43 protein-coding genes, 1 tRNA gene and 1 pseudogene (2 of these 45 cut by a window edge) are annotated in these 57,671 nt (G+C 49.8%); 12 read left to right on the forward strand and 33 right to left on the reverse strand.

Annotation, left to right across the window (positions count from 1 at the left end; genetic code table 11):
* The 6 genes and pseudogenes from EDM56_RS09995 to EDM56_RS10020 form a co-directional block, all read right to left on the reverse strand.
* A protein-coding gene (locus EDM56_RS09995) for a X2-like carbohydrate binding domain-containing protein (RefSeq protein WP_122917773.1) crosses the window boundary here: on the reverse strand, positions 1–2,873 show its beginning. Its footprint begins 3,214 nt before the window's first position; only the first 2,873 of its 6,087 coding nucleotides appear in the window; the start codon lies at positions 2,871–2,873; the stop codon falls past the left edge of the window.
* Between the two features lie 889 nt (positions 2,874–3,762).
* Positions 3,763–4,869: a response regulator gene (locus tag EDM56_RS10000; protein ID WP_122917774.1), complete on the reverse strand. Its 1,107-nt coding sequence runs from the start codon at positions 4,867–4,869 to the stop codon at positions 3,763–3,765.
* Between the two features lie 3 nt (positions 4,870–4,872).
* Positions 4,873–7,983, reverse strand: coding sequence for a hybrid sensor histidine kinase/response regulator (locus EDM56_RS10005; protein WP_122917775.1), 3,111 nt, complete (start codon positions 7,981–7,983; stop codon positions 4,873–4,875).
* A gap of 264 nt (positions 7,984–8,247) precedes the next feature.
* A pseudogene (locus tag EDM56_RS32070) lies at positions 8,248–8,376 on the reverse strand (DUF2277 family protein); the annotation flags it as partial.
* Between the two features lie 250 nt (positions 8,377–8,626).
* Positions 8,627–10,378, reverse strand: coding sequence for an amidohydrolase (locus EDM56_RS10015; protein ID WP_122917777.1), 1,752 nt, complete (start codon positions 10,376–10,378; stop codon positions 8,627–8,629).
* Between the two features lie 203 nt (positions 10,379–10,581).
* Positions 10,582–10,657: transfer RNA gene (locus tag EDM56_RS10020), tRNA-Ala, on the reverse strand.
* 648 nt (positions 10,658–11,305) lie between these two features.
* Between EDM56_RS10020 and EDM56_RS10030 the strand changes: the two genes are divergently transcribed.
* Positions 11,306–11,926: a DUF5050 domain-containing protein gene (locus EDM56_RS10030; RefSeq protein ID WP_122917779.1), complete on the forward strand. Its 621-nt coding sequence runs from the start codon at positions 11,306–11,308 to the stop codon at positions 11,924–11,926.
* Between the two features lie 56 nt (positions 11,927–11,982).
* Here the strand turns inward: EDM56_RS10030 and EDM56_RS10035 are convergent, their stop codons facing one another.
* On the reverse strand, positions 11,983–12,687 hold the full coding sequence (locus EDM56_RS10035; RefSeq protein ID WP_281274948.1) for a response regulator: 705 nt from the start codon (positions 12,685–12,687) through the stop codon (positions 11,983–11,985).
* A complete protein-coding gene (locus EDM56_RS10040; protein ID WP_425456302.1) occupies positions 12,684–14,273 on the reverse strand; it encodes an ATP-binding protein in 1,590 nt (529 codons plus the stop codon). Before EDM56_RS10040 ends, EDM56_RS10035 begins: the two co-directional genes overlap by 4 nt.
* A 110-nt stretch (positions 14,274–14,383) precedes the next feature.
* On the opposite strand from EDM56_RS10040, the gene EDM56_RS10045 reads away from it, so the two are divergent.
* Positions 14,384–15,448: a DctP family TRAP transporter solute-binding subunit gene (locus EDM56_RS10045; protein WP_122917780.1), complete on the forward strand. Its 1,065-nt coding sequence runs from the start codon at positions 14,384–14,386 to the stop codon at positions 15,446–15,448.
* 109 nt (positions 15,449–15,557) lie between these two features.
* On the forward strand, positions 15,558–16,826 hold the full coding sequence (locus tag EDM56_RS10050; protein ID WP_122917781.1) for a dicarboxylate/amino acid:cation symporter: 1,269 nt from the start codon (positions 15,558–15,560) through the stop codon (positions 16,824–16,826).
* A gap of 65 nt (positions 16,827–16,891) precedes the next feature.
* Here EDM56_RS10050 and EDM56_RS10055 read toward each other — a convergent pair whose 3' ends face one another.
* Positions 16,892–18,226 carry a purine/pyrimidine permease gene (locus EDM56_RS10055; RefSeq protein ID WP_122918256.1) on the reverse strand — a complete coding sequence of 445 codons (1,335 nt, stop codon included), beginning with the start codon at positions 18,224–18,226 and terminating at the stop codon, positions 16,892–16,894.
* Positions 18,227–18,340: 114 nt separating this feature from the next.
* Here EDM56_RS10055 and EDM56_RS10060 point away from each other — a divergent pair, with 114 nt between their 5' ends.
* Positions 18,341–19,225 carry a LysR family transcriptional regulator gene (locus EDM56_RS10060; protein ID WP_122917782.1) on the forward strand — a complete coding sequence of 295 codons (885 nt, stop codon included), beginning with the start codon at positions 18,341–18,343 and terminating at the stop codon, positions 19,223–19,225.
* 24 nt (positions 19,226–19,249) lie between these two features.
* Entirely contained in the window at positions 19,250–19,843 is a 594-nt protein-coding gene (locus tag EDM56_RS10065; protein ID WP_122917783.1) for a YdcF family protein, read from the forward strand.
* A gap of 66 nt (positions 19,844–19,909) precedes the next feature.
* Here the strand turns inward: EDM56_RS10065 and dnaI are convergent, their stop codons facing one another.
* The 4 genes from dnaI to nrdR all read right to left on the reverse strand — a co-directional run bounded on the left by dnaI (position 19,910) and on the right by nrdR (position 24,692).
* Complete coding sequence (gene dnaI, locus EDM56_RS10070) at positions 19,910–20,860, reverse strand: primosomal protein DnaI (protein WP_122917784.1); 951 nt, start codon at positions 20,858–20,860, stop codon at positions 19,910–19,912.
* A gap of 9 nt (positions 20,861–20,869) precedes the next feature.
* Positions 20,870–22,321: a DnaD domain protein gene (locus EDM56_RS10075; protein WP_122917785.1), complete on the reverse strand. Its 1,452-nt coding sequence runs from the start codon at positions 22,319–22,321 to the stop codon at positions 20,870–20,872.
* Between the two features lie 95 nt (positions 22,322–22,416).
* Positions 22,417–24,192: an ABC transporter substrate-binding protein gene (locus EDM56_RS10080; protein ID WP_122917786.1), complete on the reverse strand. Its 1,776-nt coding sequence runs from the start codon at positions 24,190–24,192 to the stop codon at positions 22,417–22,419.
* A 23-nt stretch (positions 24,193–24,215) separates the two neighbouring features.
* A complete protein-coding gene (nrdR, locus tag EDM56_RS10085) occupies positions 24,216–24,692 on the reverse strand; it encodes a transcriptional regulator NrdR (RefSeq protein WP_122917787.1) in 477 nt (158 codons plus the stop codon).
* A 149-nt stretch (positions 24,693–24,841) separates the two neighbouring features.
* Between nrdR and EDM56_RS10090 the strand changes: the two genes are divergently transcribed.
* Positions 24,842–25,963 carry an HD-GYP domain-containing protein gene (locus tag EDM56_RS10090; protein WP_122917788.1) on the forward strand — a complete coding sequence of 374 codons (1,122 nt, stop codon included), beginning with the start codon at positions 24,842–24,844 and terminating at the stop codon, positions 25,961–25,963.
* 127 nt (positions 25,964–26,090) lie between these two features.
* Here the strand turns inward: EDM56_RS10090 and EDM56_RS10095 are convergent, their stop codons facing one another.
* The 5 genes from EDM56_RS10095 to polA form a co-directional block, all read right to left on the reverse strand.
* Positions 26,091–27,134 (reverse strand): glyceraldehyde-3-phosphate dehydrogenase, encoded by a 1,044-nt coding sequence (locus EDM56_RS10095; protein WP_122917789.1) that lies wholly within the window; start codon positions 27,132–27,134, stop codon positions 26,091–26,093.
* Positions 27,135–27,331: 197 nt separating this feature from the next.
* Positions 27,332–27,895: a lytic transglycosylase domain-containing protein gene (locus EDM56_RS10100; RefSeq protein ID WP_122917790.1), complete on the reverse strand. Its 564-nt coding sequence runs from the start codon at positions 27,893–27,895 to the stop codon at positions 27,332–27,334.
* Positions 27,895–28,494 (reverse strand): dephospho-CoA kinase, encoded by a 600-nt coding sequence (gene coaE, locus EDM56_RS10105; RefSeq protein ID WP_122917791.1) that lies wholly within the window; start codon positions 28,492–28,494, stop codon positions 27,895–27,897. The genes EDM56_RS10100 and coaE overlap by 1 nt, the downstream gene beginning before the upstream one ends.
* A 16-nt stretch (positions 28,495–28,510) precedes the next feature.
* On the reverse strand, positions 28,511–29,338 hold the full coding sequence (gene mutM / locus EDM56_RS10110) for a DNA-formamidopyrimidine glycosylase (RefSeq protein WP_122917792.1): 828 nt from the start codon (positions 29,336–29,338) through the stop codon (positions 28,511–28,513).
* A 34-nt stretch (positions 29,339–29,372) separates the two neighbouring features.
* Positions 29,373–32,030, reverse strand: coding sequence for a DNA polymerase I (gene polA / locus EDM56_RS10115; RefSeq protein WP_122917793.1), 2,658 nt, complete (start codon positions 32,028–32,030; stop codon positions 29,373–29,375).
* A gap of 215 nt (positions 32,031–32,245) precedes the next feature.
* On the opposite strand from polA, the gene EDM56_RS10120 reads away from it, so the two are divergent.
* Positions 32,246–33,184, forward strand: a complete 939-nt coding sequence (locus EDM56_RS10120) for a DMT family transporter (protein ID WP_122917794.1) — start codon at positions 32,246–32,248, stop codon at positions 33,182–33,184.
* Positions 33,150–33,284, forward strand: a complete 135-nt coding sequence (locus EDM56_RS32075; RefSeq protein WP_281274949.1) for a hypothetical protein — start codon at positions 33,150–33,152, stop codon at positions 33,282–33,284. The genes EDM56_RS10120 and EDM56_RS32075 overlap by 35 nt, the downstream gene beginning before the upstream one ends.
* A gap of 30 nt (positions 33,285–33,314) precedes the next feature.
* Here the strand turns inward: EDM56_RS32075 and EDM56_RS10125 are convergent, their stop codons facing one another.
* The 7 genes from EDM56_RS10125 to EDM56_RS10155 all read right to left on the reverse strand — a co-directional run bounded on the left by EDM56_RS10125 (position 33,315) and on the right by EDM56_RS10155 (position 42,068).
* Entirely contained in the window at positions 33,315–34,259 is a 945-nt protein-coding gene (locus tag EDM56_RS10125) for a VanW family protein (protein ID WP_122917795.1), read from the reverse strand.
* Positions 34,260–34,294: 35 nt separating this feature from the next.
* Positions 34,295–36,493: an RNA degradosome polyphosphate kinase gene (locus EDM56_RS10130; protein WP_122917796.1), complete on the reverse strand. Its 2,199-nt coding sequence runs from the start codon at positions 36,491–36,493 to the stop codon at positions 34,295–34,297.
* 33 nt (positions 36,494–36,526) lie between these two features.
* Positions 36,527–37,186, reverse strand: coding sequence for a phosphate signaling complex protein PhoU (phoU, locus tag EDM56_RS10135; RefSeq protein ID WP_122917797.1), 660 nt, complete (start codon positions 37,184–37,186; stop codon positions 36,527–36,529).
* 99 nt (positions 37,187–37,285) lie between these two features.
* Complete coding sequence (gene pnpS / locus EDM56_RS10140) at positions 37,286–39,049, reverse strand: two-component system histidine kinase PnpS (RefSeq protein WP_122917798.1); 1,764 nt, start codon at positions 39,047–39,049, stop codon at positions 37,286–37,288.
* 18 nt (positions 39,050–39,067) lie between these two features.
* A complete protein-coding gene (locus EDM56_RS10145) occupies positions 39,068–39,763 on the reverse strand; it encodes a response regulator transcription factor (RefSeq protein WP_122917799.1) in 696 nt (231 codons plus the stop codon).
* A 236-nt stretch (positions 39,764–39,999) separates the two neighbouring features.
* A complete protein-coding gene (locus EDM56_RS10150; protein ID WP_122917800.1) occupies positions 40,000–40,806 on the reverse strand; it encodes a carbon-nitrogen hydrolase family protein in 807 nt (268 codons plus the stop codon).
* A complete protein-coding gene (locus tag EDM56_RS10155) occupies positions 40,803–42,068 on the reverse strand; it encodes a sigma-54 interaction domain-containing protein (protein WP_246009336.1) in 1,266 nt (421 codons plus the stop codon). The genes EDM56_RS10150 and EDM56_RS10155 overlap by 4 nt, the downstream gene beginning before the upstream one ends.
* A 236-nt stretch (positions 42,069–42,304) precedes the next feature.
* On the opposite strand from EDM56_RS10155, the gene EDM56_RS10160 reads away from it, so the two are divergent.
* Together EDM56_RS10160 and EDM56_RS10165 are read left to right on the forward strand one after the other, a co-directional pair.
* A complete protein-coding gene (locus EDM56_RS10160) occupies positions 42,305–43,657 on the forward strand; it encodes an APC family permease (RefSeq protein WP_122917802.1) in 1,353 nt (450 codons plus the stop codon).
* 52 nt (positions 43,658–43,709) lie between these two features.
* Positions 43,710–44,576: a carbon-nitrogen hydrolase gene (locus tag EDM56_RS10165; protein WP_122917803.1), complete on the forward strand. Its 867-nt coding sequence runs from the start codon at positions 43,710–43,712 to the stop codon at positions 44,574–44,576.
* A gap of 71 nt (positions 44,577–44,647) precedes the next feature.
* On the opposite strand, the gene EDM56_RS10170 is transcribed toward EDM56_RS10165, so the two are convergent.
* Positions 44,648–48,346: a M4 family metallopeptidase gene (locus EDM56_RS10170; protein WP_122917804.1), complete on the reverse strand. Its 3,699-nt coding sequence runs from the start codon at positions 48,344–48,346 to the stop codon at positions 44,648–44,650.
* Positions 48,347–48,683: 337 nt separating this feature from the next.
* Here EDM56_RS10170 and EDM56_RS10175 point away from each other — a divergent pair, with 337 nt between their 5' ends.
* Positions 48,684–49,373: a class I SAM-dependent methyltransferase gene (locus EDM56_RS10175; protein WP_122917805.1), complete on the forward strand. Its 690-nt coding sequence runs from the start codon at positions 48,684–48,686 to the stop codon at positions 49,371–49,373.
* A 47-nt stretch (positions 49,374–49,420) separates the two neighbouring features.
* On the opposite strand, the gene mdh is transcribed toward EDM56_RS10175, so the two are convergent.
* The 3 genes from mdh to citZ all read right to left on the reverse strand — a co-directional run bounded on the left by mdh (position 49,421) and on the right by citZ (position 52,922).
* Complete coding sequence (mdh, locus tag EDM56_RS10180; RefSeq protein WP_122917806.1) at positions 49,421–50,359, reverse strand: malate dehydrogenase; 939 nt, start codon at positions 50,357–50,359, stop codon at positions 49,421–49,423.
* Between the two features lie 45 nt (positions 50,360–50,404).
* Entirely contained in the window at positions 50,405–51,688 is a 1,284-nt protein-coding gene (gene icd, locus EDM56_RS10185; protein WP_122917807.1) for an NADP-dependent isocitrate dehydrogenase, read from the reverse strand.
* Between the two features lie 121 nt (positions 51,689–51,809).
* Positions 51,810–52,922: a citrate synthase gene (gene citZ / locus EDM56_RS10190; protein WP_122917808.1), complete on the reverse strand. Its 1,113-nt coding sequence runs from the start codon at positions 52,920–52,922 to the stop codon at positions 51,810–51,812.
* A 305-nt stretch (positions 52,923–53,227) separates the two neighbouring features.
* On the opposite strand from citZ, the gene ytvI reads away from it, so the two are divergent.
* On the forward strand, positions 53,228–54,352 hold the full coding sequence (ytvI, locus tag EDM56_RS10195) for a sporulation integral membrane protein YtvI (RefSeq protein ID WP_122917809.1): 1,125 nt from the start codon (positions 53,228–53,230) through the stop codon (positions 54,350–54,352).
* 72 nt (positions 54,353–54,424) lie between these two features.
* On the opposite strand, the gene EDM56_RS10200 is transcribed toward ytvI, so the two are convergent.
* From EDM56_RS10200 to pyk, 4 genes are all read right to left on the reverse strand, one after another.
* Positions 54,425–55,006: a DJ-1/PfpI family protein gene (locus EDM56_RS10200; protein ID WP_122917810.1), complete on the reverse strand. Its 582-nt coding sequence runs from the start codon at positions 55,004–55,006 to the stop codon at positions 54,425–54,427.
* Positions 55,007–55,095: 89 nt separating this feature from the next.
* Positions 55,096–55,491, reverse strand: a complete 396-nt coding sequence (locus tag EDM56_RS10205; RefSeq protein WP_122917811.1) for an FxsA family protein — start codon at positions 55,489–55,491, stop codon at positions 55,096–55,098.
* 77 nt (positions 55,492–55,568) lie between these two features.
* On the reverse strand, positions 55,569–55,982 hold the full coding sequence (locus EDM56_RS10210; protein ID WP_281274952.1) for an acyl-CoA thioesterase: 414 nt from the start codon (positions 55,980–55,982) through the stop codon (positions 55,569–55,571).
* A 13-nt stretch (positions 55,983–55,995) separates the two neighbouring features.
* Positions 55,996–57,671: the 3' portion of a pyruvate kinase gene (gene pyk, locus EDM56_RS10215; RefSeq protein WP_122917812.1), read on the reverse strand. Its footprint extends 79 nt past the window's final position; only the last 1,676 of its 1,755 coding nucleotides appear in the window; its start codon lies beyond the right edge, outside the window — the gene reads right to left on this strand; the stop codon is at positions 55,996–55,998.

Raw genomic sequence — 57,671 nt, forward strand, 5'->3', positions numbered from 1 at the left:
CCAGCAGTAAGTCCGTTTACCGTCGCGCTGGTTATATTCGCAGTCCAGTCTTGCACCACCGTGCCATTTGCTTCGGCATTCGCTACGGTATCCAGATTGTTGCTGGGCGAATACACCACTTTGTATTTCAGGTTCCCCGTACTTGTCACCGTATCTGTGGCAGCTGTCCAACCGAGATCCACACTGTTTTGTGTAGCATTGCTCGCTGTGATGGTGCCGCTGTTTCCTACTGTCGGTGCCGTGGTGTCTGGGGCAGCCGGCGTCGTATCACTGATTGTCACCGTCATTGTCGGATCGGTCCCCGCATTCATATCAACCGTGAACTCCTGAGCTCCCATACCCAGCGTTGCCAAGTACGCCTTCTTGAGTGTCAGCACATGACTCGTGCTATCATAGCTGTAATTCCCCGCACCGATGCTCGTCCCACTCAATGTCACGTCACTAAGTGTATTCCCGTTCGGTGTGATCGTAGTCGTTACATCTGCATGACCCACTGCTTGATCGTATTTGTCGAACGTTGCACTCGTTGGATTCAATGCGCTGTTCTGCGGCGTCGTATCACTGATCGTTACCGTCATTGTCGGATCGGCCCCCGCATTCATGTCAACCGTGAACACCTTTGCTCCTGTACCCAGCGTTGCCAAGTACGCCTTCTTGAGTGTCAGCACATGACTCGTGCTATCATAGCTGTAATTCCCCGCACCGATGCTCGTCCCACTCAATGTCACGTCACTAAGTGTATTCCCGTTCGGTGTGATCGTAGTCGTTACATCTGCATGACCCACTGCTTGATCGTATTTGTCGAACGTTGCACTCGTTGGATTCAATGCGCTGTTCTGCGGCGTCGTATCACTGATCGTTACCGTCATTGTCGGATCGGTCCCCGCATTCATGTCAACCGTGAACACCTTTGCTCCTGTACCCAGCGTTGCCAAGTACGCCTTCTTGAGTGTCAGCACATGACTCGTGCTATCATAGCTGTAATTCCCCGCACCGATGCTCGTCCCACTCAACGTCACGTCACTCAGTGTATTCCCGTTCGGCGTGATCGTAGTCGTTACATCTGCATGACCCACTGCTTGATCGTATTTGTCGAACGTTGCACTCGTCGGGTTCAACGTACTTTGCACAGCACTCGTTGTAAACGTCTGGTCGGTTCCGTAGCTCGTTCCCTGTCCGTTCGTCGCATACGCTCGGTAATGATAGCTCGTATTTGCGCTTAATCCGGTCAGATTGACGCTAAATGTTCCCGTTGTTCCCAATGTAGTCACTTTCGTATTACTTGTCGTTGGGTTAGCGCTCGTCGCGTACACGATACCTCGTTCGGTTATCGGGTCATTTCCATCCCCTGTAACCTCTCCCCCGACTGTAGCTCCACTGCTTGTTAGATTGGTGACTGTGTTGTCCGTTGTAACCGTTGGGGCACTTTGCACTGGAGCCACTTGGGTTTCCAAAATGAGCTGTGGTTTGCCTGTTGCTGCAGTATCCGCACTAATCGCGATCTCCACAACATTTCCAGGAATGCTAACCGTGTCATTGCCCAGAAGAGCGAACGAAGCAATGCCGTCCTTTTGTCCTTGCACAAACGATGTGACGTCAATATTGATCTCGCCCGGATCGAGGGAGCTGCCCGTTACCGTTTGCAATTTCTGATCCGATTCTTTCAACGGGAACACCACTCCCCAGGTGTCTACCGTGGAGCCGTATACGTCGATGAACGGCACGATTCCGGATTCACTCACCACAGATTCGACATTGAGGCGTAATGTTGCTTTCGTAATCGTTTTCCCTGACAGATTTGGCAATTTAAATTGAATCGCCGTTTTGTAATATTGTTGATCAGCCCCAGATGGTTTGCCTACAAGGTTGATATCCTCGTCGTAGATGTTGATGGCATCCCATGTCATGTCTTTTGTAGCCGCCACGGGGATTACTTCAGGCTCTGCCGTGGCCGTAATCGTATAGCTCTTACTCATCACTACACTGTCTATCATTCCTGTCTTCACCGCAATTGCTTTAATCGTCATGTTGCTGCTTACGGTGATCGGACTGCTATACACACTGCTACTGCTTGTCGGTGTACTTCCATCTATTGTGTAATAAATCGTTGCTCCTGACGTGCTTGTGCTCAGTACTACCCTAGTCCCCGATGAGACTGTCCCTCCTGCTGGATTGGCTGTCGGCGTTTCCGCATTGGCCAACGCGTTCACTTGTATCTTCGCAAAGTTGGTTGTTGCCGTCGCAGTTTGTTGGCCAGTTGCGCTGCTGTCCGTATTCGTCACGACGCAATAGTAGTACACGGTTCCAGCTGTTGCGGTCGGAGCCGTATACGTTGCGCTGTTTGCACCACTGATTGCCGTCGCTCCGACCGTGCTGTTCGTGGAGTTGCTGTACCACTGATAGCTCAGCGAAGCCCCGCCGCTCGCCGCGACGGTCAGTGTTGCGCCTGCTCCCACGTTTATCGTTTGATCCTGCGGCTGGGTATCAATGCTTGGCGTTGCCGCATTGGTCAACGCGTTCACTTGTACCTTGGCAAAATTGGTTGTTGCCGTCGCGATTTGTTGGCCAGTTGCGCTGCTGTCCGTATTCGTCACGACGCAATAATAGTACACGGTTCCAGCTGTTGCGGTCGGAGCCGTATACGTTGCGCTGTTTGCACCGCTGATCGCGGTCGCTCCGACCGTGCTGTTCGTTGAGTTGCTGTACCACTGATAGCTCAGCGAAGCCCCGCCGCTCGCCGCTACGCTCAGAGAGGCGGTTGACCCCACGTTCACCGTTTGATCCTGCGGCTGCGTATCGATGCTCGGCGTTGCTGCATTGGTCGGTGTGGACGCGATTACCGGATCACTAACCGTAAGATCGTCAAAATCCAATTTAATCGTTGTATTTGCGTAAATTCGAAACTCATCAATATTTTGCCATTCAGGACCTGAAAAAGTTAGTGGATAATTAACATTTTGAGGCGGTGAAAATGCTTTTGTTGCACCTGAAACAGGATTACCATTCAGATAACCGACAATTGTATATGTGTTCGTGGGACTATTTCGTTCTATAACGTTAAAAGAATCAAGTTTAAATGGACCCGTATTCGAGTGAACAAGTCCATAATCTGTACTCCCCCTGTTCGCATATCCCAAAAAAAGTAGTTCAGGTGTGGTACTAGGCGCAAGATTTCTAACTTGAACTCTGTTATAACCAACTGAATTAAACGGAGCGTATGTATTATCCATACTAAATGTCCAGTCTCCGATAATTTTTGGACCTGAAGTAGAAGCTTGGGGTATGGACAAACTATCAAAATTTTCATTCCGTGGTGTCGTCGCCGCATAAGCCTTTATCGGTAAAAATATCGATTGTGCTGTCGATGCAAGAAAAATCGCCATGCAAAGTAAAGCGAGCCAGATTTTCCTTTTTAAAGATGATTCTCGACTTTTCATAATAACCTCTCTTCCAACCGTTATATTCATACAAAATATGATTTTTGAAATCATGAGATTTGTTACATAAAACATCCCCTTTTTATCGAAAGAACAAATATGATTGCCCGGAATATCTGAGTCAATGAGATCCTCCTTATGCATTGGACAGGCAGATTTGGATGATTCCCCAGAATTCTAACAGGTGCTAATCACAAAAAACTCACAAAACGATGATTTTTGACAAAATAAATCTCGTTTATTATACAAAATGGCAATAAACAGAGAATAAACAAAAAAAGCCCTGGAATCCCTGTCGATTCCCGAAGGCTCATCATTTCACTTGCTATGAATGCGTTAATCTTTGAATAAACTCTCTCATTTGAGGATCGGGCGTCGTTCCAAGCTCCCGCAGGAGCAACTCTTCCAACATGCGATATTGCCGAAGTGCATCATTTTTCCTGCCCAGCTCTGCATACAAACGAATCACCTCATGGTTGATATCCTCTCTTACCGCATCCATTTTCAGAATTTCACAAAAGTAGTACAACCCTTTTTGAAGCAGATTTTGTTGTACGTGGAATCTTGCGGCAGTCTCCAACAGTTCGATGTAATCCTGTTCAATTTGGCGCGACTGATCGCTTGCCCATTCGTACGCCTTTCCTTTCAGTAATTCCCCTGTGTAGAGTGCTTCCGCTCGTTCGAACAGTTGAGAGCTTTTTTCAGTAGTTTGTCTGATTTGCTTCACCAATTGTTCAAATTCATACAAATCGCAATACACGGAGTTTTCTTCAATCCGGATATCGTGCTTCCCAACGATCAGGCAATTCCTCAGTTGACTCGCGCTGAGCGCTTTTCGGATATAATAGAGTGTTGAATTCAAATTTTTCCATGCGTTCTCCGGTTTCAAGTCACCCCACAAGGTATCAATAATCTCTTCTCGACTGACTGTCCCTTTGCAAACAAGAAAGGCAAAAAGTTCTTCGGTTTTCGGACTTCTTAACTTTACTGCCTCAGTATCCGAATCTCGCAGGTAAATCTTTAATCCATTAAACAAGCGAACCTCAATCGACGGTTTGGCGACTGTCTTCTGATGTTTTTTTCTGAGCTTGTCCAATGTTTTTGCTATTCTATGAACAGTTACAGGCTTCAATAGATAATCCAGCGCATTTAATTCAAAGGCTTGAACCGCATACTCATCATAGCCGGTAACAAAAACCACATCGATAGAATCATCGGAGTCAAGCAACAGGCTGGAAAACCGGATTCCGTTAATTTCCGGCATGGAAATATCCAGAAATGCGACATCGATCGGGTTTGCCTTGACATATTCATATGCCTCCAAAGGATTTAGAAACGTCTGGCATATTTCAATCTCACCGCTTTCGGTCAGGATCTTCCCCAAACGCTTCACCGACAATTCTTCATCATCCACAATAATGGCTCGCAGCATGGATCAACCTCCAATCTCGTTGTTCGGTTGTGCAGGGATGTCGAAGGAAACCTTCGTGCCGATTCCCACAGCACTTTCGATTCGAATGCTCTTTCCGTAAAGGAGTCGGATGCGTTGGCTAATATTCCATAGCCCTACTCCCTTTTTTTCCACATTCGACTTCAGTATTTCCTCCAATTTTTCCTCATTGATCCCGCATCCATTGTCCTCTACTTTACAGCTGACTGTCTCGTTCACTTCTTGTTTGATGGATACCTTTACTTTTCCGCCCTGCAAATTGGACATCAGCCCATGTCTTATGGCATTTTCCACCAACGGCTGCAAGATCAACGGGGGGATTCGTGTATCAAGATGTGCATCCACATCGTATTCCACTTGCAATCTGGCTCCAAAACGCGCCTTTTCGATGGTGATATATGCCGCTACCAATTCAAGTTCATGTTCGAGGGTTGTGAATGAATCCAGTTGCTTGAAATCAAAGCTCCTTCTCAAATACTGCGAGAGCTGCAACGTCAGTTCCTCCGCCTTTTGAGGTTCGTCCATACAAAGTGCGGCTATTGAATTCAAGGCATTATACAGGAAATGAGGCTTGATTTGAGAACGTAAAAAGGCAATCTCTGCATCCTTGGCTGTTTTCACCGAGGCTTTCAATCGGGTCAGGCTTCTAACACGCGCCATGATTTCTTCTGCTTCAAATGGTTTCCCGACAAAATCGTTCGCTCCATATTCCATCGACAGGATCATATCCTCAATCCTGTTTTTGGCCGTCATCATCAGTACAGGCAGTTCAAAGGGAGAGTATCTCTCTCGAATGGCTTGAAGCACCTCGTAGCCGGACATGTCAGGCATCATGAGGTCCAGTATAACCAGAAAGAAATCCTGCTTTTTGAAGAGTTCATCCAGCGCAATTTGCCCGCGATTTGCCACCACGATGGAGTACCCTTCCAGTTTGAGCAAGTTGATCATGGATTGAAGGTTGGCGAAATCATCATCAACCACCAGAATGGTCGCCTCATTTTTCCCTTTGACAAAATGGGGATATTCTGGGTAAGCAAAGCGCAGGTCCTTTTGCGCCTCTTCCTTCTTCTCCTTCCGTCCTTGGAGTTTTCCGGAGGCTGTGGTCGATAACGGTATGGTGAAAATAAATACCGATCCTTGTCCGGGTCTTGAATCGACACGAATCTGCCCGCCGTGAAGCTCTACAAGCTTCTTGGTTATGCTTAATCCGAGACCTGTACCGTCAGCATTCCTTGCTTCAAACGAGTCTGCTTGTTCAAAGGCTTCAAATATACGCTTTTGCATATGAAGCTCGATTCCGATTCCCGAATCTCCTACGCGCACCTCAACCCTATCACGGATAACCTCAGCACTGATATTTACCGCGCCCTGGTCGGTGAATTTGATCGCATTGCTAATCAGATTGTGCAAAATTTGGATCAGACGGTTGCCATCCACATATACTTCAGGAATATCCTCAGAGACATCGTTGACAAGTGTAATTTGCTTGCCTCCAAGTAGAAACGAATGAATCCTGATCACTGAATCGACGGTAGCCTTCAAATCGACGTTGCTTTTATAGAGCGAAATATCACCATGCTTCATTTTCGAGTAATCAAGCAATTCGTTTACCAGTTGGGTTAATCTTCTCCCGCTTCCCAAAACAATGGCAAGGTTTTGCGCTTGCTTTTCACTGATCGGCCCCTCTGCTCCCTTGAGCAGAGTATCGGTAATGTTCACGATGGCATTCAAGGGTGTTTTCAGCTCATGAGAGGTATTGGACAGAAAATCGTCCTTGATCTTGTCTAATTGAAGCAACTGATTTTTCATTTCGTTGATTGTGTGATAAGCCTCAAAGAAGCGGAGCGAAATCAGAAAGATCAGGACCATATTAAAAGCAACAATATAAAATTGCCCCAGCCGGATATTTTCTTTAAAAGAATAGGCAAACAGGATGACATCAATGGAGTACAAATTAATACAGAGAATTGCCATAAACAACAATAGTAACCGGAGACGATCACTTTTAACACTCTTGATATAAAGGAAAGCAATTCTAAGCATCAGCCATATGATCATGACCTCATACAAAGCAATTATGTACGGGTGAATGACTACATAGTCATGAATGGGCAAAAAAGCAACCAGAACCAGATAAGTGCCCAGCACAACGGTTACAGCCTGTGTAACTTTTAAGGAAATAATGCTTTTTTGCAATTGATAGAAATAAATCGCCAATATGATAATGGCTGCTAGCGAAGTCATGTCCTTCACTTTATATAATAGTGTGTATGAAACATCGGGCAAATACAACATAAGCGGCCGCTCGCCAATCAAGCCATTATAAATCCCATAAAGCATGCAAATTACCGAGAAAAGTAGCAAAGAGTTATCTTTTTTGCCATATAATGCTGCCGTTGCAAAACAGATGAGGTAAATAAGCGCAAGTGTACCAAGAATCGCAATCGTACTGAAATCATAGGCCACGCTTCTCTGCTGATCCTCCAACATCGCAGCCTGCTCGCCAAAATAGAGGGAAATAGGGATTCCTGCATTCACATAATCATAATTGGCAACATGAACAATGATTTCGACGTCTCCCTTTTCAGCCGAAAAAAAACCGATCTGCGGAACATTCCCTATCCGGTAACTCTCTGCTTCCTCGGACGGTTTGCCATCGACAAAGAGTTTATGTCCATTTACATAAATCGCGCTTGCAAAACGGATATTGGTCTTCTTCAAGCCGAATACACCGCTAAAGGGTACGTTTTTCAGCACCATTCGATATGTGGCAGAGCCATAAGCGGGCAAAGTCTGTCCATTGATAATTTTTCCATTCCATTGCGAGGGTACCTTCATATAAGAGGGGAAAGAATGCTTGTCTGCATCAGCGTTCTTGAAATATTCAGGGGGCAACAATTGATTCCAGTAAAACTCCCATTCACCATCCAGTTTGATTCTTTTTTTCTGTTCATAATTCCACGCAGAGAGGTCCATCCCCCCTTTACGTACCAGTAGATCATTCATTCGTTTATCGTGATCCATGATAATGGATAGTGGAATTAACAAAAAAGAAATCAGGCCAATAAGAATAATGACAAAAGTCCGTTTGAGCACAGTATCGGCCCCTTTACACAGAATAGAGGCATATCCAAAACGTATTCGACAAATTACTCAATCTCCCTCCAAAATCCTCCTTTATACGACAAGGAAATTCCTGAATAAGCCAACCAGAGACCGAAAATCGTAGCATTCCACAAATGTGTAAGGGATACAACAATAAAATGACATCTACGTCGTTTTGAATTGTTACGATTCATGTTGGTACATTTTATGCCAAAATCAAACGTAATCATTTTTCTTTCCGAACCTTTTCGCAGCTCAAATGCGAGCGTGCTCGATTTCAACTTCACGATTACGCGGTTCGCTATTGGTTACCATTGAGTCCAACAGATTCCGCGCAACCATAGCTACCTCGTCGATGGCATGATTAAATGCCCCCTTGGTAGCCGACCACCTGCTATTCGTTTTTTTGTGAACTGATAGGTCATGCCTTTCAGCCCATTTTTGCCAATGCAGATCACCCTAGCGTTAACGAGATATGCCCGGTACTTTGGTTCCTGTGCAAATAAATAATAGTAAGATATGTTTTCTAGCTAAAAGCACAAAAAAAAACTCAGCTCTCCCAGCTGAGCTAATCCCCCCAATCAAAGAAAAAACCTTAGCCCAGGTAAATCCCGGGCTAAGGGATGGCATCTATTTACTTCTTAAATGAACGATCACGATATACTTCATTTCCTTCAAACAGCGTCAACAATACTTTCGTATCACTGATCTGATTGGCCGGAATCTCAAACAAATTTTTGTCTAGAACAATGATGTCTGCCTTTTTACCAGGCTCGATCGATCCGACTTCCTGCTCCATGAAGTTGGCATACGCTCCGTTGTAAGTGTATCCCTTAATCATATCAACAACGCTGACGCGCTCTTGCGGCCACAAGGTGCGAGTGACATCCGTTTCCCCAATCTCCATGCGAGTAACGCCAATCTGGATCGCCTGCATCGGGTTCCAATTCACTGTTACCGGATAATCGCTTGAAACCGTGAAAACTGCGCCAGCATCGAGGAAGCTTTTCAACGGATATTGATGATTAGCACGTTCTTCGCCCAAGAACTCTACACTTTGATCGAAGTAGCCTTTTTCCTTCATGTCCCAGAATACTTGAGCATCTGCGACGACTCCGAGTTTGCCAAAACGTTTGACATCCTCAGGTGAAACCAATTGAAGATGCGTGATGGCGTGGCGTGTATCGTCTGTAGCATTTTGTTTCTGCGCAAGCTCGAATGCATCCAGAACTGTCGTGGTCGCTTCGTCTCCGATCGAATGGACATGGACCTGGAATCCTTCTTTGTCTAGTGCAGCAATTGCTTTGTTCAAGACCGCTGGCTCCACTTCAGGAATTCCATTGAAATGATCCTTATGATGATAGGATTCTTTCAACCAGGCTGTTCCACCTTCTACGACACCGTCCATAAACAGTTTGACAGAATTGGTTTGGAACAGAGAGCCTGTATTTTTCGATCTTTCCTGAACAAAAATCGGAAGTTGTTTATCAATATTCGCAGCATCTCCTCTAAACGATGCGCGGTATCGCATATGTAAATCATTCGCAGCCTCAAGCTCCTTGAATGCCTTATACACATTGCTGTTAGGGGAAATGATAGGAATGTGTACTTCTGTAATTCCCATCGAACTTGCCTTTTTCTCAAAGCCATGGATCGCTTCCTTGTATTGCTCTACGGTGTAGTCGCTTGGAAGAATTTTTGTCACCAAATTTTTGGCTCCTTCACGCAAGGTGCCGTTCGGTTCTCCCGTATTTGCATCCCGTTCAATCAGACCATCTTTCGGGTCAACGGTATTTTTCGTAATCCCCGCCAACTCAAGCGCTTTCGAGTTCACCCAAATCGAATGACCGTCCTCGGAGGTCAGAACCACTGGAATGTTTGGAGCGATTTTGTCCAGAAGATCTTTTGTTGGACCTGTTGCTGCAAATAACGGGTTTTGCCAGCCCATTCCCTGTACGAACTTGGTGTCTGGGTGCAATGTCAAAAAATCTTTCAATTCCTTCAGATACTCTTCAGGAGATTCCTTACCAAACAAGGATAATGCAAAGATTTCTTGAACGAAGTGGTCGGCATGGTTGTGGTTGTCCATCATTCCAGGCATAACCATTTTGCCATCCAGATCAATTACTTTGGTTTGGTTCCCTTTAAATTTCTTAACCCCATTGTTTGAACCAACATAAACGATTTCTCCGTTTTTGATAGCAATCGCTTCTGCCCATGGCTTGCCGTTGTTTACCGTGTAAACCTTGGCGTCCTCGATTACCAAGTCAGCGCCTTTGATACTTGAAGCAGTTGTTGGGCTGCTGGTAGCACTTACACCACTCACAAACAATGAGCTAAGCAAAAGGCTTGCAATCGATGTTGAAAGGGCCTTCACTACTTTCATTCTTTCACCTTCCTATATTATTTTCTAATAATTAACACTATTTACTATTTTATGATTTCGAATTCAAATTAGTCAATCTTTATATGTATACCAGCGAGCGAGGGTTAAAATAGCAAATCCCTTGCAAAGATAGTGAAGGAGCGGCTTGGGAATAGTACAACAAGAAAACCCCTGATTTCTCAAGGGTTTTACGTTCATTATTATGGTGGACCCTATCGGGATCGAACCGACGACCTCTACACTGCCAGTGTAGCGCTCTCCCAGCTGAGCTAAGGGCCCATTATGTACGCAAACTTTTCATTGATTTAACTTACATTGAAAATATAACATACCCCACCTTTAAAAAGCAATACCAAAATTACATGATGACCCCCTCTCCCCCCTTTTCTTTACATTCACTCTTCTCTTACCCTCTACTATTTGGTAATATCTAATGAAAAATCCTAATCATCACCAAATTCACGCATCATCTCTCAAACCTATTACACCACGACCACTCTCGATCATCACATTCAACCCAAACTCCCTACCTACGATTCACCCAAAAAACAATCCATTTCAAAAAAAGAAAGCGAGTGAAACCTGTGCCATTCCGCAAACACCGATCCCAGCATTTCATTTTCTTATGCCTGCTGCTCCTCTTCACCACATTCTACACACAACCAGCCTCAGCAAAATCATCCGATGCAGATTGGGTACTATTGGATTCGGAATAAGCAGAACAATTCCCTCATTATGTACAAAGACAATCCCGACTCCACTAGTCAGAAGCCAGTGAAAATCACCTCTCCCACTTACAAAGTTGGCTCACTCGCAGAGACAAAAAACTACGTATATTACATCCAAGAGTACAATGATCGCATGATGGGTAGTTTGCCAAAAGGATATATCTACCGGATCGACAAAAAAACCAGGAAGGCTTAACGCATGTCTAGCAGATATGTATATGCGATCGCGGCTGCAGATGAGAAACTCTATTTCTCCGATCAAGGAACGCTTTACTATATGAACACAGATGGAAGCAGCAAGGAGAAACTAATAGACGCGTACGTTGCCGATATAAAAATTTCCAATGGCTGGCTTTATTACAGTGATTACAATAATAGCAGCATTAACAGAGTCAGTCTGGATGGCACAGATAACCAGCGGCTAACCTCTGTAGATGAAAAGGTATACGCGAATCGAGGGACGTTTACTGTTTTTGGCGACTGGATTGAATATCGTTCAGATTCGGATGACCCAAAGAACTTTGGACATTTCATCATAAACGCCAACGCCCCCGAACACACCCGTATCAAGCTAGAAAACTCCACTCAGATCTTAGACGTCACCGACGACGGCATCTACATCCAAAGAAACAACATCCTCTACAAAAAAGACATCAAAACCGGCGACGAAACGCCTCTCTCGGAGCTCGGCATTGACATCGACCTCACCAAAATCGATGGTTATGTCCGCTCCTACCATTTCGCCGACGGCTATCTCCTGTACATCTCCAAAGACAACAACCTCAAAAAACTCACCTTCGCGAAACCGACGAAGCCGTGAATAATGTCCCAGACGAGAGCAGGTCTAGAAGACTTGCTCTCTTTCTTATCCCCATCTCAAACAATCACATACCGATTCGTCGGCCGACCCACTCCACCATACTCCACATCGCGCTTCACCCGTCCGCTCTTCTCCAAAAACTCCAAATAGCGCCGAGCTGTCACCCGTGCGATCCCGATGCGTTCGGCGACTTCCTCCGCGGACAACGCGGCTTTCTCCGTCGATAATTGCTGGACGATCTGCTCCATGGTTTTATCCAGCAGTCCTTTCGGCAATTCCTTGCTGTCGAGCGCAACCTCCCGCTGTGGCACTCCTGCTTTACGAAACAGCAGCTGGTCCAAATCCGCTTGCGACACGCTCCCGTCCTGCTCCATCTGCTTCCGATAGCTCCGGTACGCTTCCAGCGCCTGCTTGAGCCGCTCGAATTTGAATGGCTTGATGAGGTAATCCATCGCTCCGTTTCGCACCATGCTCTGGATGGTTTCTTTGTCTTTTGCCGCCGTGATGACGATGACATCCGTCTCTTCGCCTTCTGCGCGCAGCTGCTGCAAAGTTTGGACGCCATCTTGGATTGGCATGAACACGTCCATGATAACGAGGTCGGGTCTCAGCTCGCGCACCATGCGGATGCCTTCCGCGCCATTTCCAGCGATGCCGACTACCTCGAACGTTTGCACCTGTTCGACGAACTGGCGATTTACTTCCTGTACCATGGGGTCATCTTCAATAATAAGCACGCGTATGGGGTGCAGGTTGTTCACTGCGCGTCCTCCTTTTTCATCGGGAAGGTCAGCAAAAAGCTGCTGCCTGCCCCGGGCTGTGATTCGATCGTGAGTGTTCCGCCGCCTTTTTCGACAAGCTGGCTGATCATGAACAGTCCGATCCCTTGATGCTCTTGCTGTTTGGTGGAATATCCGCGCTCCAGCACGCGATGACGCGTCTCTTCATCCATGCCGATCCCGTTGTCCTCGACAAGGATCGAGCAGATTTCGTCATCCTGCTCGATGCTCACATACACTTCCTTGTCGCCTTTATCCGTCTTCTCGAGGGCGTCGAAGGCGTTTTCGATCAGGTTGCCGATGATGAGCACGATGTCATGGTTGTCCAAAAAATACGGCAAACGCTCCAACCGGCTTCTGCGATCGATGGTGACATGGATGCCCAGCTCCTTGCCGCGACTCACTTTGCCAAGCAGTAGTCCGGATACGTTCGGGTCGGCGATTTGGCTGGTCAAAAATCCGGTGATTTCCGCCTGCTGCTCGCTGATTTCAAACAAATACGTGAGCGCCCGGTCCAGCTGGCCGAGCTGCAGAAGCCCGGCGATGGTATGCAGCTTGTTCATGTGTTCGTGGTTTTGCACGCGCAGAGCGTCGACGAACGCCTTGACGCCCGTCAGCTCTTCGGCGATCTGGGCGACTTCCGTCCGGTCTTGGAAAATCGCGAGGGCGCCTACGGTTTTGCCCTCGACTTTGATGAGGAAGCGGTTCGACCAGAGCAAGGCATTGCCAACGCGCAGCTCGTAATTCAAGAACGGGCGCGCTTTTTCGAGCACTTCCGGCAGCCTCGTCTCGGGGATGACCTCACGGATTGGGCGGCCCAGCACTTCTTCTTCCAGCGGGATGGCGAATATTTCCTTCGCTTTGTCGTTAAAAATCGTGATCCGCTCCTGGATATCGATGGCGATGACGCCCTCGTGCATAGCGTGAAAGGTTGCGGTCCGCTCGACCAAAATGCGGGCGATCTCGTCTGGCTCAAGGTTGAGCATCTGCTTTTTGATATGGCGCGCCAGCTGGTACGAACCGACGATGCCTGCCACTAACGAAAGCAAAAACGTGACGAGCATGCTTTCCTTTTGTGCGACGATCATCTGGGGAATACTGGGCAAAAGACGTCCTACCATGACGACGCCGACCTGCTGATGCTCGCTGTTCATTACGGGGACATAAGCGCGTAGCGCGGTTCCGAGCTCTCCTCGCACTTTTTGCTGGTAGTTGTGTTCCGCAAAGGCAGGCTCAGCGTCCTTGCCTGTATACGGTTGTCCGATCCGGCTCTCCAACGGGTCCGAGTAACGGATGCGATTCATATCCATGACGACGATATAGGTGACGTCGTTGATGACGCGGATTTTTCGCGCGACGGGGGCGATGTCCGCCCACCCGTTCGGCTGTGTCAGCTTCTCGCTGATCAGGGGGATTTCGGCGACAGTTCGCGCGGTTGTGGCGAGCCGTTGGCCGATCTGGGCTTCCTGCAAGCGAATCATGCTGCCGAGCTGGATGATGCCGCCGATCACCAGAGAAAAAAGCACGATTCCGATGGAGAGCAGCATGATTTTCCATTTGATCTTCATGACGTGTGCCACAAGCTGCTCTTCCCCTCCGCTGAAATGTCCTGCTAGTATATATTGTATTGTAGAAACAGATGGACGAACAAATCAACTATTTCGGAGTGTGGAACCCCATGCGTTCTCGATTGGGCATTATGATATTCATCGTCATCGGCCTATTCACGGCGCTCGTCATCGGTTTTCAAAACGACCTTCTGTTTACCCAGCTCGGATACGATGCGGAACAGGAGGGACTAAAAGACCGGATCGTGATCCGCTTTAGCCATGTCGTCGCGGAAAATACGCCGAAAGGGCTAGCGGCTGAGCATTTTTCCAAGCTCGTGTCGCAAAAAACGCACGGTCGGGTCGAGGTACAGGTGTTTCCGAACGGCATCCTGTATTCCGATACAACAGAGCTGAAAGCGCTGCAGGATGGCGACATCCAGATGATCGCTCCGGCTGTGTCTAACCTGTCGGAGGTCGACCCAGCTTGGTCCGCGCTCGATCTACCTTACTTGTTTCACGATCATGCCGAGGTGAATCAGGCACTATCTGGTAAAATCGGCTCACTCTTGTTTGACACGCTGAGCACGCACGACATGAAAGGTCTCTCGTTTTGGACGAGCGGCTTCAAGCAAATGACGGACAACCGCAATCCCCTTTTATCTGTGGCGGATTTCGCCGATCAGCGCTTCCGCATCATCCCGAGCACGGTATTGGCGGCACAAATGCGGTCGTTGGGTGCCACGCCAGTGCCGCTGGGCTTCAATGAAGTGTATCGGGAGCTGGCGGCCGGGCGAATCACCGGCGAGGAGAACACGATTTCCAACATCTATTCCAAGCGGCTGTATCAGGTGCAGCGCTATATGACGCTGAGCAACCATGGTTATTTGGGCTATGCGGTCATTATGAGCAAGCCGTTTTGGAACAGCCTGCCCGCGGATGTGCAGGCGAGTATTCAGGAGGCGATGCAGGAGACGACCGCATGGAGTAACCAGCACACCGCCGAACTGGACAAAAAAGATCTCGCGCTTATCCAAGAGAGCCAATCCATGGCAATCCATGTGCAGACACCGGCGGAACGCGCCGCTTGGGAGGCGCATTTGCGGCCGCTTTATCAGCAGTTTGCCCCTGACATCGGCGATGCCCTGATGCAGGAAATCGAGCGACTCCATCAACAGCGTCCGCGACCAAAATGACCAAAACGATCAATATGACCGAATTATTTTAAAAGATTCTGAAAGTAGTACAATGAGTCCATCGATAAAGCGCTTCCAAATGAAAGCATACTCAAAGGATGTGACTCTAGTGCGAATCAATTTCAAGAATCTGACCGTGCAAGTCGTCATTGCCATTATTCTTGGTGTCCTCGTCGGTCAATTTTTTCCCAAGTTCGGTACCGAGTTGAAAGTTCTGGCTGACATTTTCGTCAAGCTAATCAAAATGATCATCCCGCCGATCGTGTTCTTCACCGTCGTGAACGGAATCGCCGGTATGGGCGACATGAAAAAGGTCGGCCGCATCGGCGGAAAAACCGTCCTCTACTTTGAAATCGTTTCCACGGTGGCGCTGGCCATCGGGATCATGGTCGTCAACCTGTTGAAACCGGGTGCCGGAATCGATATGAGCAAAGCGGGGCACGGCGATGTTTCGCAATATACAAAGGCGGCGGCAGAAAGCAGCCACGGCATCATTGATTTCGTGATGGGTCTGATCCCTGACAACATCGTCAGTGCAATGGCAAAAGGCGATCTACTCCCAATCCTGTTGTTCGCGGTATTGTTCGGTCTCTCACTGGCAGCGATGGGACAAAATGCAAAGCCCGTACTCCAGCTGTTTGACAAATTGACGCTCGGTTTCTTCGGCGTCGTCAACATGATCATGAAAGTATCGCCGCTCGCAGCATTTGGTGCAATGTCTTACACCATCGGCAAATTCGGGGTCGGCTCGCTGTTTTCACTCGGCAAGCTGATGGGTTCGGTCTACCTGACCATGATTTTGTTCATCGTCATCGTCTTGGGTACGATTGCCAAAATGTTCAACTTCAACATCTTTTCGTTCATTAAATACATTCGCGAGGAAATTCTCCTCGTGCTCGGCACCTCTTCCTCCGAGTCGGCTCTGCCGCGGATGATGGAACGCTTGGAAAAGTACGGATGCTCCAAATCCGTTGTCGGTCTAGTGATTCCGACAGGCTACTCATTTAACCTCGACGGAACCTCGATCTATCTGTCGATGGCGGCGATTTTTATCGCTCAGGCATATGGCATCGACCTGACGCTTGGACAAGAGATTACGCTGCTTGGCATCCTAATGCTGACCTCCAAAGGCGCGGCTGGTGTGACCGGCTCCGGCTTCATCACGCTCGCGGCGACGCTGGCTGCATTCCCGATGGTTCCGGTCGAAGGCATTGCGCTCTTGCTCGGTGTAGACCGTTTCATGTCGGAAGCCCGCGCGATAACCAACCTGATCGGAAACGGCGTGGCGACTGTGGTTATCTCCAAAATGGAAAACGAATTTACCCCTGTCGCACCGGTTGCTGCGGAAGGTTCCAGCAACCCAAGCAAGTCTGCCTAAGGGATACAGCAAATAGAGAAAAGAGACGTCAGTCACGATGCTGACGTCTCTTTTTATTACCGTGCCTATTTTATCGAGTAAGTTTCATTCATGCGTTTTTGTGGTTGCAATGCCCGTTGCTTAGCAAATTTTTTAGCCGAGCGTTTCGACACGTTTTCCAATATCAACGCGATTCCGATGCCAATGATCAGCCCATTGCTTAAAAGCGATACGAAAAACGACGGCAAGGAGGCGAACGCCGTGGCCGGCACAAACATTGCCCCGATGCCGGCAAACAGGGAGATGCCGACCGTTTGATACAGCTGGCTTCGATTTTCCACAGCCTCAAACTCTTTGAGTGCCAACCCGATCGAGTTGGCGAAAATCGGGAATGCAGCCGCATAGCCGACTGCTTCCGGCATCGCCGCGACAAACGATGTAATTGACGGGAACAAACTGATTACGATGATCAATCCGGCGCCCATTACGAAAGGTACTCTGCCCGTGATTTTGGTACTGGCGATAAAGCCTGCCGAACCGGATACCGGTACCGCCCCGATCGCGGCGAAGATCCCGCCCAAAAACTGGTTCACACCTGAAAAAATACCTGCCTGCTTCAGCCGATTTTTATCCACCGGAATGTTTTCCTGCCCCAGCACCTGTGTCACGACACTGATGGTCGCCAGCATGTTGGCGAGCAAGAGAAGCGTGGCGAACATGACCATCCCGATCATCGACGGCTCGATCCGAGGTACGCCGAATACGAAAATGCCCGGCAATGTAAACACATCGGTCACCGGCGTCACCGGCGTCGCCAAGCCGAATAGCGCAAACAGCGACCAGCCGAGCACGATGCTAATCAACACCGAATATTTGCCGATGCGCGGCATTTTTTTGATCAGGTAAGAGGAGACGACGATGACGAGCGAGATCACCAGCACATCCCAGCGTACGACCTGGGAGTCTCCTTCCAATCCGAACATTCCTTTCAAAAAAGAGCCGCTGAGCTGTATCATCACAAGCAGCAAATACGTCCCGACGATCGTTGGCGTAAACAGGCGCGCGATTTTTTCCACCATTCCCAAAAGGCTCAGAACGATAAACAGCGCGCCGCTCAGCAGAAAGGCATACTCGAGGACGCGAAGCGTCTCGTTATGCGAACCGAACAAGACCGTGCCCAATCCAGCGTACAACGAAAAAATCCCCCACCAGATGCCCGCCGGCCCTTCCTGGATGGGGAGTCGATGCCCGAACAACGCTTGCAAAATGCCGGTAACACCCAAAATAAACAGCGTCCGCTGCACAAAGCCGACGGTATCTGCCGGATCGAGCCCATAGGTGGACGCAATGGCGACAGGCACCACGATACTGCCCGATAACGTAAATAAAGCCCATTGAAGGGCGGCAAACATGTTTTTCATCTGATGATACCCTTCCTTTTTTCCTCCGAATGCACGCCTGACTTGCACTAGCATAATGCAAATGTAATAATGAATCAAATTACTATCATTCATGATCAGCATGAGGAGAAGCTCATGACCATTACCCAATTCCAGGTGTTTGCCACAATCGTCGAAACCGGCAGCTTCACGAAAGCGGGCGAGGCGCTCAATATGACCCAATCTGCGGTGAGCCATGCGCTGGCTGCATTGGAGGCGGAGCTGGGCATTACGCTTTTGATCCGCGACAAGCGCCAAGGGCTTTTGCTCTCTGACATCGGCAAATCGTTTCTCATCCATATTCGCGAAATTTTGAGCCGCTACGAGCAAATCAAACAGGAGGCGGCGCAGGCATCGGGGCTGGAGATCGGGACGATCCGTATCGGCAGCTTCCCCAGCGCTTCCATGCACCTTTTACCGAAGATGCTCGGCGTCTTTCACAGCCAGCACCCCAATGTCGAGGTCGTCCTGTTTGAAGGAACGTTCCAGGAGGTAACCGAGTGGCTCACCTCCCGAATCGTCGATATCGGCTTCCTGTCTTTGCCGCATGCGGACCTTGACACCATACCGCTGACCCAAGACCAGATGATGGTCGTGCTCCCGCTCGACCATCGGTTAAGGGACAACGAATCAATCCGCTTGGCGGAGCTGGCCGATGAGCCATTCATCATGACCAAAGCAGGGTCGGAAGTGCTGATTACCAACATGTTTCGCGAAGCCAACATCTCGCCAGCCATCCGGTTTCACGTGCAGGATGGGGGAACGCTGCTGCACATGGTGCAGGAAGGATTGGGCATCACGATCGCGCCCGACCTGTCCTTGCCACGCACGCCGCTCGCGCTTCATAAAAAGAGCCTCAATCCGCCAGTCTGGCGGCAGCTCAGCCTAGCCTGCCCCTCCTTTCGCGATGCATCGCCGGCGGTCAAAGCTTTTGTTCAGGTTGCCAAAACCTTGTATCCCCATGAAAATCATACGAAATGACATGAAAAGAAAGAGGAGAAACAGATGCGCGGACAGCGTTCACGCAAATTCATCGCTTTTGTCCTGCTCATCGTCATCGTCTGGTCCGGCTTCATCCTCCATCGCATTAATGAGGTGGAACGTCAGGCGATGCCGCACAAGGCAGATGTCGCTATTGTGCTCGGCGCAGCGGTCTGGGGAGATGTGCCGAGCCCGGGATTATCCGAGCGATTGGACGTCGCAGTCACCATGTACCAAGAACATTATGTGTCCAAGCTGATCGTCAGCGGCGGCCTTGGCACCGGCAAACAGGTATCCGAGGCGGTCGCCATGCAGCGCTATCTCATCCAGAAAGGGATCCCGGAACAAGATATCCTGCTGGAGGACCAATCACGCTCCACCTTTGAAAATTTGGTCAACAGCAAGCAGCTCATGCTCGAAAACGGTTTTACTACCGCGCTCGTCATCAGCCACGGCTACCACCTGGCCCGAGCCGTCGATATCGCATCCACGCTGCATATGACGGTTTTTCCGGTCGCGGCCGAAACCCATGTCCTCTTCGTCCCGTACCACAAAGCCCGGGAAATCCTCGCCTATACCAAATGGAAAGTGATGAGCCTGATCGGCGAACCGGAATGAAGCCTCACAAAAACGGTCATGACCGTTTTAACGTTTTTCAAAAAAAAAACCGCAGGCCCGCACACATTACGCGTGCAGCCTGCGGTTTACTCCTTCTATCTCACAAACATCCACAAAATGACGAATCCGCTCCATAATCCGCATCGCCTTCGTGGTCTCAATCCGGTTGCCGTTGGAAATCGACAGATGCTCCTCCAGCTCCTCAAGCGAATAATTGGAGGTGTACAAGGTCGGCATCTGCTTAGAGCTTCTGTGATGCAGGATGACACCCAAAATCTCGTCGCGAATCCACGGCGTCAAGCTCTCCGCGCCAATATCGTCCAAAATCAGGACAGGCACTTCCTTCAAAAACTCTAGCTTGCCGGAGTACGACTGGTCTGCGATCGATTCCTTGATCTCCCGCACGAAATCCGGCACATATACCATTAGCGACTGTACATTGTGCTTGGACAGCTCGCGGGCCACCGCTCCCATGAGAAAGCTTTTGCCCACGCCGAACGGTCCGTGCACGTAAAGTCCCTTCGGCTTTTTGCCGAGCGTGAAATCGTCGCAAAAACGCAGTGCAAGCGCCACAGCCTCCTGATTGCCGACTACAACCTCCAGCTTCCCGTCAAAATCGGCGTGCAGCGTCTGCTCGGACACATAATAGCTGCGCATCAGCCGCTGTGTGCGCTGCATTTCCTCATTGGCCTGGAATTTGGCGCAGCTGGAAATCGCGCTAACCACTTGCCGATTGGCGACATCTAGCACCGTCGCATGCCCTTTCACCAAATTCGGGCAATCGGCGAGGGCTGTACACTTTTGACAGCAGTACTGCTCCTTGACCGCCGTGTAGATCATCGAGAGCGAGCGCAGCATATCATCGCGGGTCATGTCCGGATGCTTGCGCTGGAATTCTTGCAAATAGGTGGAGGATTGCAGCATTTTATCCAACTGTTGATCAGGCGTCCGCACCTGATTATTCATGCGCGAGCTGCGCTTTGCCAATTCTTCAAAAAACGATCCGATTGTTTCCATTTACCAGACTCACCCTCCCCTCTCCCGATTGCGCAGCGATTGCAGGAGCGCATTGATCTCGGGTACATCTTTGACGGTCTTTTTCGTTTTGGCAGAATCGGTCGTTTCCGCGTTTTCCTGCTCCCGCTGAAGCTGACGCTGCACCGAGGCGGGCAGCTTGTCCTGCGGGATCGCTTTGGTGCGCCGGTTACCCGTTCCCACAGCCGTCTCGCGTTTTGTCGGCTGCTTGGCCTGCTCCACCGCTTTGGTCTGTGCTTCCGTGCGTTCCTGCAGCACTTTGATCGCCGCTTCTACCGTCGTGATTTGCTGCGCCTTCCAGCTATCGCGAATGGTTTCCACATACGCCTTTGGCAGCTCCATCTGCGTACTGCGCATCGTATGCAACAAGAGCGCATTGGCTACCTCCGCCGTCAGGCCATCCGAGAACACAAGCGTCTCGGCCCGCTCCACGAACGTCTTATTGATCCGGCCCCCAACGACTTGCTCAAGCAAAAGGAGCGGCGAGTACTTCCGACAAACCCGGCTAAAGCCCGGATTGGTCGGTTCCGGCACAGTGCCAGCCGTCAAATCGGCATCTTGCGCCAGTGGGGCGCTCTGCTCTTTGTTCACGTATTTTTGCATCAGCCGTTTGCGCAGGGCGGACGGATCGAGCTGTCCGTGCTTGAACAGCGTCCAGTCCCCCAGCTCCACCCCCAGCATCCAGCTGTCGATTTGGTAGAAATGCATCAGCTTGTAGAAAAACTCGATATTTTCCTTCGTGAAAATATCAGTTGGATTCAGTTCCTTTGGAAGATTCAGGCGCAAGGAGGATAAGCTAAACTGCTCGGGCGTCTGTGCCACGTAGCTGCCATCCATCGCTGCCGCCGGGTAGCGCTCCTCCATCTGGTGCAAAAACCGGTCCGTCTCCGTACCTGGCCGCACATCGAGCTCCGATGCGGAGAGCGTATGGTACACCTCGTAAAACGGCTTGGTGAGGTTTTCCTCAAATGGATACTCCTCTTCCAACGCATAAGCCAGCGCATCCGCATACCTGCGCTTGATTTGCTCAAACTTTGTTTTTCCCACCTGGTTCAAGAGCATCACCGGCCAAATGTCCTCGGAAAAAAACTGCTTCGGCGACATCGGCGGCTTTAGGGTGTACTCGAAAATATAGTCACGCTGTCGGTTTTCTCGGCGGCGGACCTCCAAAAGCCCCATCGCTTCCAGCCGCTCCCGCCCCGCCAGCAACCGATCCAGCGTCAATGAGGTCATCAGCAGCAGACCGCGATGCGTGCTTTCCGCAGAGGCGCCGCTGTTCTCCTGAACTTCATGAATCAGAAGCTGGTACAGCGAATACGAGTCAATTCCTATCAAAGGCAAATAGAGATGGGTGGCAAATCCCATCTCCGCAAAGCTAATCGGTCGTACGGTACGCACCAGATAACGGTCGTTCGGTGTTAATTCATTCCATACCAGGCGCAATCGCTCCAACCCTTCCTGTCAGTATTGATCTACTCATTATACCATCTCTTCGGAGAGGAAGAGTAGGGGGAGGAACTGGGAGTAAGCAAATTCGTCTACTCCCCCAGCGACCATTTCCAGACATTTTCAAACGGATTCGTTGCGCCATTTGTCTCAACGCCATGCAGCATTTTCGCCACCGCATATGAATCCGGCAGACGAAGCAACGGCATGATGGGCAAGTCCTGCGAAAACAGCTTCTGCCACTTGCCATACAAGCGCTTGCGTTCATCCTCTGGCAAAAAGCGGTTGGCCCGATCGAGCAGACGATCCGCTTCAACGTTGTGATAATGGGACGCATTAAAGCCAAGCTCGCCCGTTTTTTCCCGGCTGTGCCAAAGGCGGGAGAGCACGGAAGGATCCGGCCCGTCTTTCCAGCCGAATAAATACAAGTCATACGGGCTTGCTCCAAAAACATATGCGGCGAATTCGTCTGCAGGAAGCGCTTTTGCCGTAAGCGTTACCGGCAGAGGGCGCCATGCTTCCTGGACGGCCGTAAACAGCCTCTCACGCACAGCGTCTTGCGGATAGGCAATGACAAGCGAAAGCGGGTGGGCCTTGCTGTAGCCCTTTTCTGCAAGCGTACGGGCCGCCCGTTTTGGATCATAGACCTGAAGCGGCTGCGGCTTGTATGCAAAAGAAAGCGGGGAAAGCGGGCCGTCCGCGATTTTGCCCATCCCAAAAAAGCGATCCCGCGCAATCGTTTTCGGCGGTAGCGCCCGAGCCAGCGCGAGCCTTACAGCAGGATCGGCAGTTTCCCCCACTGACAGGTTAAAGCCAAGAAAATGATAGCCGGCAGCCTCTGTCGTAAGAAGCCGCAAATGCGCCGGCAGCCGTTTGCCCAAAAGTGCCGCCTGCTTTGGCGAAACCCATGCCATGTGCACATCGCCTGCACGTAACGCAGCTTCCATACGATCAGCGGGCAACCTGCGCACCTGGAGAGCTTTTAACAGGGGTGTACCTGCGTAGTAATGGGGATTGGCAGTAAATGTCCAGTCTGCTGCCTCTACCGACTGTGCCTGGAACGGCCCCAGCCCCATCAGCTGCCCAGCTCGTGAAAGCTGTTCGAGCTGCTGCATGTCTTTTCCAGTAAGCTGCCTTGCTGACAGCAGCGGGGCAGTCAAGATCGGCAAAAACGAACGGTCCTCCTGCACAAGACGAATCGTGACCGTTTGGCTGGCTCGATCGGTTATGATCCCGCTTATATGGTTGGCTCTCCTAGCACGATAGGTGGAAGCCCCTTCGACCGCGGCCAACTGACTGCGCCAAATCCCGTAAAACTCCGGTCTCGCATATGTCTCCAGCGTTGCCCGGACATCGTCGACGGTGACAGCCGTTCCGTCCGGCCACTTCAAGCCAGGGCGCAGCCGTACGGTGACAACGGCTCTGCCATCGCGCGTTTCAGCTTGATATGTAGAAGCGAGGGCGGGTGCATACATTTGATCCGGACGCGCCTGAATAAGCCCCACATAGGTAAATCGTTCAATCGGGGTCAGCTCCTGCTCCCGCTTGTCCAATCCGAGCGGGTCGATAGCTGGATAATGCTCAGGCAACGCGATCACGGCGGTCTGTATCCGGTGTTCGGTCGATGCCAGGTCAGTTGTTGGCTGACTTCCCGCGCTCTTTTCCGCCTGTGCCGGCAACTGATGTCTGGCTGGCATTTTGGCAGCCACATAGCCCGGAGATTCTTCTGCCAAACGAACGGAGGTACCGTTACCAGTCTCCTGGCCCGTGGAAAACGTCTGGCCATTACGATGGAAACAGCCACTCACAAGCAAGACAAGCAAAAGAAAGACGACTCCCATCCATCGGGATGGCCAAGGCATCTTCATTTGGTTCCCCCTCCCCGCCGTTATCAGGAATTTTCGGGGTTTGTGCGTGCTTGCGCCAAAAGCTCCTCCAGTTCTCGCATGAACACGTTGATGTCTTTGAACTGACGGTAGACGGAAGCAAAGCGCACATACGCCACTTCGTCTACGTAGTATAACCGCTCCATCACTTTTTCCCCCACATCTTTGCTGGGGATTTCCGAGTGAGCGGAGCTGCGTAGTTCTTTTTCAATTTCATTCACGATATTTTCCAGTGATTCCAAAGACACGGGTCTTTTTTCACAAGCGCGAATCAGCCCTCGCAAAATTTTCTCGCGGCTGAACTCTTCCCGAGTGCCATCTTTTTTGACGATCAAAAGCGGCGTCTCTTCGTACACCTCAAACGTAGTGAACCGGCGGCCGCATTCTTCGCACTCTCTGCGGCGGCGAATGGATTTATTGTTGTTGAACGGACGGGAGTCCAATACCCTCGTACTATTACTTTCACAAAACGGACATCGCATGAACTATCAACTCCAGAATTGGCAATCCTTATTTTTCAGTGTCCCTCATCTTAACAGCCTAGTCAAGTTCCAATCCTATTACCTATTTCCATCTTTTTTATGTTTCTTTACAATGAAAACATGTATTTGGACACGGGAGGATGGAAAGAATGCGCTTGGTCTCAATCAAACAGGCGAAGCCTAGCATGAAGCTTGGTAGAACAATTTTCACAGATGATGGTAAGGTTCTTCTTGGCGCAGGTGTCCTGTTAACCGATCGGCTCATCCTCGGTTTAATCCGGTCCGGAATCGATTCAATCTATATCGATGATCCGCGGACCAATGACATTATTGTACCCGATATGATTACCCCTGAGACGCGGAACAAAGCGGTGGATACGATCCAGCGCACCGTTCGGCAAATCACGAATTCCAACAAGGTCGCGCGCCGCGTATCTGTAAAAGATATGGGCATGCATTTCCAGCAGGTCTTCCACTCGATTTTGTCAGACTTGATGGCGAATGAGCAGATGTTGCTTCATCTGACCAATCTCTGCTCGCAGCCAGGCGTTATCTATCATCATTCGGTCAACGTCGCCGTGATGGCTACCGCAGTCGGGATGTCGCTTGGATACAACAGCAAGCAACTGAAAGAGCTGGGCATCGGCGCCATGCTGCATGATATCGGTAAAATTGACCTTCCTGAGGAGATGACCACGAAAAAGACGAGATGGTCTGACGAGGAAATGGAATATGCCAAGCAGCACGCGATGATGGGCTTCAACATTCTCCGCAAGCAGCATGACATCTCCCTCTTGTCGGCACACGTCGCGCTGCAGCATCATGAGCGCCTCGATGGAAGCGGCTATCCGCAAGGCTTGAAAGGGTCGCAAATCCATGAATACGCCCAAATCGTCGGTATCTGCGATGTCTATGACAATTTAACGACCCCGCGTCCATGGCGGAAACGCTTTTTGCCGCAGGATGCGCTCGAATATTTGATGGGTTCCGGCGGACATATGTTTGAGCTCAAATTGATTAAAGCGTTCCGCGAGCACATCGCTGTTTTCCCGCTTGGTACCTCCGTGGTACTGAATACGGGCGAAGCCGGCGTCATCTGTAAGGTCGATCCGCTTTACAGCCATCGCCCGACCGTGCGGGTCATGCGCGATGGTCGAGGTAACGAGCTGCGCATGCCGTACGAATTGGATTTGCGCGAAGAACTGAAGCTGTTTGTCATCGGCTTTGATGATGAAGAACTGTTCAGCTTGCCGAATGCATCCAATAAATAACCGTAAAAACCCCCTGCACCGCTCAACCGGTAAGCAGGGGGTTTTTCACTTACGGAAGCCCACTTGGCAAAAAACCGCTGCGGACACGAATGAATGCATCGTGTTCACAGCGGTTGCTGCTCAAGCTTTAGCCGCGAACGCCTGCCGCTGCTACTTCCTTGCTTGGGTTTTTCATATCCGACACGTGGCGAACGAGGTCAACTACACGGCAGGAATAGCCCCACTCATTGTCGTACCACGCAATTACTTTCACTTGCTTGTCACCCATTACCATTGTTGAAAGCCCATCGATGATAGAGGAATGATCGTTTCCGTTGAAATCGCTGGAAACGAGCGGCTCTTCCGTGAATTCGATATAGCCTTTCATTTCCCCTTCAGCCGCTTCGCGCAGAACGCGGTTTACTTCCTCAGCCGTTACGCTCTTTTGCACGTTGACCACCAGGTCGACTACGGAAACGTTAGGAGTTGGCACACGCAGCGAGAATCCGTTCAGACGACCGTTCAGCTCTGGCAGCACTTTGCCTACCGCGCGAGCTGCACCTGTTGTCGTTGGAATGATCGATTGGCCGCAAGCGCGTGCACGGCGCAGGTCTTTGTGTGGGTTGTCGATGTTCACTTGGTCATTGGTGTAGGAGTGGATCGTTGTCATCATGCCATACTCGATGCCGAATGCTTTGTGCAGCACATCTGCTACAGGAGCCAGACAGTTGGTTGTGCAGGATGCATTCGAAACGATGTGATGGTTTTCATGGTCGTATTTGTCGTGGTTTACACCCATTACGATCGTGATGTCTTCTTCTTTTGCTGGAGCGGTGATCACGACTTTTTTCGCGCCCGCCTGCAGGTGCTTGGTTGCACCTTCACGATCTTTGAATTTGCCAGTCGCTTCAACCACGATCTCAACGCCGAGGTCGCCCCAAGGCAGGTTCAGCGGATTGCGGTCCGACAAGACGACAGTCGGTTTGCCATCAACAATGATTTGGTTTCCATTCACTTCTACTTTATTGTTCATCCGTCCATGGATGGTGTCATGCTTGAGCAGATGTGCTAAAGTTTCAGGGGGATAGCTGGCATTAATGGCGACGATTTCAATGTTAGGGTCCTGTATCGCTCTGCGAAATACCATACGTCCGATTCGTCCGAAACCATTGATTCCAATTTTGATAGTCATTATAATAAATCCCCTTCCTGGAGTATAGGTTATCCTTATTCCGTTATCTCTATTATAATAAGTATGTCACAATTATCAATGTGTTTTACTGAAAAATAAATATTTGGACTTTTTCATCGAGAAAAACAAGGCCAACGTTGCGGTTGGACAAGATACAAAAAACGCCTTTCCCACGTGGAAAAGACGCATTCCGTACCTTATTCAAGGCGTTCGTTATATACCTGATTGTAACGCTGCTGATAATAAAGCACGCGCTGCACGTAATGACGCGTCTCGCCATACGGGATGTTCTCCAGCGAATCCGGTGAACCGTTCCACATCTTTTGGCTCATCCAATTGTTCACCTTGCTCGGCCCCGCATTGTAGGCGGCGATCGCCGGAACGAGCTCGCCTTCGAATTTGGTTAACAAATAGGACAAATACCAGGCTCCCACCTGGATGTTGGCCTCCGGCTTTTCCAGATCGGCCACCGTCAGCTCCTTGAATCCGCCCTGTTTGATCACCCAATCAGCGGTGTCAGGCATCAGCTGCATAAGCCCAAGCGCGCCTTTTCGCGAAACGCGACCTTCCTCGAAATTGCTTTCCGTGCGGATGATCGCGACGATCAGCCGCGGGTCGACCGTATAGCGTTCGGCTGCCTGAAGAATTTCTTGATGATATTTCACTGGGTACATCCATTTCCAGACCATCGGCGAATTGATGACCATAAACACGACCATCAGCACAGCCAACAATACCCAGATCACTTTTTTCCGCCGCATTATGACAACTCCGCTTGCAGTTTTGCCAATAAAGCGTCAACTTGTCGTTCCGTTTCCTCGCGTGTGCCATGATTGTCAATGATATAGTCTGCCTTGGCTTTCTTCTCATCGATCGCCATCTGCGCCTCCAGCCTGCGGTTGGCTTGAACCTCATCCAGCTCATCCCGCTCCATCAGACGCGCCCGTTGGACCGCTTGGTCGACGTACACGACCATGACCTTATCGACCATATGCGTCAATTTGCTTTCATACAAGAGGGGGATATCCATGAACACAATCGCTTTACCGGAGCTTTCCGCTGATTCCGCTTGTTCACGCATTTCACGGCGAATTTCCGGATGGATAATTCCATTCAGCACCTGACGCTCCGACTGATTGGCAAAAATGATTTCCGCAAGCTTTTTGCGATCAAGCTGGCCGTCCGGCTTTAACACCTCACAGCCGAAATGAGCAGCAATGGCCTGGTACGCCGGCATGCCCGGTTCGACTACTTCTCGCGCAATCTGGTCGGCGTCAACGACTGTGTACCCACGCTGCCTCAGCATGGCAGTCACAGTGCTTTTTCCGGTGGCAATGCCCCCGGTAAGCCCTACTATCATGGTTTTCGCCTCCTTGTTATTCCTTCTGGCACCGAGGACAGATGTGGGTCCCGCGCCCGCCCACCACGAAGCGGATGATCGGCGTAGAACAAACCTCACACGGTTCTCCTTTGCGCCCGTACACTTTCAGCGACTGCTGGAACATCCCCATCTCGCCCTGGCCGTTTACATACGACTTGATGGAGCTGCCCCCTTGATCGACCGCTTCCTGCAAAGTCGCCACGATGGCATCATGCAATTGCGCGACCTGCTTGGATGTCAGCTTGCCCGCTGGCCGTTCCGGGTGTATGCTTGCCCGAAATAACGCCTCGTCCACATAAATATTCCCCAAGCCGACAAGAAATTCTTGGTTTAGCAGAAGCGGTTTGATTTTTGTCGTTCTCGCTTTCAGCATTTTTTTCAACTGGGCGGGTGTGAAGCCCTCGTCAAGCGGTTCTGGCCCCAGCTTGCCCAGCGGCTCTTCCGTCATTGCCACATCGGCCGGCAAAAGGTCCATCGTCCCAAACTGGCGCACATCGCGGTAACGCAGCTCGGTTTTGTCGGTGAATCGAAAAACGACATGCGTATGCTTTTCTACCTCATCGCCGGGCTGGTATAGACCATAACGTCCTTCCATCCGCAAATGAGAAATCAAAATATCGTGATCAAGCACAAACAAGATGAATTTGGCGCGTCGTTCAATGCGGTGGATGGTTTGTCCGGCCAATTGCGCGCAAAAATGCTGGACATCGTCCGGCCTGCGAATAATTCGAGGCAAATGGACGATGACTTGGTCAATTGTCTTGCCGACCACAAGCTTGCGAAGCGTACGGACAACCGTTTCCACCTCTGGCAATTCAGGCATGTGTCAAGTTCCTCCCGTTGCGTATCAAGCGCATTTACTTCGCTTCGTACCAGGTGCGACCGTCATTTACATCCGCTTGCAGCGGAACGTCGAGCTTGATCGCAGCGGCCATGACTTCCGGCACGATTTTGCGCATCGTTTCCAGCTCGTTTTCCGGTACCTCGAAAACAAGCTCATCGTGCACTTGCAAAAGCATGCGGCTGTGCAAGCCTTCTGCCTGCAGTCGTTCCTGCATGCGGATCATCGCGAGCTTGATGATGTCTGCGGCCGTTCCTTGAATCGGCGTATTCATAGCGGTACGCTCGGCGAACGAACGCAGGTTGAAATTGCTGCTTGTAATGTCAGGCAGATAGCGGCGGCGATGCAACAAGGTCGTCACATAACCGTCCTGCTTGGCCTGCTTGACGATGTCATCCATATATTTTCTTACCCCAGCGAATACGGCAAAATAACGCTCAATGAAATCTGCCGCTTCCTTTCGGGTAATGTTCAGATTTTGCGATAAGCCGTAATCGCTGATGCCGTAAACGATCCCGAAGTTCACCGCTTTCGCCTGACGGCGCATCAGCGAAGTCACTTCATTCTCCGCCACACCGAATACATCCATTGCGGTCCGGGTATGGATGTCCATCCCCTTTTGGAACGCATCGATCAAGTTGGCGTCTTGGGAAATGTGGGCAAGTACCCGCAGCTCGATCTGCGAATAGTCCGCTGCCAGCATATACCAGCCCGATTCGGAAGGGACGAAGGCTTCCCGGATCTTGCGGCCTTCCTCCAAACGGATCGGGATGTTTTGCAGGTTCGGCTCCGTGCTGCTTAAACGGCCGGTCGCGGTCGACGCCTGATTGAACAGCGTGTGCACCTTGCCCGTTCTCGGATGGATTTCTTTGAGCAGCCCTTCGATATACGTCGATCGCAGCTTGCCTAGCTGGCGGAAATGCAGGATCATCTCGATGATCGGATGATACGGCGCCAGCTTCTCCAGCACATCGGCACTGGTCGACGGTCCTGTTTTCGTCTTTTTCCAGACCGGCAAGCCGAGCTTGTCAAACAGCACTTCACCGAGCTGCTTCGGCGAGTTGATATTGAAACTTCCGCCAGCCTGCTCATGGATTTGGGTTGTCAGCTGTTCCAGATGCTTGTCCAGCTCGACCCCCATCGCTTCCAAACGGCTTCCATCGACTTTGACACCGGTATGCTCCATCTGGGCGAGCACAAGGCTGAGCGGGCCTTCAAGCGTAAACAGCAGCTCCTCCAATTGGTGCGCCTCGATCTCGCGCTTCACAGCCGGAATGCTTTGCCAAAGCGCTGCTGCTTTGCGGGCAACATGCTCTCCCAGCTTTTCTGCGGAAGGTAGAGCGCGTTTTGCCCCTTTTCCATAAATCTCTTCGTCTGATGCTACACGCAGCTCACTGTAAAGTGCGGACACATCAGAAAGCGTCGGGTTGCTCTCTGCCGCATTGAGTAAATAGGAAGCGAGGTATACATCCAGCGTAACGCCGCGTAGTTCAAGACCGTGCCACGCCAATGCAACCGTATCCTTTTTGCCGTCGAAGACGATTTTTTCCATGCTCGCATCGCCGAGCCAAGCGGAAAAAGCTTCCCACCCAGTGGCGACATCGACTGGGACAAATAGCGCCTTCTCTGCAGATGCCAATCCGAATCCTAGCACCGGCGCCCGGTGATAGTTTTCACCGTCAAGCTCTACGGTGAAGCTCATCGGCGAGCCGAGCAAATGAGCGAACTGGTCGCGGTTTTCGAGCGTGACGACCTCATGCGTAAAGCTTGGTGCCTGCTCTCCGCTTATTTCTTCCGCCGCTTCATCCTCTGCGGAAACCTTCACTTTCGGAATCAGCGATTTGAATTCCAGCTTTTTAAAAAAATCAACCAAGACCTTGCCATTATAGCCAGCATAGGTCGTTTTTTCCGTTTCGATTTCAATTGGCGCCTCGCGGAAAATCGTCGCCAGCGTCTTGCTCATTTTGGCTTGCTCTACATTGTTGCGCAGGTTTTCCTGCAGCTTTTTGCCGGAGACCGCATCGATGTTTTCCAGGACGCTTTCAACCGAACCGTATTCGTGCAAGAGCTTCATTGCGGTTTTTTCGCCGACGCCAGGCACGCCTGGAATATTATCCGACGTATCGCCCATCAAGCCTTTCAAATCGATGATCTGCAGTGGCGCAAGTCCGTACTTTTCTTGGATCGCCGCAACATCGTACATTTCTAGCTCGCTCACGCCTTTGCGGGTCAATGCAACGGAGATATGCTGCGAGACTAGCTGGAGCATGTCCTTGTCTCCCGTAATGACCGTCGTGGCAAGACCGCTCGCATCGGCTTGGCGCGTCAGCGTGCCGATGATGTCGTCGGCTTCATAGCCAGTCAATTCTGTCCAGTGGATCGAAAACGCGTCCAGAAGCTCGCGCAGCACAGGGAACTGCTCGGACAGCTCAGGTGGGGTTTTGGCCCGCCCTGCTTTATATTCAGTGAATTCGCTATGGCGAAAAACGACTTTACCCGCATCAAATGCAACGAGCAGATGGGTCGGCTTCATTTCTTCCAACACTTTCAGAAGCATCGTTGTAAAGCCAAGCACAGCATTGGTGTGCAACCCGCTGGATGTGGATAACGGCGGCAACGCATAAAACGCGCGGTTCGCGATACTGTTTCCGTCAATCAGCACTAAATGGCCCATCCGTTCGACTCCTCTCAAATCCTTATCACGTATACCTTTCATCATACCATAGGGCAAAGAAATCAGGCAAAAGATGCATGGAATTTGTTCCAGCGCGACAAAACGATTGTCGGAAAAAGGGACAAGCAGTAGAATAGGGGTTATGACCTCGCGAAGGTGAGTGCCTTCGGGGTCGCTTATGTTTGATGCGTAGAAAAGAAGGAGTTCCACACCCCATGCAAACGCAACAAAAGCCTGCATTTTCGCCATATTTGGCACTGTTGATCGGTGTGATCGCCGTTTCCACCTCAGCGATTTTTGTCAAGCTGTCGAGCGCACCGGCTCCCATAACGGCAACATACCGGCTTGCGTTTTCCGTGCTTTTGACCATTCCGATGTTGTTCTGGTCGAAAGGAATCTTTCGTGAAATTTTACGGATGAATCGAAAACAATGGCTGCTTAGCTTTCTTTCCGGTGCTTTTTTGGCCAGCCACTTTCTGCTCTGGTTCGAATCGCTCAATTATACATCTGTCGCCAGTTCAACCGTATTGGTGACGTTGCAGCCGATTTTCGCCTTTATTGGCGGTTATTTCTTTTTCGGCGAGCGAATTAGCAAGCTTGGCCTTTGCGGTGGATTCCTTGCCATCGCTGGTAGTTTTGTCATCGGGTGGGGAGATTTTCGAGTCGGCGGTATGGCGTTTTTCGGAGATGTGCTGGCATTGCTCGGTGCACTCACCGTGACCGTTTACTGGTTGATCGGTCAATATGTACGCCAAGGACTCTCGCTGACCGCCTATACGCTTGTCGTCTATTCCGCAAGCACGATCTTTTTATTTGCCTACGATGCATCGCTCGGGATCAAACTGACTGGATACCCGAACTCTGACTGGCTTTGGTTTTTCTGTCTCGCTCTCATTCCAACGCTCCTCGGCCACTCCATTTTCAATTGGGTAATCAAATGGTTAAATACTTCAACAATTTCCATGGGAATACTAGGTGAGCCAGTGGGCACATCCATTTTGGCCTATTTCATTTTGGGCGAAACCATCACCGTTCCGCAATGGGTTGGCGGCGCCATCATCTTGTTTGGAATCTTTCTGTTCGTGCAAACTAATAAAATGACTAAAGGAGCGACCGCGAATGAACCAACCAACGAATCGCAAAAGCCTGCGTGAATATATAGCCGGCCTCTCTATCTGGGGCAAAATTTTTTGGGTGATCGTGCTCGGCTATATCGTCGGCAGAATCGTACTGTGGGTCAGACATCTGCTATAAGCCGCTTACCAAAAAACACTCCCTTTCTCGCTATGGAGAAGGAGGAGTGTTTTTTTCGTTTACTAGATCCTGAACATCGACTTCATACAGCTCGGTAAACATACCGGGGACGACGCGCGGGTCATATTCGATTTCGTTAAAGGAATGAATGGTTACGGAAACTTGGCCAAACTTGGAATACGTGCGGATCAAAATCGGATAGGCATACTTGTTCTGAAACTTGAAATCCGGGCCGTACCAGCTGACTGTCGCATCCCGACCCGGCGGTACATAAGGGACTTGCCGGCTGTGTGAATATCGCTGCACGATATGTAATCCCGCTCGATCGACAGCATTGAACAAGGTCGAGGAAACTTGGCATATTCCGCCGCCGACTCCTTCGGAAATTTCTCCCCGCACAATGACTGGCGCTTCCTTATACCCCTTCTCTTTTGTTCGCATGCCGACCACTTTATTGAACGAGAAAACTTCCCCGGGAAATACCACGTAGTTATGGAGCGACTTGGCAGAAAGGGCAATATTGTTCACGCGATTTCTGTTATTGGTATTGAAGTAGGTCGTATAGGTACCAATTCGCTTCTCCGCTAGCTGCGTCAGCAGCTGTCGATCTACACGCGGCAAAATGAGCTGAACGGGCACATTGATCTTAGCCCCAGCCCCTTCATACATGCCGTGGTAAAGAGCTTGTTCCAAAGCAAAGCGGTCAAGCTGCCGCCCGTTTCTCTCGGCGACGAGTTTGCCCGCCTCATCTGTCGTCGCATTCTTCGGTTCCTGATAAACGCGCCGCTCCACTTTCAAGAGAAGCTTCTCCAGCTTGTCCGGATCAATAACAGGCAATCCTGGTGAAACTGGGAGTAGATATGCTTCTTTTTCTACAACTTCCAGCGATTCTCCCGCCAGTTCCAGAGTTAGCTGCCCCTGCGGGCTTACGGACGAACCTAGCAGGAGAAGGCTGGCAACCCATGTCAGCAACATGATTGCTCACCTCCCCTGCATAGTATTAGCGTTCCTTAGAGCACCCATTCCTCCGCCGGTTTGTACGGACCGGCCGTTTCCTTCTGCCTTCTCTCCGTCATTTCAATCGCCAGCTGTGTAAAGTACATTTGGCTGTTGATCAAAGGCACGCTTTCCCCCGGCTGCACATGGTGATAAATGCCGTTCGAATCGAGCTCACGTGCCTTTGTATTATCTAATAAATAAACGTGCAGAATGTCGACCACTCGCTGTACCAGATCGCTTTGCTCAATCGGGAACAGCAGCTCCACGCGACGGTCCAAATTGCGGGTCATCCAGTCCGCACTGGACAAATAAACGCGCGGGTTGCCGCCATTGGCAAAGTAAAAGATGCGGCTATGCTCCAAATAATGGTCGATGATGCTGCGTACGCGAATATTTTCGCTCACGCCTGGTATGCCTGGTCGCAAGCAGCATATCCCACGCACGATCAAATCGATCTGCACGCCTTTTGAGGAAGCCTCATACAACGCCATAATGATTCTCTCATCGGTGAGCGAATTCATTTTTGCGATGATCCGCCCTGGCTTTTCCTCCGTATGTGTTTCGATCTCCCGCTTGATCATGTCCAAATACTTGCGGCGCAGCCCTTTCGGCGCGGCCTCCAGCTTGCGCCATTCAGGCGGCTCGGAATAACCGGACAGATCGTTGAACAGCGCGGACGCGTCGACACCAAGATCAGGATTGCTTGTGAACAAGCCGAGGTCGGTATACAGCCGTGCCGTGCTGTTATTGTAATTGCCTGTGCTTAAGTGAACATAGCGGCGAATGTTATCGCCTTCCTTGCGCACGACAAGCGTAATTTTGCAGTGTGTCTTCAAGCCAACCAAACCGTAAATGACTTGGCAGCCCGATTTTTCCAGCTGACGCGCCCAGTTGATGTTGTTTTCTTCATCAAAGCGCGCTTTCAATTCTACCAGCACTGTTACTTGCTTACCTTTTTCAGCCGCACTTGCCAGTGCTTTGATGATCGGCGAGTCACCGCTGACACGATACAAGGTTTGCTTGATCGCGAGCACATTCGGATCATCCGCCGCTTTCGTCACGAAATCGACGACACAATCAAACGACTCAAACGGGTGATGCACCAAAATGTCCTGTTCAGAGATCGCCTCGAAAATGTCGTCCTCCCCGATCAGATCGGCTGGCGGCTGTGGCTGGTTTGTTTCGTTGCGGAGATGCTCAAATCCTGGGAATTGGACAAAGCTGAAAAATTTGGTCAGGTCGATCGGGCCCTCGATCGGATAAATATCGCGGTTATGGACTTCAAGCGCTTCCTGAAGAATCGACCTTACATCTTCATCCATCTGACCGTCGATCTCCAAGCGAACGGCTGAACCCCATTTTCGCTTGCGCAATTCCTTTTCGATTTCCTTCAACAAATCTTCGGCGCCCTCTTCATCCAGCGACATATCCGCGTTGCGCGTAATACGAAACGGATAGACGGAGCTGATTTCATTTCCTTTAAACAAACGATTGCTATATTTCTTAATAACATCTTCCAATAGTATGAAAACCTTACCCACCGGGCTAGGAAGTTCAATATATCGTGACAAAACTGCGGGTACCTGCACGACGGCAAATACCTTTTTGCTGGATTTTGCTTTTTTGCGTTCCAGCATCACAGCCAGATTCAAGCTTTTGTTCAACAAAAGCGGAAACGGCCGGCTTTGATCGACCGCTAACGGGGTTAACACCGGATAAATATGATTGTCAAAATAACTATCGATAAAAGCTTCCTGCTCTTCGGACAATTGTTCCAGCTTTACAAAGTAAATGCCTTGCTCCTCCAGTGCCGGGATGATTTCCTCCCGAAAGCAACGGTACTGGCGCTCCACCATTTGGTGGGTACGAACATTGATCATACGCAATTGTTCCTTGGCCGTAGCTCCTGACGGGTCTGGCTTCTGGAATCCTGCCTTCACCTGGTCCTTCAGCCCTGCCACCCGAACCATGAAAAACTCATCCAAATTCGATGAAACGATCGACAAAAATTTCAGACGCTCCAGCACCCGATTTGATTCGTCCAATGCTTCTTCCATCACGCGAGCATTAAACGCCAACCAACTCATTTCACGGTTAATAAAATACTCCGGATGAAGAAAATCTCGTTCTTCCACCGGTTTCTCCCCCTTTTTTGCACAAACAACCAATTGCCGTTTATATGCTCTAGTATCTATGATACCTGAACGCATCTTTTCTTCAACTATCTATTTTGGGGAGATTTGTCATTTGTTCAAATCTGTCATTTGTCCGGTCTTCATGTACACGATCCATTCACAAATGTTCGTCACATGGTCGGCGATGCGCTCCAAATACTGAGCGACAAGCAGCAGATGCGTCCCTTGGTTGATCGCTTGCGGCTTGTTGCTCATTACCTCGATCAAATCGCGGAATATGGTAGAGAACAGCTTGTCGACAACATCGTCGCGCAGGGCGATCTCTGCTGCTGCCTCCGTATCGCGAATAATGTATGCATTCAGGCTATCTCGTACCATCGCTTTTACATGATCCGCCATGAGCGGAATATCGATCAGCGGTTTTACATATTGCTCATTCATTAAGCGGCGCGTCGTCTTCGCAATCGCTACGGCGTGGTCGCCCATTCGCTCCAGGTCTGTTACCAGCTTGAGCATGGTCCCCAGTCTGCGCAGATCGCCTCCAACCGGCTGCTGCAAAGCAATCAGCTGAAAACATCCGCTCTCAATCTCGGCTTCAAGCGAATTGATGACTCCGTCACTCTTGATGACTTCATCTGCCAGCTGGAGATTTCGCTCTACGAGACTTTTAATGGACTTGTGAATTGCTTCTTCCACCAACGACCCCATCGACAAAAGCTTGCGATGTAGGCTATCAAGCTGTTCTTCAAAGGTATGTCTGGCAACCATGATTTTCCCCCTCGGATTTCAACCCATTCTTTCTGACAGTTGAAATCGTACAAGAGAATTGTGTAGCTGATTTAAAGTAATTGTATCTTTTACGTAAAATTATTTATCTAGAGGAAACACCAAAATAAAGGTTGTGCCCCTGCCTTCCTCGCTCTGAACGGCGATCTCGCCATGCAACGCATCTATCAGATGCTTTACGATCGCCAACCCCAAACCGGTGCCGCCAGAATCGCGAGAACGCGCCTTATCGACGCGATAAAACCGCTCAAAAATGCGCGGAATATCCCCTTCTGGAATGCCGATACCCGTATCGGCGACGACGATCGTCACGTTTTGCTCATCCTTGCTGACCTCGACCTTCACCGTCCCGCCCTCCGGCGTGTAGGCGACAGCGTTCGTGATCAAATTCAGCAAAATTTGATTCATGCAATCGCGATCGCTGATCATGGTCACATCTTTCGCCGCCGGCATGATAAACCGCAGCCCTTTACGCTGGATCTGCTCCTGCAAAAGGGAGGCCGTCCCTTCGACAAGCTTGTTGATGTTTACTTCCGTCATGTTTATGACGATCCGCTTTTGTTCGATTTTGGACAAGTCGAGAATTTCCCTGATCAGCCTGAACAGACGCTCGCTTTCCTCCGAAATGATTTGCAGGAAGTTGCGGCACAGCTCCTCGTCCTGCATGGCGCCATCAAGCAGCGTCTCCGTAAACCCTTTGATCGAAGTGATCGGGGTGCGCAGCTCGTGCGACACATTGGCGACGAATTCGGAGCGCATCTTTTCCAGCCTGCGAATTTCGGTAATGTCATGCAGCACCGTCACGACGCCCTTTTTCTCGCCTTTGAAATTGATATAGGGCGCCAGATTCACATCCAAAATCCGCTCCTCCGGATAGTAAATATGAATCTCTTCCCGCATTTTTTCACCTGTATCAATGCACTTGTCGATCGATTGGCTGAGAACGAAGTTTTTCCCCGCCTCTATATGCAGCTTGCCGACCAAATCCTGTCCGGCTGTGCCGAGCAGCTTTTCCACCGCAGGATTCACCAGCATGATGCGGCGCGATTCCGTCACGAAAATAACCCCGCTAGTCATGTTCGTCAGCACGCCTGACAGTCGTTGTTGGTTCTCAGAAATCTCGTACATCTGCTGTTCAAGGCTAGAAGCCATGAAATTGATGGCGGAGGCAAGCTGACCGATCTCATCGCTCGCCTTCAAACGCACACGGCTTTCGTACTGACGCTGTGTAATGTTGCGCGCTACACGCGTGATCTCCTCGATCGGTTTCGTAATGCTCGAAGCGATGCGCGCGCTGATCAGCGAGCCGATCAAGACCGTCACCAAGAGTCCGGTCAAAAGGCTGTACCACATGCTGTGAATCGTATCGGTGATGCTCTCCATGGACATGGCAGAGCGAACTACTCCGACGACCATCCCGTTTTGCTTGATGGGCGTGCTGATATACATCATCTGATAGCCAAGCGTATCGCTGAATCTCATGGCCATCGCCGTTTCACCCTTCATCGCACTGATGAACTCGGGCCTGTTGGAGTGGTTCTCCATATCGCTTGGATCATGATTCGTATCGGAGAGCACTTCTCCCTTGGCGTTGATCACCGTCACCCTTGCTTCCGTCGATTGCGTGAAATCATACACCCGTTCCCGTAACTTCTCATTGTTGTTATAAATGCTCGGATCATGTACCGCTTCCGCAATCAGCAGCGCTTCTTTCCGCAATAAATCAGAGAGCGTCTCCATATAGGAACGCTCCAGGACTTTGGCAAAAAAACCGCCCAATAACAACAGGACAAATGAGATGAGAATCAGGATGGTAAAGGTTAATTTTAAGCGAAAGCGCGTCACCTGAAACCCTCCTCCCAGCTATCCTTCCAGCTTATAGCCAAGGCCTCTCACCGTTTTGATATAGCGCGGATTTTTTGTATCTTCTTCCAGTTTTTCACGCAGATGGCTGACATGCACGTCCACAATCCGCGAATCACCGACGAAATCATAATTCCAAACCGCGTTCAATAACTGATCGCGCGTCAATACGCGGCCATGGTGGCTCGCCAAGTAATGCAACAGCTCAAACTCCTTTGGCGTAAGCTCCACTTTTTCTTCACCGCGGAACACTTCATATTTCTCCGGGTACAGCTTGATATTGCCGAACTCGAGAACGACTTCACCATCGTCACCGCCTGCATCTGGCGCTGCCTGTGTCCGGCGCAAAATCGCCTTCACACGAGCCACTACTTCACGCGGACTAAACGGCTTGGTCAAATAATCATCCGCCCCAAGCTCCAGGCCAAGGATTTTATCCAGCTCGTCGTCTTTGGCTGTGAGCATCAAAATGGGCGTATTGATCCGGTCTTGGCGGAGCGTTTTGCACACGTCCATCCCGTCGATTTTAGGCAGCATCAAATCCAATATGATAAAGTCAGGCTTTTCTTGGCTAACCATCTCAAGCGCTTGCTTTCCATCGTATGCGGACACGACTTCAAACCCTGCCTTTTCAAGGTTGAACTGCAGGAGTTTGGCGATAGATAGTTCATCATCGACAACCAAAATTTTTGTCATTTCTACGTACCCCCTAATTGAAAACTTGGCTCAGCCAAGCATTTTGCGGAGCATTGGCTGCATTCATCCGGATAGAAAATGGCATGATGTCCTACCTGTGCGAAAAAATGTTCCCTTCCCATTCATTAGTCTGCCAGAAGACAATATGTGATACAAGTAAATTTTCGGTAAATACAGCAGCAACAAACAACAAACCACATGACATCTGCCATGTGGTTTATCCGTCTGAAAAAAAGCTATTCGGCAAGCAGCCCGTGCGCTCGATACACCTTTTGCTTGCGATCCGTCAAATATTTCATCGGTCGTTCGGCTCTCGACCGCTCTACATCCCCGAGATCGATCGGCACGACGATCAGTTCCTCATTGTTGCTGCCTCTTGCCACATAATCACCATCTGGAGAGATAACCCCGCTTTCGCCGAAAAACAGCGTCATCTCCTGTAGTCCGACCGTATTCGCCGCCGCGATGAATAGCTGGTTTTCCAGGCCGCGCGCGCGCAAATACATCTCCTGATGCTGCTCATAGGGAACATGGTGGGCATTCAGAACGAACAGAAGGGATGCCCCATTTACAGCATAAAGACGGGCCATTTCCGGAAATTCCACATCATAGGTCATCATCATTCCCATTTTGCCTCCGGGCAACGAGAACAACGGGCAGTGCTCGCCAGCGGTAAAATACGACTTCTCCTTGTCAAACAAATGGACTTTGCGGTAAACACCCTGCAGCGTGCCATCCTGGTCGATAAAAGCAGCCGAGTTATACATGCTCTCCCTATCGCGCTCCGGAAAGCCGATAATGACGCCGACGCCGGTCTCCTTGGCTTTTGCCTGGAGTTTTTTGATGCTCTCCCCGTCCGCCGGTTCGGCCAGCTCACGAATGTTTTGCTGAATGAAATAACCGGATAGAAACAGCTCGGGAAAGAGCACGTAATCCACCTGCTTTTCTTTGCACGCCTGAATCGTCGCCAGGGCGCGGTTCAAATTCAGTTGCTTATTAAAGGAAGTCACCTTTAATTGTGCCAGCGCAATGGTCACTCTCATTTCTGTTTCCCATCCTCTTCTCGAAATTCTTTCAGCTTCTTCGCGATTGTCGACTGGTCAACCCCAAGCGCTTCCGCCACCCGATAGCTGCTTTTATATAAATCGTAGGCTTTTAAAATCAATTCTTTTTCCACAAGCCGTTTTGCTTCTTTTAATGGAATGATCCCGGTCGTCTCGTTTTTCGGCAAAATGCCGGAAAATTGGGAGTGAAAAGCGGCAGGCAAGTGTTTGACCTGAATCTCGCTCTCCTCGGCTGTGATGAAGACCCGCTCGATCAGGTTTTCCAGCTCGCGGACATTGCCCGGCCACTCGTGTTGCTTCAGCACCTCTTCCACATCGGGATGAAACGTTTTGTATATCCCGTATTTTTTTATGCGCTGGGTCAAAAAATGGCGCGCTAAATAAACGATATCTTCTTGCCGCTCACGCAAGGAAGGGATCTCGATCGGCACGACGTTCAGCCGATAATACAAGTCCTCGCGAAACTTCTTCTGTGCAACAAGCTCTAGCAAGTCCTGATTCGTTGCGGCGATCACGCGGACATTCACCGGCACCAAGCGGCTCGATCCAATCGGCCGGATGCTGTTTTCCTGCAAAACCTCAAGCAGCTTTACCTGCAGGTTTAAGGGGAGTTCGCCGATCTCGTCTAGAAACACGGTCCCTTCATTGGCTGATTCAAAAATTCCTTTTTTTCCACCGCGTTTTCCGCCGGTAAAGCTGCCATGGGAGTAACCGAACAGCTCCGACTCCATCAACGCTTCCGGAATCGCACCGCAGTTGACGGAAATGAAGCTCTTGTTCGAGCGGCTACTGTACTTATGGATCAGCTTGGCGATCACGCTCTTCCCGACTCCCGATCTACCGAGCAGCAAAATCGTTGAATCGACGTGCGAAATTTTACGCACAATCTCCATGATTTCCAGCATTTTGGGCGAGCGGGCAATCAGTGACGCCTCCATCGAGCCGGCATCCGGTTCACCGCTGCCACCTGTCTGGTTCGTGTCTTGCATGCTAACAGCCGTAAGAATTCTGCTCGGCTCCTTCACGATTAAGAGAAGAAACGGCGCGATCAAAAGCTGACTGATCGCTTCCGATTTCAGCGATGTGATTTTTTTGTGCACGATATTTTTAATGAAAGAAATGCTTTCCTTACTAAAGATCGTCTCCAGCAGCTCTTCCTGCTTGCTGCCGAGGACGGAATCGACGGTCATGCCTGCAGAATGCACAAGCCAGTTGTCATGTATTTTGATGTCTGAAAACATGCGGGTTCCCATCACTCCCCAGCGATAATGATTTTTCGCATTATAATGATTTATTTCATTATACCAAATAGTAACATAGTAAAAAGGCTTAAAACCTTTTATACTACAATCAAATAATGATTTTTTTCATTATTCCTCCACATTATAGACGTGAAATGTACGCTTTCGCAATCTTTTCGTATTGGCACGTAATTTGCTTATTAAAGATTTCGAAAATAAAACAAGGAGGGAACAACATGAACAAGGAACAAGCACCGCAATTCAGCCGGACACTCACACTCCTCCCACTCGTGATTCTCGGTTTGGCCTATATGGCGCCGATGACGGTTTTTTCTACGTATGGAATAGCCGCTCAAACGACACATGGAATGATTCCGGCGGCTTATATCATTGCTTTGGTCGCTATGCTGTTCACAGCCTATAGCTACGGCAAAATGGTGAAAGCGTATCCATCCGCTGGCTCCGCTTATACGTACACACAGAAATCGATCAGCCCTCATCTCGGCTTTTTGGTCGGATGGTCGGTCCTCATGGATTATCTGTTCTTGCCGATGATCAACTTCCTGTTGTCAGGCGTTTTCTTGTCCGCTGCTTTCCCACAAGTTCCGTCATGGATCTGGATTGTCGGGTTTATCTGCATTATCACAATTGTAAACGTTTGCGGAATCCGCATGACCGCCAGAATCAACGGGATTCTTGTCTTGTTCCAGTTTCTCGTAACCGTTCTCTTTGTGATTCTCTCGATCAAGGGTGTCACGCACGGCATGGGAATGGGCACATTGCTTAGCGCATTGCCGTTCTACAACCAAGATGTCCCCTTCTCGTTCGTCATGGCAGGCGCTTCGATTCTTTGCCTGTCGTTCCTCGGCTTTGATGCTGTAACTACACTCTCTGAGGAAACAGTGAATCCGAAGAGAACGGTTCCGAGAGCAATCTTCCTGGTCGCTTTCATCGGGGGCGCGCTGTTCACATTCGTCTCCTACATTGCACAAATCGTTTACCCTGATTTCAATTCGTTCAAAGTCGTCGATTCGGCAGCATTTGAAATCGCAGAACATATCGGTGGCACAGTTTTTGCATCACTGTTTTTGGCAGGGATGATCACCTCCACCATCGGTTCCGGCATGTCGTCACACGCGAGTGCAGCGCGTCTCTTGTTCGCCATGGGCCGCGAGTCCGTTTTGCCGAAAAAATGGTTTGGGTACATTCATCCGAAGTTTCAAACCCCTTCGCTCAACATCATCTTGATCGGGGTATTCTCTCTTGCCGCACTGGTGCTTGATTTGTCAACCGCAGCATCATTCATCAATTTCGGCGCTTTGGTCGCGTTCACCTTCGTTAACCTGTCTGTGATCGCCCACTACTACGTCCGTCAAAAGGAGCGCGGCGCTAAAGGATTTTTCCAAAACGTGCTGCTTCCTGTTATCGGCGCCTGCTTCACGATCTGGCTTTGGACGAATCTGGACAAACACTCGATTATATTGGGCAGCGTCTGGGTCGTCGTCGGCTTTGCCTACCTGCTGGCGTTGACGAAAGGCTTTTCGCAAAGGCCGCCAGAAATTCAGTTTGCGGAAGCAGATCAAGCGTAACTGCGTGCAAGATTTACAAACTTAACCCACTATTTGAATGGAGGACGTTTTCATGAAAACAAACAAAGTAACCATTGGCTTGATTCAAGGAAAATGCGGCAAAGATATTGCCCAAAACGTGGAATACCATGTACAAAAAGTCGAGGAAGCTGCGAAAAAAGGTGCGCAAATCATTTGCTTGCAAGAGCTGTTCAACGCTCAATATTTTTGCCAAACGGTAAATGTAGATCACTATGACCTCGCGGAGCCAATCGACAGCCCAACTTTGCAGAAAATGAGCGAGCTGGCGAAAAAATTCGAAGTTGTCCTGATCGTGCCGATTTACGAAAAAGCAGGACGCGGCGTTTACTTCAACAGCGCGGTCGTGTACGATGCGGACGGCTCCTATCTGGGAACCACTCGCAAAAACCACATTCCAGACGGCCCACAGTACCATGAAAAATATTATTTCGTGCCAGGCAACACCGGCTACCCTGTATATGAAACACGTTATGGCACGATCGGGATCGGCATCTGCTGGGATGAGTGGTTCCCTGAAGTTGCTCGCATCCTGGCTTTGCAAGGCGCAGACATCCTGTTCTATCCATCTGCAATCGGTTCCGAGCCGGATCACCCAGAGCTGTCCACCCGCAAGGCTTGGGAAAAGGCGATCTCCGCGCACGGCATCTCCAATGGCGTCTTCATCGCGGCGGTTAACCGCGTAGGCCAGGAAGACGATATGAACTTCTACGGCGGCAGCTTCGTCAGCAACCCGCTGGGCGACATCGTTCAATCGCTCGACGGTGAGGAAGGCATTTTGATTCAGGAAGTGGACCTTGGCGAAATCGACTTTGCCCGCAACCTGCTTCAATTTCTCCGCGACCGCCGAGTGGAGACCTACGGGCCGCTGCTGGAGAAGGAATTATTGAAGAAAAAATAAATAGTTTTCGGATCGATGACGAAAAGAACCGACAGGTATAGACCTGCCGGTTCTTCTTTCTTTTCGCTACTTTACTTTCCAATCACTGTAACCCGGATCGTCACTTTTTGATTCTGAATGGTTGCCGTAATCGTTGCCTTTCCTTCTGCGAGCGCCGTTATCACTCCGTCTTTCACAGTAGCAACTGCTGGCGCATCACTTGTCCATTCTGCTTTTTGTGTAACAATCTCTTTGCTTCCGTCCTTGTAATAGGCGGTTAGTTTAATCGCCTGCGTTTTATCGATCTCCAGCCTCACTGAACGTTTGCTGGGTGTGACCCTCTTTATTTCTTTAGGTACCTCTTTTGAGACGGTAACCGGAATCTCCAGGCGCTTCCCTTCATAGCGAACTGTGATAACCGCTTTCCCTTCCTTCTTACCAGCTGTGATCAGTCCCTGTTTGGCGGTTGCGATGGAAGAAGCGCTAGTACGGTACTTCGCGTTTGGATCATGGGTGATATCCTTCTCCGTACCATCAGAATAAACACCATAAATCGTCAGTTCTTTCTCTTCGCTCGGTTTCAACAATATGCTGCTTTCCGATGCCCGCATCCCGGTGAGAATCGTCTCTTTGGGTTCTACTTTTACCCGAGCCGATGCCGTCTTGTTCCCGTCGACAGTCGTGACCGTCACCGTTGCTTCTCCTACTACCAGCGGTGTCACCTTCCCGTTTGGATCGACGGATGCTACGGTTGGTTCGCTGCTTGTCCAGACCACTTGCTGGTTGGTTGCGTTGGAAGGCTGAATGCTTGCTACCAAACGTTCACCGTCCCCGCCTGCTTTCAACGTCAACGTTGTCTTATTCAGGCTAACGCTCGTCACCGGATAGTAGGACGGTGTTGGAGGCGTGTAGCTGGAAACCGTTACGGTGAATTGGGTTTGAGCTTGGGCTCCCTTCGAATCCTCAGCTGTTACCGTAATTTTCGCCTTACCCGCGGAGACCGGCGTCATGGTGATGGTGTTGTTTTGCATGCTGACGTTGGCCACTGCCGGAGTGTCCGATTTTGCGAATAGTGTCAGATTGTCCCTTGCATCAGCATCGGTGAATGTATTACCCGCATCAATCTGGATGCTTCCTTGTCCGGCTGTAAGCGATTGGTCGCGAATCGGGCTTGCGACAACTGGCGCGTGGTTGGTGTCATTGCCAGTTGTTACTGTAACTGGGTTGGAGAAGCCCTCGTTGTCGCCGCCTTTGACAAGCAAGCAAAACGTATACGATTGGTTGGGTTCTAAATAATCAACGGTAACACTCGAACTATCTACCTCGGGATTGGTCAATTTTCTTTTATCAATTTCCCCATCGTCATACATCTGCACGATGTAATACTTTTCAGCCCCGGGAGGAGGGCTCCATGAAAAACTTGCAGACGTGTCATCATGACCCTCACTTACAAAAGATGTAATGGGAGTAGAAAAATGTAACTGGATATCTGAATTAATACTCCCCGGTATCTCTTTTGCTTGGAAATGTTGAAACGTATCAAACGCATCATCGAAAAATTCTACTTCTATTGATGTGTTATCAGCTTTTTCATGCGATTTTACCTTACCAAACAGCCGAAGCTCGGCTGTATTAGTCGACCTCGTTAAGATGAGCTTTGCTGTCAGTCCTTCCGGAAGATTTCGAACGGCCGCACGATTCAGTTGTATCAAATCATCCCCAGGTCTCCCTCGGAAAGTAAACATATCAAGCCCCATTGTTATGGGATTAAAAAGAGAACCATCATTCACATAAGATTCATAAAAATCTTCGCTATAATATTCGATACCTGGCATTCGCTCAATATAAACATTCCATATGCGTGAGTAACCAACTTGGTTGGTGATCGTGTACTTTACAGGTTCTGCATGTAGAGCTTCGGTGAAATCCTGTTTTCCTTTTGGAGCATAGTCCATGCCTGGCGGAAGCTCGATGACAGGTTCTAATGCTTTCAGTTCCTCATCGGTAGTCTCATAAGGAACAAACGCTCTAATTATGGATTCCGTAGGATCTATGCTATCCACATTCCGCCCATCAGGCCTAAAGGTAAATCTCGTTGGATTCAGTCCAATACCCACCTGCTTCCAAGCATCATCAACAATTTTCTCCACTAGTGCGGAATCGAGCGCATTTTCTTGCGCGTATTCACTCGCGCCTAACAGGAAGGCTTCTCGTGCATCTTCAAATTTTGATACTGAGGTCAAATGGAATAAAGCATTATACGTCGTGTGCAGTAGTAGGTCTTTACCATCCAGACCTGCTGCAACAGCTTTGGTGGCAATCAGATAAGCAGCATGATTGGGAATGCCGCTGTTTATGTGGACACCACCGTTGTCATAATCATACGGCAAGTTTTGGTAGTCATTCATATGTGCAGGCTGATCGTATTTTCCCGGATTCTCCATATCCCGTAGAACAAGTCCCGTTTCTTCACCAATCTGCCAATCGCTATCTTTCTCTACGCCCTTTTCAATCAGTTCGCCCAAAATATCCGAAATGGATTCATTGAGCGCACCGGATTGGTCGCGGTATTCCAATTCTGCAGTATACGCCGTAACTCCATGCGTAATCTCATGCGCAACTACATCCAATGAGCAGGACAGGCATTTCATGCTGTACTCATATTCATACTGTGTATCTGTACTTCCATCACCGTAATACATAGCCCCCGTCGATTCATCAAAAAATGCATTATCCATTGGTTCACCCGGGTAATCCTCATAATGGACGACCGACTGAATACTCGTTCCTTTATTATCGAAGCTGTTGCGGTTCAGTTCGGATTGATAAAAATCATAAACCACCCCAGCATTGAAGTGCGCGTCTACCGCATCACTATCCGTAAATTCGCCGGTTGGGCTGGAAATACGGGTCCCCAAGTCTCCTCCATCTGAAGCCAATGTTTCAATGCTGCCATGTTCAGTGCCTTGCTGCCACATCTGCTTTGTGATATCCAGCAAATAGTACGCTCCTATGCTGTTTGGATCAAGCGCTCCCTCTTTATCTTGGTAAACATTCAGCTTGCGTGAAGCTTTTTCTCCTTGCCCTGTTCCCTCAACTGCATTCTCGAATTTGATACTTCCTCCTGCATCCTCATGCTGCAAATTGCTGTACTTATCGATAACCTCTCCCGTATCTGCATTAACAAAGCCAACCCAGCTGCCAATGGTCGGAGAATAATAGCTCAGTTTGATCCGATAGGCCAGGTAAGTTTTCCCTTTGAAAGGGTAGATCAAAAGCTCTGTGCTCGGTTTGGATGCTTTCCCTGTACCGGACCTGGCATCCCACTTGATCGGCTGCTTCAGCTCTTTTTCAAGTTCTTTCTGGAAACGCGAAACGGCCTTCTTTGCACTCAACTTCGGCGTCGTATCCACATTCAGCTTCTGCCCACTATCGCCTTCTTTGTCACGGACGGAATAAACCCGCCGCTTTTCATCCAAATGCACCTGCACGTATTTCCCGTACACCGGAATACCTTGGTAGGTCTGTTGATACAAATAATGATGATTTCCGTACTCGTCCGCCTGCTTCTTCAAAAGTGTAAGCTGGCTCTTCTCTCCGGAAACGCGTGCCACCTTCCGTTTCACCGTCAAAAAATCCAATACGTCCTGGTCGGTTTGCAATGGTTTGGACAAGACCGCTCGCTCTTCTTTTGCTGCCACCTTACTGCCTGTCCATCCAAATGATGAACAAACTAGCGCAATAATCATGATAATGCGAATAAAAAGAAAATGACGCCGAAAATTCCCCATCTCTCTACAAAATCCCCCTTTTTTCACAATGGGGCAATCATAACATAAGTGGTCTAATTTTCCAATTATTTCAATCAACTGTTCGCAATTTTGACTTAGTGTTATGCATCGGGCTCACCGTCGAGCATGCGAATGAAACCGCATGGCGTTTTTGGGAAAAGCAAGGCTTTGCGATCGATCGGGAGTTTCGCACATACTTTCGCGCCATTGTTTAGTAACGGAGGGGGGCTACAGTTCAGATATAGTTATAAACTATACAACTAATAAAATCTATATATTCGACCTATAACGAAATTTGTTTTACTATATGTCTAAGAATAGTAAGGAGGCGTAACCAATGGAAACCAATCGGAGTAAAGTCATTGAGCGGTTTGATGATATCGCGAGTGAATATGATCAGCAAAGAAGGAAACTGATCCCTTGTTTCGACGACTTTTATCGCATTCCCGTATCCGTAGCAAGTACAACCAAGGAATCTCCTACAATATTAGATATCGGGGCCGGAACGGGACTCTTCTCGTCCTTTCTCCTGGAGAAATACCCCCAAGCAAAATTGACGCTGATTGATATTTCGGAAAAAATGTTGGAGGTCGCAAAGTCGCGCTTTACGAATCAACCAAATGTAACATACATCGTGGATGACTATACGAAGCATGAATTTGCTGATACGTATGACATTGTTATTTCCTCCCTCTCCATTCATCATCTAACAGATGCGGAAAAGAAGAATCTTTACGCCAAGATTTTCTCCATCATGAACAACGATAGCTTGTTTATTAATGCTGACCAGGTTCTTGGGCATACCCCCTATATTGAAACCATGTATAAAGACGATTGGAAGAAAAAAGTGGAAGGCAGCGGATTATCTACTACCGAATTAACTTCTGCTTATGAAAGAACGAAGCTGGATAAAATGTCGCCATTAGATGAACAAATCACCTGGCTCAAGGATATTGGTTTTTCAGATGTAGATTGTGTTTATAAGTATTTTAACTTTGCTGTATTATTCGGAAGGAAACTGAAATGAAAAAAGGGGCTGCCCGAAGGCAAGCCCCTTTGCTTTTTTCGTTTGTTTTATGCCAAAACCTTCATGACGGTGCGAACCGAATCAGCAGATTTGTCCAAAGCTGCTCTTTCTTCCGCCGTCAATTCCAGCTCGTATACTTTCTCGATGCCTTTTGCACCCAGGAGGGTAGGTACGCCCAGGTAGAGATCGCTGTAGCCGTATTCGCCTTCTAAATACGCGATGGATGGCAGGATGCGCTTCTTGTCTTTGATGACGGCTTCAGCCATTTGTACAAGCGCTGCTGCCGGTGCATAGTATGCGGAACCGTTGCCGAGGAGTGCGACGATCTCGCCGCCGCCTTTGCGGGTACGCTCAACGATTGCATCCAGACGATCCTTCGGAATCAAGGTCTCGAGCGGGATGCCCCCTGCATAGGAGTAGCGAACCAACGGAACCATCTCGTCGCCGTGGCCACCTAGTACAAATCCTGTTACATCTTCAACGGATACGTTCAGCTCTTGCGCGACGAACGTGCGGAAGCGGGCTGTATCCAAAACGCCGGATTGACCGATTACGCGCTCTTTCGGGAAGCCAGATGTTTTGAAGAAAGTGTAAGTCATGGCGTCAACTGGATTGGACAATACAATAACAACGGAGTTTGGAGCATAGGTTTTCACTTGTTCTGCTACGGAACGCATGATGCCAGCATTTGTGTTGACCAAGTCGTCACGGGACATGCCTGGTTTACGAGCGATACCCGCGGTAATGATGACCATTTCAGCATCTTTGATGTCCTCATAGTTCGCAGTTCCCGTGATGTTCGCGTCAAAACCCAAAACCGGGGATGACTCCATCATGTCGAGCGCTTTCCCTTTGGTTGGGTTTTCCAGTTGAGGGATGTCAACCAGAACGACGTCACCTAGTTCTTTTTGGCCAAGGATGAATGCTGTTGTTGCTCCGGTAAATCCACTGCCGATCACGGCAATTTTTTTACGATTGAAACTCACATTTGTTCCCTCCTTGTATTTCCTTTTTAGTTGTACACCTCTATATTACATGTTTTTGATCAACGCATCAGCAAATTCCGAGCATTTCAGTTCGGAAGCGCCATCCATCAGTCGAGCAAAGTCATACGTAACGGTTTTTGCGGAGATTGTTTTCTCCATGGAGTTGATGAGCAGATCAGCCGCTTCGTTCCAGCCCAGGTGGCGGAACAGCATTTCCCCGGAGAGGATAACGGAAGATGGGTTCACTTTGTCCAGACCAGCGTATTTTGGAGCTGTACCATGTGTTGCTTCGAATACAGCGTGACCAGTTACGTAGTTAATGTTTGCACCTGGAGCGATACCGATACCGCCTACTTGTGCAGCCAGTGCGTCGGAGATGTAGTCACCGTTCAGGTTGAGCGTTGCTACGACATCGTACTCAGCTGGACGAGTCAGGATTTGTTGCAGGAATGCGTCGGCGATTACATCTTTCACGATGATTTTGCCAGCTGCTTCCGCTTCTTTTTGCGCTTTGTCAGCGTCGCCGCCTTCAGCTTTGATGCGGTCGTATTGTGCCCATGTGAATACGCGATCGCCGAATTCAGCTTCAGCCAGTGCGTAGCCCCATGTTTTGAAGCCGCCCTCGGTGAATTTCATGATGTTGCCTTTGTGAACTAGTGTAACGGATTTGCGGTTGTTTTCGAGTGCATAGTTGATCGCTGCGCGAACCAGACGCTCTGTACCTTCTTTTGATACAGGCTTGATTCCAATACCAGAAGTTTCTGGGAAGCGGATTTTTTTCACGCCCATCTCTTTTTGCAGGAACTCGATTACTTTTTTCACTTCAGGTGTACCTTCAGCCCACTCAACACCCGCATAGATGTCCTCAGTGTTTTCACGGAAGATCACCATGTCTGTTTGCTCAGGATGTTTTACTGGGGATGGCACGCCGTCAAAGTATTGAACAGGACGCACGCAAGCATACAGATCCAGCTCTTGGCGCAGTGCCACGTTGATGGAGCGGATACCGCCGCCTACAGGTGTAGTCAAAGGACCTTTGATTGCGATCAGGTATTCGTTGATTGCAGTGAGAGTATCTTCAGGCAGCCATTCGCCGTAGTTGTTGAACGCTTTTTCACCAGCGAAAACTTCGAACCAAGCAATTTTCTTTTCGCCTTTGTATGCTTTTTCAACCGCTGCATCGAGTACGCGTACGGAAGCGTTCCAGATGTCAGGACCAGTACCGTCACCTTCGATGAAAGGGATGATTGGGTTGTTAGGTACGTTGAGTTTGCCGTTATCGACTGTGATTTTTTCGCCTGCAGCAGGCAGTGCCAAATTTTTGAACAAGGAAAACCCCTCCATAATGATTAGTTCACTTTTATTGAAGTTAAAAGTTGTAAACAATGACAGACGTAGAGAAACTACCACAAGCTGGTGGTAGTCCTTCTACGCCATGATAAACCTGAACTTATCGCTGGTCAATTGGAACGTAGTGTTGATTGACTGGGCCGATATAATCCGCACGCGGACGAATCAGGCGATTGTTTTCAAATTGTTCCATGATGTGCGCAGTCCATCCGGACATACGGCTGATTGCGAAAATTGGCGTGTAGAGATCTGTTTCCAGTCCTAGTGCGATGTACACGGAAGCGGAATAGAAGTCTACGTTTGGTTTCAAGCCTTTTTCACCTGTCACCAATTCTTCGATTTTGACAGACATCTCGTACAGCTCGCTGCGTCCGATTTGTGTTGTCAGTTCTTTGGACATTTGACGCAGCCATTTAGCGCGCGGGTCTCCGTCTTTGTAGACACGGTGACCAAAGCCCATGATTTTTACTTTGTTTTCAAGTGCATTGTGGATGAATGGCTCTACGTTTTCCACGCTGCCGATTTCGCCCAGCATCGCTGCCACTTGCTCGTTGGCTCCGCCATGCAGAGGTCCTTTCAGCGTGCCAATTGCAGAAACCACACCGGAATAAATGTCAGTCAGCGTCGCAACGGTGACGCGAGCTGCGAATGTGGAAGCGTTAAATTCATGATCAGCGTGAAGAATCAGAGCTGTGTCGAAGGCTTTGACCGCTGTATCGGTTGGTTCTGTTCCATTGAGCATGTACAGGAAGTTTTTCGCAACGCAGTATTCTGGGTTCGGTTGGACAGGCTCCAAGCCTTTGCGAATGCGCGCATAAGCAGCGATAATCGTTGGTGTTTGCACCATCAGGCGGATCGATTTGCGATAGTTCGCTTCTTTGGACATATCCTGCGCTTCCACGTCATACAAAGCAAGTGTGGACACCGCTGTGCGCAGAACGGACATCGGATGCACACCCGCCGGATATGAACGGATTGCGTCAATTACTTCTTTTGGTACGACGGCATTAATGCCAAGATCTTTTTTCAGCTCATCGAGCTGTTCACGTTTAGGCAGAACACCGTGCCACAGAAGATAAATTACTTCTTCAAAGGTAGCGTTTTCAGCCAATTCATCGACATTAATGCCGCCGTAACAGAGTACACCGTCAACGATGGAACAGATCGCAGATTGCGCTGCAACCACACCTTCAAGCCCACGAGTCGTTGTCATAGTTCTCTCTCCTTTACCTGTCATGATCTGTAAGGCCCTCTCTTTTCCGCCGATTTTCTGTATCGATCGTAGGTCGTCTGTCTTTTGCATCGACGAAAAGAGAGACGGATGAAACGACAGAGCCCGGCAACGAAAAGAAAGAAAAACTTTCGTTCTCGGACATCATTATAGTAAATATTGTCCGATTTGTGAATACTAAAGTTTCATAGAGCGAAAAAGGGTTTTATTTTTCTCACAGCGTGTATTGGAAAGAATAGCATATTTTCGTTACAATAAAGTTACATTTCATGAAAGGGGAAGAGCGGTTGAACATACATAACTGGCAGGTTCGCCTGTTTCAAATCATCCGTTTTTTGTGGGTTGTGTTGTTGGTGTATGTTGGAGTTAAGGTCGTTCTCTTCGCAACACCTTTACTATACCCATTTCTAATCTCCATACTCATCGCCCTGGCTATCAACCCGCTGGTCAACCTCCTCTCAAATCGGGCCAAGTTTCCCCGTTGGCTCGGCGTGATTATCGCATTGATCTTACTGTTAGCCATCGTCGTAGGGGCCGTCACGCTTGTTGTGACGTTTACGGTGATCGAGATAGGGAATTTGACCGCCAAGCTTCCGCACACGCTTAATGAGCTATCTGGTTACGTCCAGAGCTTCATTACGCAGGAGACGTTAAACGGCATCTACAACCGTATCCAATTCATGTACGCACAGCTTGATCCGAGCTACCAGGAAACGGTCAAGGACACCATTGGCAAAACCGTATCCTCCATCTCCCAAGGTAGCAAGCAGTTCGCCCTCAATTTCCTCGACGCGGTGAAAACGTTGCTGCTGTCGCTGCCGAATTTGGCCACCGTGTTCGTCATCTCGCTAATGGGCGCCTTTTTCATCAGCAAAGACTTTTACTTGTGGCGAAATCGCTTCCGCCGGATACTACCGCAACGAGTAAACAGCCGCATGGACACCGTGATCCTCGACCTGCGGAATGCACTGGTCGGGTTCATCAAGGCGCAGATCACACTCGTAGCCATCACGGCGGTGATCGTGATCATCGGGCTGTTGATCATGGGAGTGCCGTACGCCGTCACCATCGGACTTTTGACCGGTGTGGTCGATCTGCTCCCATACCTCGGAACAGGAACGATTTTCGTACCATGGATCGTCTACATGTTCTTCAAAGGCAACTACAGCCTTGTTATCGGCCTCTCCATTCTGTATGCGGTAGTGCTGATCGTCCGCCAAATTATCGAGCCGAAAGTGGTCGCCGAAAATGTCGGGCTCGATCCGCTTCTGACCTTGGTCGCACTGTTTATTGGCTATAGCCTGTTTGGCTTTCTCGGGCTGATCGTCGGCCCTGTGAGCCTCGTTCTGATCAACGCCTTGTTCAAAGCGTGCGTGCACAAAGATGTTTGGCTTTATATCAAAGGGACCTAAAAAAACAAAGCCCAACGCTGCATCGAGTCTGCGTTGGGCTTCTTGCTGTTTGTACTGATGTAGTTTTTTCCTTTACTTCGTGATAACCATTTGCTCAACAGGCAGAACCGAGTCGATCACACTGTCCACCATCGCTTGATCAGCAAGGGTGCGGATAATCCAGGCCGACAAGTCCTGTCCTGCCAAACAGCCAGCAGCGGTTGCGACATTCCCGTTCTCCACAAACCCTCTGTCCACGACTTTCGCGCCCATGGAGGCAAGCAGCTTTCGCCTTGTAGGATAAGTAGTCGCTTCCATCCCCGTTAGCAATCCTAGCTTCGCCAAAAACAAAGCCCCCGAACACATCGAGCCGATTAGCTGCCGCTCGGGAGAAAGCGAGAAGCGATTCATGTATCTCCCGTCCTCAATGAGCGCAGGCACGCGGGGGCCGCTGGTGAAAAGTACCGCATCGGCATCAACTGCTTCCTCCACAAATCCTGTAGTTGGAATGCGCAGACCCGCTTGCGAAACATGGGTAGCTTCCGTCCCAACGATTTTCACCTGCCAATCGTCTCTGCCGCCGACCAATCGGACCCGGTTTAACAAGTCCCAGGGCAAAAACAAGTCGAGGTCCGTAAAATCATCAAACACAACGAGCGCGATCGTCGTTCCCATTTCCAATAACCCCCATCCACGAATTGGAGTTATTGTAACAGGCTCACAACCGATGGTCACCATTCCAATGTGCATGGAACTGCAGTGAACTATCTGCGAAACAGAAACCTTATTCTGCCCGATGTCATCTGCTTCAACAGCCAACCTTTGATCAGCGTGCGCAAAATGGCGCGCGTCAGTGGAATCAGCAGCATAAGTCCGACTATATCAGCCAAAAAACCAGGCATGATCAAAAAAAGCCCGCCTAGTAAAATAAAGACGCCATCGATCACAGCATCTGTCGGCATTTGGCCACGGGAAAGCTGGACTTGGATCAATCGTAAAATCTCCAGCCCTTGCTTTTTGGCAAAATAGGCACCTGCCACGCCTGTCAGCAGGATGAGGAGGAAGGTCGGCCCTGCACCGATGGCCTTCCCCACTAAAAACAATCCCCACAGCTCAACTGCGGAGGCAAGGATGAACACAACGGCAAGCAGGCGAATCATAGCCACTCACACTCCTTTGCGTGACAAAACCGGGGATGCTTCTATGAGCACCCCATTTTGTCTGCACCATCCGCTCCTTAAGCCTGCCCCATCAACCACTCATACAGATCGGGAAGCAATTTGGGCAAGCGGACGGGTTTGAATTGGAGATTGGTAAAAACGTGCTTGGTCGTACCGGTGACAAGCAACTGCTCATCCCGGTATACTTCATAGCCAAAGTCAAGGCGGACCGGTGTGATCTGTTCGATCCATGTCCTTACTTCAACGATGTCGTCATAACGAGCGGGGGACTTGTACGATACCTGCACATCTGTCAATGGCAAGAGCAGCCCCTGCGTTTCCAGCTCGCGATAGCTGATGGAGGCATCGCGCAAAAACTCCGTCCTGCCGATCTCCAACCAGTTCACGTAATTGGTATGGTAAACAACGCCCATCTGGTCCGTTTCGCCGTAACGAACGCGAAACCGAATGGTCTTCTGCTGTTTGGCCACATTCTTTCACTCCTTACAGTACGCGCGCCAACCCAGTATAAATGTGGCCGCGCTCCGTATCGACCGTAACGGTCTGTCCTTCCTTGAGCAGCTCTGTCGCACGGCTTGCACCAACGATAACTGGAACATTCAAATTCAAGCCGACGATTGCGGCATGGGACGTCAAGCCGCCCTCTTCCGTGATCACTGCGCCCGCGCGTTCGAAAGCGGGAATCATTTCGGAATCGGTGCCGATCGTTACCAGGATCGCGCCGTCTTCCATTTTGTCCAACGCTTCTTTAGCATTATTGGCAATAACGACCTTGCCTGTCACCACTTTGCGGCCGATGCCTTGTCCACGCGTGATGATGTCGCCGATCACGTGGATTTTCATGATATTGGTCGTGCCTGTCTCACGAACAGGGACACCCGCGGTGATAATCACCAAATCGCCATGGCGGACCATGCCAGATCTGAGCGATTCTTGAACTGACAGCTCAAGCATTTCGTCTGTCGTATGTGCCATCGGTGCCAGCAGCGGGTATACGTTGTTGACCAGTGCCAGTCGGCGAAGGACATCCGCATGCGGCGTCACCGCGATGATCGGCGCTTTCGGGCGATATTTGGAAACCATGCGCGCAGTATGACCGCTTTCGGTCGGCGTGATGATAGCAGCCGAGTCCAGATCGAGCGCCGCGTTGGCAACCGCTTGGCTGATCGCCTCAGTGATCGTCACTTGCTTGCGCATCGCTTGCAGTTGGAAAATTTCGCGATAATTCAGCTCTTGCTCGGTTCTCACCGCAATCCGCTCCATCGTAGCCACGGATTCAATTGGATATTTACCCGCAGCGGTTTCACCGGACAGCATGATTGCATCGGTACCATCAAAGATGGCGTTCGCCACGTCGCTCGCTTCCGCACGGGTCGGACGAGGATTGCGCTGCATCGAATCGAGCATTTGCGTAGCTGTAATGACTGGCTTGCCCAGTTCATTGCATTTGAAGATCAGTCGTTTTTGCACGAGCGGAACTTCTTCAGCTGGAATTTCCACGCCAAGGTCGCCGCGAGCTACCATCAAGCCGTCGGCAACTGCCAGAATCTCGTCCACATTGTCAACGCCCTCTTGGTTTTCGATTTTGGCGATCACATCGATTTTGGTGTGGTGACGCTCCAAAATTTCGCGAATCTCCAAAATGTCCGCTGCTTTGCGCACGAAGGAAGCGGCAATAAAATCGACACCTTGCTCGATGCCGAATACGATATCCTCGGCATCCTTGCTGGTGATGCCCGGCAGGTTTACTTGCACCCCTGGCACATTCACGCCTTTTTTGCTTTTCAGTGTTCCGCCGTTTTTGATGCGGCAGATGATATCGGTTCCTTCGATTCCTTCTACGACCAGCCCGATAAGGCCGTCGTCAATCAGAATGGTGCTGCCAACGGTGACGTCTTGGGGTAGCTCTTTGTATGTAATGGAAACGCGCTCCGCTGTTCCCGCAACCTCTTCGGTCGTCAAAACCAGAATTTCTTCTTCGACCAGTTCCACGGAATCAACCGCAAGCGAGCCTGTCCGAATTTCGGGACCTTTTGTATCCAACAAAATGGCGATCTGCTTGCCGGTTTGCTCGCTTGCCTCGCGAATGTTTTTAATCCGGGCAGCATGCTCCTCGTGGGATCCGTGGGAAAAATTCAAACGGGCAACGTTCATCCCCG

Origin of the sequence: Brevibacillus fluminis (assembly GCF_003710825.1) — a bacterium.
GTDB classification, from domain to species: Bacteria; Bacillota; Bacilli; order Brevibacillales; family Brevibacillaceae; genus Brevibacillus_D; species Brevibacillus_D fluminis.

What these genes read in the sequence shown, in the direction of transcription:
- EDM56_RS10000 (WP_122917774.1), bottom strand. Translation starts at nt 4,869, where the DNA reads ATGCTGCGAGCCATTATTGTGGATGATGAAGAATTGTCGGTGAAGCGT.
- EDM56_RS10015 (WP_122917777.1), bottom strand. Translation starts at nt 10,378, where the DNA reads ATGAAAGTAGTGAAGGCCCTTTCAACATCGATTGCAAGCCTTTTGCTT.
- EDM56_RS10030 (WP_122917779.1), top strand. Translation starts at nt 11,306, where the DNA reads ATGTCTAGCAGATATGTATATGCGATCGCGGCTGCAGATGAGAAACTC.
- EDM56_RS10040 (WP_425456302.1), bottom strand. Translation starts at nt 14,273, where the DNA reads ATGAAGATCAAATGGAAAATCATGCTGCTCTCCATCGGAATCGTGCTT.
- EDM56_RS10045 (WP_122917780.1), top strand. Translation starts at nt 14,384, where the DNA reads ATGCGTTCTCGATTGGGCATTATGATATTCATCGTCATCGGCCTATTC.
- EDM56_RS10055 (WP_122918256.1), bottom strand. Translation starts at nt 18,226, where the DNA reads ATGAAAAACATGTTTGCCGCCCTTCAATGGGCTTTATTTACGTTATCG.
- EDM56_RS10060 (WP_122917782.1), top strand. Translation starts at nt 18,341, where the DNA reads ATGACCATTACCCAATTCCAGGTGTTTGCCACAATCGTCGAAACCGGC.
- EDM56_RS10065 (WP_122917783.1), top strand. Translation starts at nt 19,250, where the DNA reads ATGCGCGGACAGCGTTCACGCAAATTCATCGCTTTTGTCCTGCTCATC.
- dnaI (WP_122917784.1), bottom strand. Translation starts at nt 20,860, where the DNA reads ATGGAAACAATCGGATCGTTTTTTGAAGAATTGGCAAAGCGCAGCTCG.
- EDM56_RS10080 (WP_122917786.1), bottom strand. Translation starts at nt 24,192, where the DNA reads ATGAAGATGCCTTGGCCATCCCGATGGATGGGAGTCGTCTTTCTTTTG.
- nrdR (WP_122917787.1), bottom strand. Translation starts at nt 24,692, where the DNA reads ATGCGATGTCCGTTTTGTGAAAGTAATAGTACGAGGGTATTGGACTCC.
- EDM56_RS10090 (WP_122917788.1), top strand. Translation starts at nt 24,842, where the DNA reads ATGCGCTTGGTCTCAATCAAACAGGCGAAGCCTAGCATGAAGCTTGGT.
- EDM56_RS10095 (WP_122917789.1), bottom strand. Translation starts at nt 27,134, where the DNA reads ATGACTATCAAAATTGGAATCAATGGTTTCGGACGAATCGGACGTATG.
- EDM56_RS10100 (WP_122917790.1), bottom strand. Translation starts at nt 27,895, where the DNA reads ATGCGGCGGAAAAAAGTGATCTGGGTATTGTTGGCTGTGCTGATGGTC.
- coaE (WP_122917791.1), bottom strand. Translation starts at nt 28,494, where the DNA reads ATGATAGTAGGGCTTACCGGGGGCATTGCCACCGGAAAAAGCACTGTG.
- mutM (WP_122917792.1), bottom strand. Translation starts at nt 29,338, where the DNA reads ATGCCTGAATTGCCAGAGGTGGAAACGGTTGTCCGTACGCTTCGCAAG.
- polA (WP_122917793.1), bottom strand. Translation starts at nt 32,030, where the DNA reads ATGGGCCATTTAGTGCTGATTGACGGAAACAGTATCGCGAACCGCGCG.
- EDM56_RS10120 (WP_122917794.1), top strand. Translation starts at nt 32,246, where the DNA reads ATGCAAACGCAACAAAAGCCTGCATTTTCGCCATATTTGGCACTGTTG.
- EDM56_RS32075 (WP_281274949.1), top strand. Translation starts at nt 33,150, where the DNA reads ATGAACCAACCAACGAATCGCAAAAGCCTGCGTGAATATATAGCCGGC.
- EDM56_RS10125 (WP_122917795.1), bottom strand. Translation starts at nt 34,259, where the DNA reads ATGTTGCTGACATGGGTTGCCAGCCTTCTCCTGCTAGGTTCGTCCGTA.
- EDM56_RS10130 (WP_122917796.1), bottom strand. Translation starts at nt 36,493, where the DNA reads ATGCGTTCAGGTATCATAGATACTAGAGCATATAAACGGCAATTGGTT.
- phoU (WP_122917797.1), bottom strand. Translation starts at nt 37,186, where the DNA reads ATGGTTGCCAGACATACCTTTGAAGAACAGCTTGATAGCCTACATCGC.
- EDM56_RS10145 (WP_122917799.1), bottom strand. Translation starts at nt 39,763, where the DNA reads ATGACAAAAATTTTGGTTGTCGATGATGAACTATCTATCGCCAAACTC.
- EDM56_RS10150 (WP_122917800.1), bottom strand. Translation starts at nt 40,806, where the DNA reads ATGAGAGTGACCATTGCGCTGGCACAATTAAAGGTGACTTCCTTTAAT.
- EDM56_RS10155 (WP_246009336.1), bottom strand. Translation starts at nt 42,068, where the DNA reads ATGTTTTCAGACATCAAAATACATGACAACTGGCTTGTGCATTCTGCA.
- EDM56_RS10160 (WP_122917802.1), top strand. Translation starts at nt 42,305, where the DNA reads ATGAACAAGGAACAAGCACCGCAATTCAGCCGGACACTCACACTCCTC.
- EDM56_RS10165 (WP_122917803.1), top strand. Translation starts at nt 43,710, where the DNA reads ATGAAAACAAACAAAGTAACCATTGGCTTGATTCAAGGAAAATGCGGC.
- EDM56_RS10170 (WP_122917804.1), bottom strand. Translation starts at nt 48,346, where the DNA reads ATGGGGAATTTTCGGCGTCATTTTCTTTTTATTCGCATTATCATGATT.
- EDM56_RS10175 (WP_122917805.1), top strand. Translation starts at nt 48,684, where the DNA reads ATGGAAACCAATCGGAGTAAAGTCATTGAGCGGTTTGATGATATCGCG.
- citZ (WP_122917808.1), bottom strand. Translation starts at nt 52,922, where the DNA reads ATGACAACGACTCGTGGGCTTGAAGGTGTGGTTGCAGCGCAATCTGCG.
- EDM56_RS10200 (WP_122917810.1), bottom strand. Translation starts at nt 55,006, where the DNA reads ATGGGAACGACGATCGCGCTCGTTGTGTTTGATGATTTTACGGACCTC.
- EDM56_RS10205 (WP_122917811.1), bottom strand. Translation starts at nt 55,491, where the DNA reads ATGATTCGCCTGCTTGCCGTTGTGTTCATCCTTGCCTCCGCAGTTGAG.